Here is a 56,516-nt window from a genome sequence, read left to right as displayed (position 1 = left end):
AAGTCTCCTTATCCCCTGGTTCTTACTCAGCCTTGAAGGATTTCAATTCTTTTTCAGTTGAAGGGATCTCGAGTCCGTCCGCGATTTTCTTCTTCCAATCGTCTGTTGCTTTGATGACATCGTCAGAAAGGTTCTCCTTGTGATCCGAGATGCCGACTGCATCTTGCGCCAAACCGTATGTTAATGTTTTGCCGCCCGGGAATTTCCCGTCACTTGCTTTTTTCGTTAAGTCCTCTACGGCTGTATCCACTTTTTTGACCATTGATGTCAGAGTGACATTGTCTTTTGTGCCTTTGACTTGGCCTTCCGCGTACTGGTCTTTATCAACACCGATAACCCATACGTTCCGCTTCGGATCTTCTTTTTTCAGATTTTTCGCTTCTGTGAAGACGCCCGTTCCCGTTGCGCCGGCCGCGTGATAAATGACGTCAACGCCTGATTTGAACATGCTTTCAGCCGTCGCCTTACCGACATCGGCTTTGTCAAATCCGCCCGCATATTTCACTTCGACGGTCGCTTTCGGATTTGCGGCTTGTACACCCGCGCGGAAGCCGATTTCGAATTTTTTGATCAATTCAGACTCCATTCCGCCCACGAATCCGACTTTTCCCGTTTTGCTCGATAGCGCAGCAGCCGCTCCCACGAGGAATGAACCTTCCTGCTCTTTAAATGTAAGGCTCGCCACGTTGTCTTTTTTGACAACGGCGTCAATGATCGCAAAATTGGTGTCTTTGCGCTGATCGGCGATTTCGCTGATGGAATCCTGCATCAGATACCCGACGCCGTAAATCAGGTCAAAGTGTTCCCGCGCTAATTTATTTAAGTTCGTTGTATAATCTGCATCTGATTTTGATTGAAGATAGTCAAAACCGCTTTTGCCTTTTGTAAGCCCGTTGTCTTTTCCGAATGCCTGAATACCTTCCCAGGCGGACTGGTTAAATGATTTGTCATCGACACCGCCGATATCTGTTACCATGCCGACGGTAAAGTTTTTGCTGCCGGAGCCGTTTGCTTTGTCACTTGAACCGCATGCGCTTAATATGGTTCCGGCCGCCGCGATGAGCGCCATCGCCATTCCGATTTTGCGTTTTTTCAAAGATATAACCCCCCTGTAAAATATGGCTGTGCCGTTCAATTCAGACTTGAGTCCCCGTACCGGATGCAGAATCGAAAAAACTTTCTGATAATAATGATGAGACGTCTCTCTTTTTCCCGCCTTGAGCGGCTGTCTCTTCCGGGTTCGGGACTTATGACTTATCTGAAAAGATCTGCTAACCAATCATAATTTATCATTTTACCCGCCATAAATAAATAGAAATTTGCTTATTTTTTAAAAAATATCAATTTTATGAATCGGCTTCCTCATCTGGATAAAACAGAGGAGGAACAGCCGGGTCATTATCCTTATATAGCATACAAAAAAGGAATCTCAAGCCTTTTGTCACGGGATATGACAGTAAAAAAGCACCGTTCACAGCGGAACGGCGCTTTTTGACATTATAAATATTGTTTGATGCTGCTGACATTGCCGGTGTTGATATGATATTGGAAGACGGGTCTGCCGATCGTGCCGTACGCCATTTCTACATTCAGCACTTGTATGTCTTCCAGAAATTTAAGGTATTTCCGGATGGAGACTTGCGAGATTTCAGTATGCTTGGCGAGATCTTCTGTGGTAAAAGAGCCGTCACCGAAAGACTCAATGCTCGCCCAGATGAGTTTAAGCGTGCTTTTTGTCAATCCCTTCGGAAGGTGAACCTTTTCCGCCGCTTCTTTCTTTTGAAAAAGCTCGGCATCCAATTCTTTCTGTGTCATGCTTCTGTGTGATTGATAAACTTTCTGCTTGCGTCTGTAGTCGGAAAGAGCGGTTTGAAAGCGGTCAAATTCAAATGGTTTGATTAAATAATCGACGGCGCCGTACCGAAGCGTTTTTTTGATGACGTCCAGCTCGCTTGCGGCCGAAATGACGATGACATCAACCGATTCATTTTGTTTGCGGATTTCCGTTAAAAGCTCAAGCCCGTTTTTTCCCGGCATGTAAATGTCAAGAAGGATGAGATCGATATGATGCTCGCTCAGCACGTGCAGCGCGCTTTGAAAGGATGATGCGATCCCTTTCAGCTGAAATCCTTCAATCTGGCTGAGATAGCGTTTATTTAATTCACCCACCATGGGGTCGTCTTCAACTATGAGTACATTAATCATCATTTTCCTCCTTCGGTTCATACGGAATGCGAAGACTGAAAGTCGTTCCTTCATTCTTTTCACTTGTCACAATCATATGGCCTTTTAAATTTTCTGTTGCCTGCTGGGTGAAATAGAGGCCGAACCCCCGGTTTGTCCCTTTCGTGGAATAACCTTGTTCAAAAATACGGGCTTGGTCTGCCGCAGACATTCCGGCTCCCGTGTCCGTAATCTCTATATCAAGCTGGCGATCCTGAAACCGCATCGAGCACGTAATGTTTTTTTTCGGCATCTGCGCCACCGCGTCGAGCGCGTTGTTTAACAGGTTTCCGATAATCGTAATGAGCTCATGGATGACGGCTGGATCCGCCGCATTCGGGATCAGGCTGCCGAGCTGAATGTCCAGATCAGCGCCCTGTTCGCGTATGTAGCTTTGTTTTCCTAGAAGAAACCCTGCGAGAACCGGACTTTTGACATCACTTATAATCTCGCTTGTTTCCGTCTTCTGCTGAATGGCAATGTCTTTAATGTAAGTGCCGAGATCATCGTATTCTTTTAACTGGACAAGCCCTAAAATAACATGAAGCTTATTCATGAATTCATGAGACTGGGCTCTTAATGCGTTTGCATACATTTTAACACCGGACAGCTGTTCTGCTAAATGTTTGACCTCCGTTTTGTCCCTGAACGTGGCGATCGCTCCGACGGTTTGTCCTTTCAGATGAATCGGAACCTCATTAAAGACCAGCTCAAGCCCGTTAATGCGGATATCCCTGTCCTGAAGCGGTTTTTTCGTTTCAATCACTTGTTTCAGCCGGCTTTTCGGGAGAATATCGTTCACATCTTGATCGACCGGATTAGTCGGAATACCCATTTTAATAAAAAGCCGTTTCGCTTCCGCATTGGCGAGCTTGATTTTTCCCCGCGCGTCAACCGCCAGAATGCCTTCCTTCGTTGATTCGAGCATGGCGCTCCGCTCTTCCAGGAGGGTGGCGATTTCATAAGGCTCAAGACCGTACATAATGTTTTTGACGGTGCGGGCGACAATGACGGCTCCGATGACGCCGACAAAAATACTTACGCAGATGATGAAATAAAGCGGTCTCAAACTGTGGCTGACGACATCCTGTATTTTGTTAAGCGAAATTCCGACCGAAACGACGCCCACTTGTTTTTTATCTTTTCCATAGATCGGTACGAAGGCTCTCATGGATTTTCCGAGAGTTCCCGCTGATGTGCTCGTTTTGATATGCCCGTGCATCGCCGGCTGTTCATCTCCGCCGGTGAATTTCTTCCCGATTTTATTTGCGTCGGGGTGGGTGAGGCGGATGCTGTTCATATCCATCACCACGACAAATTCGGTTCCTGTCGTATGCTGGACGTCTAATGTATAATCCCGGAGCTCTTTCAGCCCTTTTCTTGTTTGCAATGCCCGCGCGACACTCGGTGTTTCCGCGACCAGCTTTGCGGTGCGCAGCGCGGTCGTCCGTTCTTCTTCTTTCACGCGGTCTGCTGTTTGGACGCTGATCGTGAAAAAGGTGATACAAAGTGCGATAAGGACGACAATACAGACGAAAATCGTTAATCGGGTTTGCAATTTTAATGTTTTTTTCATAACAGCCTTCCTTACGTTTATCATTCCCGCGTTCTACTTTACTCCGAAAAAGCCGGTTTGTGAAGATCAGGCCCTTATTTCGTAAAAGTGAGGAAAAATGGTATTTTTTATCTTGTCAATGTGTTTTAAGTCCTCCATAATAAGTGAGGTAGATTACAGAAAGGGACTTTTTATATGAAAAATACTTATTGGACGGGTTATTTTCCGCTCGTTGCGATTCTGCTTTTTAGTTCGTCATTATCCATTTCTACCTCGCTTTATGTCATGAAGATACTTCAGACGCTCGGCATGTATCAGGGGATGCTGGATTATTTCTCTGAGAAAGGGATCAGACTGGCGCTTTTTGCAGCGTTCGCCCTTGTGTATTTTATGCTTTTTTCGGCTTTGAAGCTGATTGCAAACACAGTGACAGAGCTGTCTCTTTTGTTTTTCACAAATGACCCTGAAGGGGACAATCTGAAAAAAATCAGATTAGGCTCTTTAATTTATGTAGGCGGAGGAATTCTTTCCTTTGCGCTCGTGCAGAATGGTTTTTGGATTGCGGCGTTATTTGCCGTTGTTACGCTCGTTTATTTGATTTTCATGGTGTACAGAATCTATTCGACACTCTCGATCGTTTCGCTGATCGGTTTTATATTGCTTGAGATTCTGTTTTGGTTTACTTTTGTTATCGGTATTTTGTACATCTTTATCAAGCTTTATAATAGCATAATGGCTAGCTTACCTGTGTAAGCTAGCCATTTTTGTTAAGACAGAAATCTGTTTTTGATCTCAGGGGAGGGGAGCATGCATGCTTCCCTTTTTCCGAACCATTTGTAACGGCGCCGGGCGATGAAAGAATAGGCTCTGTCCCTGAGGGGGCGGGGCACTGCGAAAAAAACCGCTGACAGCCGCCAGGCTCCGCGGAGATGACGGGAAACCTTTAACACGGCTGCGGATTTTTTGTATATCCGCCCGTTTTCGATAAAAATCATGCTGTCAAATTGTTCTGTCGGAAGTCCTTCTGATGCCAAAAGCTCCCGGGCGGTATCTGATTGCAATGAAGCAAATGAGATTTTGCCGGCCGGATCGCGTTTAATGATGAATTGAACGGCGCCGTTGCATAAGTTGCAGACGCCGTCAAACAAAAGCACGCGGTCCGGAAGCTGAGCTGGTTTCAAAGCGGATCCCCTCCGTTATCTTTAATAAGCTGCCTGCAGCGTGTTTTTCCAGATCGAAAGCTGAGGGCTTGCGTCATGAAGGTATTCGACGCTTGACGGTGTATCCTTTCCGACCCATACCCCCATCGTATAAGCGTCCGTCAGGCCGACAAACCACATATCGTGATAGTCATTTGACGTTCCTGATTTTCCGCCGACGTACGGAGCTTTAAAGTTCGCTTTTTTTCCTGTTCCGCTTTTGACGACGGCTTTCATCATTTCTTTGATCTGCATGTTGGTCCGCACGCTGAATACCTGCGTCGGCTCATCTTTCCATTTTAATATCGTTTTTCCTTTTAAATCAGTCACTTTTGTAATCGCGTGACTCGGCGTATAAACGCCGTTGTTGCCGAACGTGGTGTACGCATTGGTCATTTCAAGCGGAGTCATGCCGTTTGTAAAACCGCCAAGCGCCGCAGGCAGACGGTAATCCGCGCTGACCAGCTTCGCGAAATGAAACGGTTCAAGGTAGCTGAACGCCTTATTGACGCCGACGCGGTCCATGATTCTGATGGCCGGTGTGTTGTACGAGTATTTAAACGCCGTTTCCAGCGTGACCGTACCGTACGTGCGGTTATTGTAGTTTTGCGGGCAGTAATCCGCACTGCAGAATTTGCTTGCGTCAATCTTGCTGTGTGGCGTTGCGCCGGTCTTTTCAATGTAAGGTCCGTAATCAAGCAGCGGCTTAATGGATGAACCGGGCTGTCTGTATGCCTGATAGGCACGGTTGAAATCATATTTATGATAATCTTTCCCGCCTGAAAGCGCGATAATCTGATGTGTCTGATGATTAATCACGGCCGCTCCGCCCTGGACGCCTGCATACGGCAGATTTTGATTCACTTGGGCGACGACCTGGTTTTGCATATACGGATTCAGCGCCGTATAAATCTTTACGCCGTCTTTTAACAATGTGCTGACTCTGTCTGAAAGCTCACTCTGTATTTTTTGTTTCGCCTTTCCGGAAGCTTTTTCAAGACGTTTGTCATAGCCTTCGGATGATGAAACAAGCTGTGTGAATTCATCATTTACATAGGAAACATAGTCAGGATATTTATTTGTTTTTTCGTTTATATCAAGCTTGATCTTTTCCTTTTCGGCTTTTTTCAGCTGTTTCCCGGATATAACGCCTGCTTTTTTTAATCCGTTAAGCAATCTGACTTGTCGTTTTTTCGTATAATCAAAATGCTTGAGAGGATCATATAATGTAGGGTTATTAGGGATGGCGCAGATAAAGGCCATTTCTCCCAAAGTGAGAGATTTCAGCGGCTTGCTGAAATAAAATTGTGCCGCCGAACCGACACCGTATACGCCGTTATTAAAATAAATCGTATTTAAGTAGCCTTCTAAAATCTCATCTTTGCTGTATTTTTTCTCAAGCTGATAGGAATAGGCCAGCTCCGTCAGTTTTCGGCTGAAGGTGCGTTCATGGCTTAAATACACATTCCTTGCCAGCTGCTGGGTGATGGTGCTGGCGCCCTGATCAATTTTATGATCTTTGAAATTGGAGGCGGCCGCCCTGACCATCCCCATAAAGTCAAACCCTTTATGCTCATAAAAATGACGGTCTTCAGAGGTTAAAAACAGTTGTTTTACCTCATTCGGTATTTTATTAAAGGGCACGATCACGCGGTTCTCATGATCGCTGACAATCTCAGAAACAAGGCTTCCGTCCCTGTCATACATGTAACTGTTTTGAACCAGGTTTATCGCTTTTAAATCAATATGTTTATCGAGCACCTGATCAAAAGGCTTGATTTGTTTTACCTCTTTGCCGGAAGCAATAACTGTAAATGCACACAACGGGATAATGCCGAGCAGCAAAATCCATCCGATTATTTTACGTACCATGGTCACTCTCTTTTCTCCTGATTTCTAGCCATATCGTATCATTCTTTTAAGAATACGAGAAGGTTAAATTTAGAAGAAATCGTGATCGCTGCCGGTCAGCCCGCATTTGACGCTGTATCCTTTTGCAGATGTCCCGCCATCCATAAGAGCCCCGCGCCTATTAAAAAGAGAAAGGCGGTGACGTAGAAAGCAGCCGAAATGGAAAAACCGCTTGAGACCGCACCTCCGAGCAGAGGGCCGAGCACATTTCCGAGAAAACGAAAGCTGACGTTATAGCCGAGCACCTCTCCCTGGATGCTGCCCGGCGCCCTGACGCGGATTGCGGCCGTAATGCAGGGGAGCGTGCCGCCCATGACCATGCCGAACAGAAATCTGAAGACTAACAGAATGGAGAGGGAGGAGGCGAGCGCCTGCGGAATGAAAAACACCGCTGAGGCAATCAAAAGCACGATTAAGATCCGGCTGTGGCCGAAGCGGTCGCCGAAGTCCCCCCATTTCCGGGCAAGCAGTAAGCTTCCGAGTCCGGTAGCTGAAAACGCCATTCCGGAGAAAAAGGCTAAATTAACAGGTCCGTGCAGCTCATTGACATATAAAGCGAGCAGCGGCTGGATGCTGAAATTGCCGGTCTGCACGATCATAGTAAGCACCATCATCGCCCAAAGCGCGGGCTGGTGAAAAATATAGGAGAGCACCTGTTTTCTGGAATAGGTTTTCCGCTTGTTTTGTTTCTCGCCGAGCGGCTGCTCATTGACCTGAAATAAAACGAGAAGCACGGACGCGAAAATGACAAAAGACGTAATAAAAAATGTGTACGTAAACCCGAAGCTGTCAGCGAGCAGCCCGCCCAGCATCGGTCCGAATAAAGTGCCTGACACCTGACCCATCTGCAGCGTGCCGAGCGTCTTCCCGGCAGTCTCTTTCGGCGTCTGCGCCGAAATCATGGCAAGCGATGTCGGAACAAACCCTGTTACTAGACCCATAAGCAGCCGCAGGACAAACAGCTGATAAACGGATGTCACAAACCCCATCAATAAAATGCTGACGGCAATGCCGGTTCCTGTAATCAAGAGAATTTTTTTGTAGCCGCGCTTATCGCCGAATCTTCCCCAAAACGGGGAAATCACAAACGCCATTAAAAACGTGACGCCGAACACATACCCGCTCCATCTCTGCACATACCCGCCCGAATGGGGGCTGATCGTTTCGATATATAACGAAAGAAACGGAACAATCATGGTCATGCTGGCGGAAATAAAGAAATTTGTAATCCAAATGACGACGAAGTTCTTCTTACGGACAGAAATAACATCACCTTCTTTACTTTTCGTGTATCTAATCATTAGTATATAGGAATGAATCCGGTATTTGTATTTTCGATGCGGATATAGGAAAATTCATTATTTTTAGAAAATGAAGAAAGTTTCAGAGGGGAAACTGATATACTATCATAAAATATCATTTTTGATCGGAGGAAAGGCAGGTGTAAAAAAAGTGGATCAGCGCAGTCTGCTCATTATTGATTTTGAATTTACAATGCCTGACGGAAAATACAGCCCGCAAAATTTCTTTCCCGAGATTATTGAAGCGGGGATTGTCAAGACGGTGAATGATGAAGTGACTGAAACGTTTTCGAGTTATATCAAACCGAAAAAATTTCCGAAGCTGACGAAACGATGCAAAACCTTTCTGAACATCACCCAAAAAGACGTGGACGGCGGAATCACGTTTAATGAATTCATCCGCAAATTAAATGAGCTTGATCCTGATAAAAACTGCACGATCGTCACCTGGGGCAATATGGATATGAAAGTGTTAAAGCAAAATTGCATGTTTAACCACATCCCTTTTCCGTTCAAAGGAGAACTTCGGGATCTGTCCCTTGAATACAAAAACTTCTTCGGCGACAGAACATTGACCGGCCTTTGGAAAGCGGCAGAAGAGTATGGCGATAAAGGGACGGGCACGCATCATAAAGCGCTGGATGATGCGCGGACGACATACAAATTATTCAAGCTTGTCGAGCGGGATAAACAATATCTTGAAAAACCGAAACCTCCGACGATCGGTGATCGCGTCGATCTGACTGAACTGTTTCGCCGGGCCACATAAAAAAACCCAATCATGCCGACTGGGTCAAGTTCTTTTAAAATAGTCACGCTCTAACGCGGCCAAGTTGGCAAGCGAACGTTCCGCCCATTCTGAGCCGTCCGCTGTAAGCTGATCTTTCAGCCGGGCAGACGCCGCTTGTAAGGAAGCCGTATAATCAGGCACCTCGCCATCAAACGGTTTGACCATCTGATGCGGTATGTTTGTCTGTTCCCCGAATGCAAGCGCTCTTCTTTCATGAAAAAACGGAACATCCGCCTGCTTCGGATGATGAAGATCTCCTTGAGCGGGATGCGTCAGAACGGCTTTAATTTTCACTAAATAGTGATTGGGCCTGACGTCTGTCACTTCCCCTATGTATGCTCCTGTTTTATAAAACCCTTTTACGATTGTGCCGATGTCAAACGTATTCATAGCGTTCACCTCTCTCTAGTTATTCTATAAAAGATCAACGCGGTTGGCTAGTGAACAGCTGCCGGAAGCCTGACTGAGGCCGTTGTGCCCGAGTGCTCGCCGCTGGTGAAACAGACGGAGCCTTCATGATGCTGAATAATCGAGAATGTCACGGTAAGCCCGAGCCCGGTGCCGTTCGTTTTCAGCGTATAATATGGCTTGCCGAGTTTCTGCAGTTCTTCATCGGACATGCCGATTCCGTTATCCGTAATCTGAATGAGAATTATCTCTTCCTGTTTTTGGACGGAGACCTCGATTCGGCCGTTTTCAGAGGGCACGGCTTCAATACTGTTTTTAATCAGATTAATGAAGGCCTGTTTCAGTTTTTTTACATCGCCGAACACATATAAATCAGGCTCGCTTCGAACCGTAACGGTCACCGATTTAAAATTGGCATAAGACTCCATTAAGGAACCTGTTTCCTTTACGAGCAGAGAAATATCAAACTTTTCTTTTTCATAGTCATCCTGCTTCGCCATATCGAGATAATTCGTAATGATCGTCTGAGCCCGGTCGAGTTCGGACAGCACAAGTTTCTGATATCCGGAGTGGGATTTGTCCTGAAGCTGCTCGCCGCTGAACAGCAGCTGCACAAAACCTCTGACGACCGTAAGCGGATTGCGGACTTCATGGGCGACGCTTGCCGCAAGCTCGCTGACGACGGCCATTTTTTCTGAGTGAATCAGCCTTGCCCGCATGGACGCATTCTCATCAATGATCTCAATCAAATAAATGCACAGCAAAAGGGCGCTGACTTGAAAAAAAACAGATACTGCCGCCTCATAATAAACGGAAGATAGATTTTGAAAATTGAAAATATTGGTCGCGGAATAGATGAAGACAGATGCGGTTAATAAGGCGGTTTCAGTGCAGCCGATGAGAAGAGCGAAAAGCAGTTTCTTCCGCTTTGAAAAAAAAGGCCATTTCGTTTGGAGCTGGATAGGGATGATGATTAAAAAAGGAATTAAGGATAAGAAAAAAAGAGCGGAAGGTTCAAACCATATGAGCTGAAAAAAAACGGATGCCGCCCCTGCGGCAAGTCCTGCGGCGGTACCGGAATAAAGCAGGCAGACGATAATGGGAATCAGCTGCAAACCGTAACGGACGGAATGAAGCTCCTGGATGGGAAAAGCCGTACATAATAAGGAAGATGACGCTGCAAATACGGCGACCAGCAGGCGGTTCGCTCTCGGCACAAGCAAATCGGGCTTGCTGAGCCAGAAGACTTGATAAAGAAAAATAGGGAATAAAATAAAAGAGAAGTGAAGCAGGTAATCCTTTACAATCTCCATTTATGCGAAATCCTTTCCTATGTAAATATGAATCTATTATAACATCTTTACCGGAAAAAAAAGTATATATTTCTCTAAAGCGAACGCCCTTATCTCATCTGATAAAGGCGTTCTTTCCGCTGCTAAGCGAACGCTGCTTTCATTCTCTCAAGCCCTTCTTTTACGGCGGCGGCTGAACAGCCGACATTAAGTCTCATAAATCCTTCGCCGCCCGGTCCGTATTTTGTTCCCGGCTCTAATATGATTTTCCCTTTTTTGAGCATTCTTTCTTTGAGCTCGGCATCCGAAAATCCGTATTCGCTGAAATCCATCCAGATCAAATAGGAAGCGTCAGGCTTCATCATGCGGACTTTCGGCAATTCTTTTCTTAAAAAGTCCTCAGTCAATTTCATATTCCCTTCAATGTAAGGAATCAGCGCGTCAAGCCAAGGGCCTCCCTTTGTATAAGCCGCTTCAATTGCTGCAACCGCAAATGTGTTAAGGCTGGAAATTCCGTTCTGATGCAATGCGGCGGAGAATTTCGCCCGCTTATACCGATCGGGAATGATAATGGCGGATGCCTGAATCCCGGCAATATTAAACGTCTTGCTCGGCGCGACACAAGTAACGGAAATCCGCGCAAACTCCTCAGACAGAGAAGCGAAAGGCGTATGCGGCTTTCCGTACAGCATCAAGTCGGAATGTATCTCGTCAGAAACGACGGTAACGTTATGGGCGGCGCACAGCGATCCGAGCTTCATAAGCTCATCCCGGCTCCACGCTCTGCCGGACGGATTGTGGGGATTACAAAGAATCATCAGCTTGACCTCAGAATCGTTCAGCTTTTTCTCAAGATCCTCAAAATCCATACAGTAGACGCCGCTTTCTTCCCGTAACGGGTTATGTAAAACCTGCCGTTTGTTTTCCTTGATCATCTGATAAAAAGGCGTATACACCGGTGATTGAATCAACACCGGATCGCCCGGTTCGGTAAAGGCTTGTACGGCCATGCTGATTGCCGTGACAACACCGGGACTGAACGCGATGTTTGCGGGATCGGGCCGGTAGCCGTGCCGCGTCTCAAGCCATGAAGCGACGGCTTCTCTTGTGTTTTCGTCAGGAGACGTGTAACCGAATATGCCGTGGTCAAGGCGGGCTTTTAAGGCGTCAGTGACCGCTTCGGGAGCGCGGAAATCCATATCGGCAACCCACATCGGAAGCGCATCCGATACGCCGAATAACGCTTCCGCCTTGTCCCATTTCACCGATTGTGTGCCAAGACGGTTTTCTCGAAGATCAAAGTTCATGTATGTCACTCCTGTAGTATCATTATTTTGCACAGCGTATCTATGATAAAATAGAATTGCAAACTTTATTATAAGCGGTGATGAAAATGGAAGAAAGCCAAGCGGTCATGGAAATGATGAAAATCATTGCCAAGTGGGACCCGTTTAAATATGGAGAAGATTTTTATGAGACAGAAGCCGTCGACATCGTTCAGGCCGTCTACAGTGAAGACCGTGCCGACAAGCTGGCAGCAGCCATTCAGGATATCTTTGAAGCTTCATTTGAGCAAAAGCTTCCGATCGAAGGCTGCCAAAAGGCCGCTGAGCAGCTTCTGTTCATAAAAGAAAGCAGCTCCTGCACCCCTTAAAAACCGGCGGTTTCGCCGGTTTTTTTATTGAATAAATTCAAAAATCCGCTCCGAAACAAACTCCGGGCGCTCTTCAGGTACGAGGTGCCCCGTATCCTTGAGTGAATACAGAATGGAATCCGGCAGGTCGTCATGAAGCCGTTTTCCGACTGAGAACGGAACGACACGGTCTTCTTCTCCCCAGATTAAAAGAGCGGGGTTTTGCACTTTCTTCAAATCCTCGGGCTCTAAATCGCCCTCCCTGTGTCTGATAAACCTTGTCATCGCTTTGAAAATCTGGCGGTCTGTAAATGGTTTTTCGTAACCGTCAATCATTTCCTGATCGATAAGCGTCCGGTCGTGAACGACATTTAACAGGTTGTTCAGCACGCCGTCTTTTGAAAGCCAATACTTAAGATACAGGTCAAAACAAGGGAGATGCGTCCCGAATATAATCGACGGGTGCGAGCGCTTTAAATACCCCGAGCTGCACAGCAGGACGATTTTAGAAAAAAGCTCGGGTCTGAGAAGAGACGCGGATAAGGAAATCTGGCCGCCCATTGAATGGCCGATGAGTGCGGCCCGGCTGATACCGAGCTTTTCGAGAAGTCCGATCAGAAGCTTGGCGAGGTTTGCGTAAGTATATACGAATGTCCGTGACTTTTCCGATTGCCCGAAAGGAGGCAGGTCAACGGCGATAATATCATAATGGTTTCTGAGCAGCGGGATCAGTTTTCTGAAGCTGAATGCCGAAGATAAAAAACCGTGTACGCAGACGAGTGTCTGTCTGCCGGGATTTTCATAATGCTCGTAATACAGCTCAACTCCGTCTATCGCGGCCCGTTTAATCGGTGAAACAGCTTCCATGAGAGCCTTCGCCGTCCTTTCTTTGTTGTAATGTAAAGGCTTTTTTGATTGTCAGATTTTAGCTCTGGTTTCTTTCGGGTTTTTCTTAGCATTTGTCGAAAATCGTGATATAATGTCATGAAGATTTTTGATAATGCAAAGGTGTGAAACGTATGAAGCTGACCGAAAAAGAAACAGAAATATTAGAAATTTTAGACGAAAACAGCCGCGTTGATGCGGAAACGATTGCGAAAATGGCAAACATTCCCGCTGAAGAAGTCAAAAGCATCATTGAAAAGCTTGAAAAGGAAAAAGTCATCATTGATTATGCGGCGATGATCGACTGGCGCAAAGTCGACGGTTTGGAAGGCGTCACGGCGATGATTGACGTAAAAGTCACTCCGAAACGAAATGTCGGCTTTGATGAAGTCGCTGAGCGGATATACAGATTCCAGGAAGTTGAATCAGTGTACCTGATGTCAGGGGTGTATGACTTATCTGTCGTTATTCGCGGCAACACGATGTCAGACGTGGCAAGCTTCGTGTCTGAAAAATTGTCCACCCTTGAGTCTGTCGTTTCCACGACAACGCACTTCATCCTGAAAAAATATAAGCATGACGGCAAAGTCTTTGAAAGCGGAGACGATGACAAAAGAATCGTGGTGTCTCCGTAAATGGAAACGAAGACTTCTTATTTATCTGACTACGTGCAGCAGATTAAACCGTCAGGCATCCGCAAATTCTTTGATCTGGCCGCCACGATGGAAGGCGTCATTTCACTGGGAGTGGGAGAGCCTGACTTTGTGACGGCCTGGAACGTGAGGGAAGCGAGTATTCTTTCTTTAGAACAGGGTTATACGGCTTATACGGCAAATGCGGGTCTTTATGAACTGAGAGAAGAAATCAGCCGCTACTTAGATCAGCGGTTCGGCCTGAGTTATTCGCCTGACAGTGAACTGATCGTTACTGTAGGGGCAAGCCAGGCGCTTGATCTCGCTGTCCGCGCCATTATGAATCCTGGAGAGGAAATGTTAATTCCCGAACCGTGTTTTGTCGCTTATGAATCACTCGTGACCCTGACGGGGGCGAAGCCGGTGCCGATTCAGACTGTCGCTGCAAAAGGTTTCAAAGCATCAGCAGCCGATTTTGAAGCGGCCCTGACGGACAAAACAAAAGCGCTGCTTCTATGCTCGCCGTCAAATCCGACAGGTTCCGTCTATTCGAAAGAAGAGCTTGAATCCATCGCTGCTTTCGCTGAAAAACACGACTTGATCGTGCTTGCTGATGAAATTTATGCCGAGCTGACGTATGATGAGCCATTCACGAGCATGGGGGCCATCCGCGGCATGAAGGAACGCACGATTCTTATTTCCGGCTTCTCCAAAGCATTTGCCATGACGGGGTGGAGACTCGGATTTACGGCGGCGCCTCCCGTGATCAGGGATGCCATGCTCAAAATTCATCAGCACGCGATGATGTGCGCGCCTTCCATGGCTCAGTATGCGGCGCTCGAAGGGCTGAAAAACGGCCAGGAAGACGTCGAAAGAATGAAGAAAAGCTATCGGAGACGCCGAAACCTGATTGTGGAGACATTGAACGAAATCGGACTCGGCTGCCACCACCCCGGCGGAGCATTTTACGCCTTTCCTTCCATTCAGTCGACCGGCATGAGTTCAGAAGAATTCGCGGAACAGCTGCTCATTGAAGAAAAAGTAGCCGTCGTTCCGGGGAATGTATTCGGCCCGAGCGGCGAAGGCTACATCAGATGTTCCTATGCGACATCCATTGAGCAGATTCAGGAAGCGCTCGTCAGAATCAAACGGTTTGTTGAAAAAAGGGCATAAAAAAAGATACGAACCCGGTTCGCATCCAAATAAAAGGGGGGAATACTAGAAAGCCTTCGTAATCATAGTATACCCTCCTTTATCTGTGCTTAAACATGATGATGTAAAAAAGTTCTCTTTGCGAAAAACAAACTTGTATGATATAATTTTAAATTGCGTATAATCTGTATTTAATTTAACTTAGGAGTTGTTATGAATGGCAGCAAAATTTGAAGTGGGCAGTGTTTACACTGGTAAAGTAACAGGATTACAAGCGTATGGTGCGTTTGTTGCATTAGATGAAGAAACTCAAGGACTTGTTCACATTTCTGAAGTCACTCACGGTTTCGTAAAAGACATTAACGAACACCTTTCTATCGGTGACGAAGTACAAGTAAAAGTACTTGCGGTTGACGAAGAAAAAGGCAAAATCAGCCTTTCTATCCGTGCGACTCAAGCGGCGCCTGAAAGAAAAGAAAGCAAACCAAGAAAACCGAAAGCGGCTCAAGCTTCTGAAGAAACATCTGCTCCGCAAGGTTTCAACACATTGAAAGATAAGCTTGAAGAGTGGATCGAACAGTCCAACCGCAAAGACCTTATCAAAAAATAATCATTAAAAAAAGCACCGGATATGTATGTTCGGTGCTTTTTTTATGTTTATCTGACTTCCGGATTTGCCGCTTCCTCGCGGGATGTTTCTTCGTTCGGCTTAAACAGCAGGCCGAGATTGATCAGACCGGCGATGCCGACAAGGCCGTAAATAATCCGCGACAGAGCTGATCCTTGGCCGCCGAAGATGGCTGCTACTAAATCAAATTGGAAAAACCCGATCAGTCCCCAGTTAATAGCGCCGATAATCGTTAATACGAGACAGATACGCTGAATAACACTCATGTAAACAACCTCCTCTATGAATTCGTGAAACAGTTATAGATTGTGACAAAGCAAAGAATCTATGCATACTACATTCTCCGCCGTGTAAAATCACACACTGTCTCAGGCTGTACAAGTGCCTTTCCCGGGAATTCGATGTCTGTAAACCATGTGATGCGCCGTCAAAAAAGCGGATTGCTTTACATTGAACGTCATCTTTCTGCATAATATAAATCCAAAGGAGGAGATGTCATGCAAAACTTTACATATTGGAATCCGACCAAGTTGATTTTCGGAAAGGGAGAGGTTGAAAAACTTCCTGAAGAAATCAAACCGTACGGAAAAAACGTGCTGCTCGTATACGGAGGAGGCAGCATTAAGCGCAGCGGTCTTTATGATCAAGTAACCGAACTGCTGAAAAAAGCGGGAGTTACCGTACATGAATTGGCAGGCGTAGAGCCGAATCCGCGTGTCTCAACGGTGAACAAAGGTGTTGCGCTCTGTAAAGAAAACAGCATCGATTTCTTATTGGCCGTCGGCGGCGGAAGTGTCATTGACTGCACGAAAGCCATCGCGGCGGGCGCTAAATATGACGGCGACGCGTGGGATATCGTCACGAAAAAACACCAGCCGAAAGAAGCGCTGCCTTTCGGAACAGTGCTGACACTTGCGGCAACCGGTTCAGAGATGAACTCCGGATCAGTCATCACAAACTGGGAGACACAAGAGAAATATGGATGGGGGAGCCCGCTCGTTTACCCTAAATTCTCTATTCTCGATCCGGTAAACACATTTACCGTTCCGAAAGACCACACCATTTACGGCATGGTCGATATGATGAGCCATGTGTTTGAACAATATTTCCACCACACGCCAAACACGCCGTATCAGGACCGGATGTGTGAATCGCTTCTGCGCACGGTGATTGAAACAGCGCCGAAGCTGATCAATGATCTGGAGAACTACGAGCTTCGTGAGACGATTTTATATACAGGCACGATCGCATTAAACGGAATGCTGTCAATGGGCGCAAGAGGGGATTGGGCCACACACAACATCGAGCATGCGGTATCAGCGGTTTACGATATACCGCACGCCGGAGGTTTAGCGATTCTGTTCCCGAACTGGATGAGACATGTGCTCAAAGAAAATCCGGCCCGCTTTAAACAGCTTGCCGTCCGTGTCTTCGATATTGACGAGACAGGCAAATCAGATGAAGAGATCGCACTTGAAGGAATCAGCAGGCTGTCTGATTTCTGGACGAGCCTGGGCGCTCCGAACAGACTCGCTGATTATGATATTTCTGATGAGAAGCTGGATACGATTGCAGATAAAGCGATGGCAAACGGAGCATTCGGACAGTTCAAGTCACTGCAGAAAGAAGACGTGCTTGCGATACTGAAAGCATCATTGTAATAACATAAAGGGGGCGGCCGGATTGGCAGCTCCTTTTTTTCTGTGTTATAGTAATTCCCTTACGATTTTTTTGGAGGTCATGATAAATGGAGAACTTTACGTACTACAATCCGACGAAACTGATTTTCGGAAAAGGTCAAATCGACCAATTGAAAAAAGAGCTGAAGCAATACGGGAAAAACGTGCTGCTTGTATACGGAGGCGGCAGCATTAAGCGAAACGGCCTGTATGACCAAGTAACAGGCATCTTAAAAGAAGAAGGCGCAACCGTTCATGAGCTTGCGGGCGTTGAACCGAACCCGCGTCTGGAAACGGTAAATAAAGGAATTGAGCTGTGCAGAAAGCATGAGATTGATTTCCTTCTCGCAGTCGGCGGCGGAAGTGTCATCGACTGTACAAAAGCGATTGCGGCCGGTGCGAAATATGACGGCGACGCATGGGACATTTACAGCAAAAAAGTAACGGCGCAGGACGCGCTCCCGTTCGGCACGGTGCTGACGCTTGCGGCGACAGGCTCTGAAATGAACCCTGATTCCGTTATCACAAATTGGGAAACAAACGAAAAATTCGTATGGGGCAGCAATGTCACTCATCCGCGTTTCTCCATTTTAGATCCTGAGAATACTTTCAGCGTTCCGGAAAACCAAACCGTATACGGCATGGTGGATATGATGAGCCACGTATTTGAACAATACTTCCACAATGTTGAAAACACGCCGCTTCAGGACAGAATGTGTTTTGCGGTCCTTCAGACGGTAATTGAAACAGCGCCGAAACTTTTGGAAGACCTTGAGAACTATAAGCACCGTGAAACGATTTTATACGCGGGTACGATCGCATTAAACGGCACGCTGCAAATGGGCTATTTCGGCGATTGGGCTTCCCATACGATGGAGCACGCCGTATCAGCGGTTTATGACATCCCTCACGCGGGAGGACTTGCGATTCTGTTCCCGAACTGGATGAGATACACGCTGGATACAAATGTAGACCGTTTTAAAAACCTGATGCTCAACATGTTTGACATTGATACTGAAGGCAAAACGGATAAAGAAATTGCGCTTGAAGGGATCGATAAATTGTCCGCGTTCTGGACAAGCCTCGGCGCACCGTCCCGCCTTGCGGATTATGACATCGGTGAAGACAAACTTGAGCTGATCGCAGACATCGCCGCAAAAGAAATGGAATACGGCGGATTCGGCAATTTCCAAAAACTGAACAAAGATGACGTACTTGCTATCTTAAAGGCGTCACTGTAAGATACATTTCCGGCCGGGGTGAAGATGAAATAGATTTTCAAGCTGCAGATGTAACCGTTTTGGGAGTCCCTTCATTAGTGCATCAAGAGCAAGTGAAACACCCCTTGCCATGAGACAACTATGGAAATCTCACATGATGCGGATGGATTTGACTCCCTGTTTCTGTACATTTAGCAGAAAAGGATCAATTAACTTTGCGATTGCCGATCATCTATTTACACAAAATCTAAATCATGAAGAGCCGCGAATTTAAAAAAGGGGCGCTGATTCAATCAGCGCTCCTTTTATGCATTTTGTGTACTAAGATCCCGCTGCGCCCCCATATAGCTTCCCATTAAGTTTTGATAACCGGGAAGATGACTGGAGATTAATGCGCCAAAACCTTCAACATCGTTGCGCCAATCACGCTGTAACTCGCATGCTACGCTGAACCAGTTCATAAGCTGCGCGCCGCCATGAGCCATACGCGTTAATGATGCATCTGCTACTTGCTTATTAAACGTCCCCGAAGCATCTGTCACAACAAACACTTCGTAGCCTGCTTTAATGGCAGAAAGCGCAGGAAAAGCAACGCAGACGTCTGTTACCACCCCCGCGATAATCAGCTGTTTTTTGCCAGTCGCCTCAATGGCTTTAACAAAGTCTTCATTGTCCCATGCATTAATTTGTCCGGGACGGGCTATTTTTGGCGCATCGGGAAAGAGATCAACGAGTTCTTGCATGAGCGGTCCGTTGGGTCCATTTTCAAAACTCGTTGTTAAAATAACCGGTAAATCAAAGAATTTAGCCGTATCACCGAGAGCCAATACATTGTTTTTAAATTCATCAACACCATAGTCACGCACGAGACCGGAAATAAGGCCGGTTTGATGGTCAACTAAAAGCACGGCAGCATCATCTTTTGAAAGACGGGAATAAAGATCAGACATTTTATCATCCTCCTTGAATTAAGGCAAGTAAGTTTGTCAATTGAAAACGGTAAATCTATTCATATGCTGTATAGAAAGAAAGTTATTTCTGAGGTGACTTTTCGTGAGGGGGATGATCCTTCAATTAATTTGGAACGGGAACCGGAGCATGATCAATCCAATGGATAAACTGTTGTAAATAGCGTTGAAGATAACGTTTTGTTTGTTCATCCGTAAGTATGTTTTGAGCGGAATCAATTTTCTCATGGACTTGCGAAATCAGCATTTTTTGAAAGGGCAAAACATTGACTTGCATAGCTTCGAGTACTTCCCTCATTTGCGTTTGACCAAAGGCAGTACCGAACCCTCCGGGGGTTGCTCCGATTAAGCCAACCGGTTTTCTGTTTAAAACAGAAGAGGTCCGCGGTCTCGATGCCCAGTCCAATGCATTTTTTAATACCCCCGGAATTCCGGAATTGTACTCTGGACTTACAATGATGACGCCGTCAACGTCTTGTATATCAGCTCTAAAGGATGTTACGGAGTCTGGTGCTCCGGCAATTTCTAAATCTTCGTTAAAAAAAGGAAGACTGTCTATTTCAACCCAACGAAATTGAGCCGCATTATCGAAGTCAATCAATGATTGAGCAATTGCTCGATTATACGAGTTTTTTCGTAAACTTCCACAAATAAGACCAATGGTTTTAGTCATAAAATCACCTCCCGGTTTAAAATCACTTTCATCTTAACACGATACTCCAAATATAGACACTATTTTTAAAATTGTACATTTATGCCTTAATATTCCTTCGTGGCAGCCTCTCAAGAGGAGTACTATATAAAAAGAACCGGCCCATCGGGATTGGCGATGGATGTCATCCTGCTCCAAAGTAAAGGTGATACGTTCCTGGATCACCAACATTCGATTCGTTATCCCTCTCATGATTATTACAAATATAACCATATCGAATCCGGGATATTGTATAAAAAATGAATGCATTTTTAGCGCAAATCCATATTCATCATGCCTTCTTCATGACTTGATTTAGCGGGTGAGTTCATATAAAGTGAAAGAGAAAACAATTCACCGTGATGGAGGGACAAGCAAATGACGCATGTACGCTTTGATTACTCAAGAGCGTTACCTTTTTTCAATGAACATGAACTTACATACGCACGTGATTTCGTAAAAACGGCACACCATAATATCCATGAAAAAACAGGCGCCGGAAGCGACTTTTTAGGATGGGTGGACCTCCCTGAAAACTACGATAAAGAAGAATTCGCGCGCATTAAAAAAAGCGCTGAAAAAATCAAATCAGATTCAGACGTGCTTCTCGTCGTGGGTATCGGCGGTTCATACTTAGGCGCCCGCGCGGCGATTGAAGCGCTCAATCATTCTTTCTATAACGTTCTGCCGAAAGACAAGCGCAAAAACCCTCAAGTTATCTTTATCGGCAACAATATCAGCTCAACTTATATGAAAGATGTTATGGATCTTTTGGAAGACGCTGATTTCTCTATCAATGTCATTTCTAAATCAGGCACGACGACGGAACCTGCAATCGCTTTCCGGATTTTCCGCAAACTTCTTGAAGAAAAATACGGAAAAGAAGAAGCGAAAGCGCGGATTTACGCGACGACAGATAAAGAGCGCGGCGCTTTAAAAACGCTTTCTAATGAAGAAGGCTTCGAATCATTCGTTATTCCTGATGATGTCGGCGGACGTTTCTCCGTTCTGACTGCGGTAGGTCTTCTGCCGATTGCGGTAAGCGGGGCTGATATCGATGAAATGATGAAAGGCGCTCTTGATGCAAGCAAAGACTTTTCCAGCTCGGAATTAGAAGAGAACGCGGCTTACCAATACGCCGTCGTCCGCAACGTTCTGTATAATAAAGGCAGAACCATTGAAATGCTTATCAACTATGAGCCTGCGCTGCAATACTTTGCGGAATGGTGGAAGCAGCTCTTCGGCGAAAGTGAAGGAAAAGATGAAAAAGGCATCTATCCTTCTTCTGCTAACTTCTCAACAGACCTTCACTCTCTCGGTCAATACGTGCAGGAAGGCAGACGCGATCTGTTTGAAACTGTATTAAACGTTGAAAAACCGAAGCATGAGCTGACAATTGAAGAAGCGGAAAATGATCTCGACGGCTTAAATTACTTAGCCGGCAAAACGGTCGATTTCGTCAACAAAAAAGCGTTCGAAGGCACGATGCTTGCCCATACAGACGGAAAAGTGCCGAACTTAATTGTCAATATTCCGGAGCTTAATGCATATACATTTGGATATCTCGTCTATTTCTTTGAAAAAGCGGTGGCGATGAGCGGTTATCTGCTCGGAGTCAACCCGTTTGATCAGCCGGGTGTTGAAGCCTATAAGGTGAATATGTTCGCGCTTCTCGGCAAACCGGGCTTTGAAGAGAAAAAAGCAGAGCTTGAAAAACGCCTTGAAAAATAAAAAGAAAGGCTGGCCCTCAGCATGACGGGTCAGCCTTTTTTAAACCGTGAAAGGTGTGATGATGAATGATACGACTCTTATGTAAGCATGCCGTCATTTCCGTCTGTTCCGCCGCTATTGTCTATTCGGCACTAAAACTGTCTCCTGAATCCCTCTTACAAACCATCCTGTTTTTCGCTTTCCCTCTCGGCTTGTTTACGGACATGGTCCGGCTGAAACTGAAGATTGGCCGGATGCAGTCGCTGATCACGAAGTGCTGTCTCTATGCCGCCGTTTTCTATATGTCAACGGAAGCCGTTCTCTCCGCAATTGTGACGTATGTTCTGATTGAATGCGCCGTTACCTCTTTCCAGCGTCTGTCTGCCGCTCCCGATTCTTCCCGGGCGCCGTATGAAGATGCCGCAGAGCGGGGACGCTAAAGACAAAAAGGAGCATATGCACATGATCAGCATTCCATCTTCACTTGAAGGGCAATCGTTTTTACTCCGCGAACTGGAACAGGTGCTGAAACCGATCGGTTATACCATCGGAGGCGGCTGGGAGTATGACCGCGGGTTCTTTGATTACAAAATTTCCGATCAGGACGGCTATTTATTTCTCCGCATCCCTGTTGAAGCAAATAAGGGACACCTGGATGAACGGGGGGCCGCCGTTACAATCGGCACCCCCTTTTTGCTGAGGCACGTCTATCAGGAGGAAACGGATGATCACGCAGGCGGCGGTGTTTTTGAGTCATTATTCAACCAATTCTCCGAGCCGAAACGGCGGGATGCAGCAATTGACCGCTCATATACAGATATCGGCATCTCGCTTGTGAAAGAGCTGGAAGACGTCCTGCTGCATTAAAGAGCCAAAAACAGATCAGTATCGAGCACCTGGTATGACAGGGGAGGGGTCAGCATCGGCCCCTCTTCTTTTTGTATGCCGATGATCGTGGTATTCCGTTTGAGATAATAGAGCGCACAGTCATGATAAGATGAACCCTTTAATTCCTCGGGGACGGGAATGATGCGCACCTTTTTCTCCAGCGTCAGATCTGACAGCGTTTGCGGTTTGGCAAGCTGCAGCTTGACCCGGTAATGCTCAAACATCACCCGGCTCGACAGGCGTGATGTGCACAGAATCTTATTGGCTCCTGCGCGCTCGGCGTTTTTGACATACCGTTCCGTTAAAATTTCCACGATACAATAAACGGACGGATGCAGCCCTTTGATGGCGAGAAGCGTTAATACCGACAGCATATCAGCTTCGGATTCATTTTTCTGCTGGTCTGCTGTCAAAATGACGGTATCGGCTTCCGTAATATTCGCCTTATTGAGCGTACTGTCATCAGCGGCATGTCCGCGGATGAAATGGACGTTTTCAATAAGCGGCCCTTCCCTTAATGAATCATCAATCAGGACGACAGTTTTTGACGGCGCGATGTGCTGCAGTTCTTTCAGCAGCATATGCGACTTCTCATTCCATCCGATAAGAATGACGTGTCCCTTGCCTTTAAAGGCGACCTTCCCTTCGACATAGCGATGCTGTTTGCTGAACACGGCTGAAGAAAGCGTGGCGAAATAGGCGGTCACAAAACTCGCTCCGCTTAATACAAGCACCATGCCGGCAATCTGCCCGAGCGGCGTCTGGGGCACGTAATCGCCGTAGCCGACTGTGGCCACCGTAATAACCGCCCACCAAACCCCTTCAAACACAGACGTGAATTGCTTCGGCTCAAGCATGTAAATGAGTTGGCCGAACAATAAAATCAAGGCGATAATGATCAGTCCGATCCGAACATATAACGGCCATCTCAGCCAGGAAATAAATAAACGGTTTGATTTCATTCGCCCGGCTCTTCTTTCGACAGAGAGATGGATAAAATCTGCTTAATAATGGTGTTTAGTTTTTCGTTCAGCTGTTGCTGGCCGTATGAGTCACGCGCATGTCTGATTAAATCGGCCGTCTCATCTTCAAACTGAATGAGAGGTTCGTCGTTTTCCGATTCATTATAGAGCTGGATAAAGGCGTCAAGCCCCTCGTTCATTCTGTCTATCGCATTGCTCAGCTGTTCTTTCTCGCCATTTGTCACTTTCATGTCGATCACACCTGTATCTTTTTTTATACAGTATGTCCCAGTTCGTTTGATGTCTTTCAAAAATCGCCGAAAACATATTCACCCTCATTTTTTCATATGATAAAGAAAGCGGACCGAAAAAGGGTGAGTCAAATGACAGTCATTCAAAAACTGCTGGCGGCGCTGGCCGGAGCGCAGCTGCTCGCTTCGGCGGCCGTATTGCTTATTTTCGATTTGAATGGATACAATCATATGTCCGGCGGATTTTCATGGCTTGTTTTTGCAAAAGAGACCGCAGGCACGTTTCCGTTTTACATCGGATTGGCCGGGTGTATCCTCATCATGCTCGGAGGTTTGATTCCTGTCAGAAAAAAGAAGCGGATTTCTGTACAGGAAAGCGGACAATCATTAAAATAATATATAAGCAAATCGTACGATATAAGAGAAAAAGGAAGAGGATAATATGCTGTTTATCTTTTTAACAATTGCTGCATTGGGATTGTCGTTTTGGGCACAATTTAAAGTGAAAAGCAATTTTCAGAAATACTCAGACGTAGAAGCTTCCAGTCAGCGGACGGGGGCGGAAACGGCAAGACGGATTCTTGATATTAACGGTTTATATGATGTGCCGGTAGAACCGGTAAGAGGCACTTTAACAGACCATTACGACCCGACGGAGCGGGTGGTGCGTTTATCTGAGCCGGTATATTACGGCCGCTCCATTTCCGCCATTTCCGTCGCTTCCCATGAAGTCGGACATGCTTTGCAGCATCAGGAATCATACGGCGCGCTTGTGCTGAGGCACAAAATTTTTCCGGTCGTCAATTTTGCCTCCGGGGTTGCCCCTCTGCTTTTCTTGGGCGGGATGCTCCTGGGCAGCTTGAACTTAATCGGACTCGGCATTATTTTGTTTTCGGCCGCTGTTTTTTTCCAGCTTGTCACACTGCCTGTCGAGTTTAATGCCAGCGCGAGGGCGAAGCGGATTATCGTGTCGGAAGGATTCATTCGCAACAGTGAAGAACACGGCGTGAATAAAGTGCTGAACGCCGCCGCGCTGACGTATGTGGCTGCGGCGCTCGTTTCATTATTCGAGCTGCTTCGTTTTGTGATGATTTTCTTAAATGGTCGTGATGAGAATTAACACGAAGGAGGTGGCCCCTTACCGTTTGCGGTAGGGGTTTTTTTGCTTATATTAAAACTGATTCTCATTATGCTGTTAATCGGATTAACGGCCATCTTTGTCGCTGCGGAATTTGCGATTGTCAAAATCCGCGGTTCAAAAATTGCGGAGCTGGTTGAAACCGGAGACAGCCGGGCGCTCGCGGCGCACAGGGTGATTTCAAATCTCGATGAATATTTATCAGCGTGCCAGCTCGGCATTACGATTACGGCGCTCGGACTCGGCTGGCTCGGTGAACCGACGATTCAGCGGCTTCTTCATCCTGTTTTCAGCCTGATCGGAATGCCGTCATCCATTACGCACGTCGTCACGTTTATTGCGGCGTTTATCGCCGTCACGTATCTGCACGTTGTTATCGGAGAGCTTGCGCCGAAAACGATATCCATTCAAAAAGCCGAAGCCGTCAGTCTGTGGACGGCGAAACCGCTCATTCTGTTTTATAAAGTGATGTATCCGTTTATTAAGCTGTTAAACGGTTCAGCCGGATTTTTGGTCAAGCTGTTCGGTTTTCATTCGGTGAAAGAACATGAGGTCGTGGTCAGTGAAGAAGAATTGCGGCTGATTTTGTCTGAAAGCTATAAAAAAGGTCAAATCAATCAATCTGAATTCCGTTACGTCAATAAAATATTTGAATTCGATAACCGGGTCGCCAGAGAAATCATGGTGCCGCGCACCGAAATCGCCGTCATCTCGCTTGAACAGTCAGTTGATGAAGCCATACATTTGATCATCAACGAACGGTATACGCGATATCCGGTTATTAAGGAAGACAAAGATCACATTCTCGGCATTATTAACAATAAGGATTTATTTAAGGCGTATTTTCTCGGCCGCTCCATTGAATTAAAAGAAATTATGCGTCCGGTCATCAGAGTCATTGAAAGCATCCCCGTTCAGGAGCTTTTGATCCGCATGCAGAAGGAGCGGATTCATATGGCGATTCTCGTTGACGAATACGGCGGCACGGCGGGACTTGTGACCGTCGAAGACATATTGGAGGAAATCGTCGGGGAAATCCGTGATGAATATGACCAGGATGAAATGCCCCACATTGTCAAAAAAGGCGAACACCACTATGTGATGGACGGCAAGGCGCTCATAGAAGAGGTGAATGATCTCCTTGATATCGCCATCGAAAATGAAGACATTGACACGATTGCCGGCTGGCTCTTAACACAAAAAATGGAGCTGAAAAATGGTGATGTGTTTCATGCCGAAGGGTGTGAATTTAAGGTGCTGGAAGCGGAAGACCATCATATCCGCTTCGTTGAAATTAAAAAAACTGATTTCTGAGCCTCCCGCTTTTGCAATGAGGCTTTTTTTATGGAAAAAATGCTTCTTCGTCCCGCTCCTTCATATGATGTAAAGAAAGGAGTGTCGGTATGAAAACGGATTGGTGGAAAACGGCGGCCGTCTATCAAATTTATCCCCGAAGCTTTATGGATTCGAACGGGGACGGAATCGGCGACATGAACGGCATCAGAGCAAAGCTTCATTACATAAAAGAGTTGGGGGCGGATGTGATCTGGCTTTGTCCCGTTTTTGACTCGCCGGGCGCGGACAACGGCTACGATATTCGGAATTATAAACAAATTGCCGGCGAATTCGGGACGATGGAGGATTTTGACCGGCTCCTTGCGGATGTCCATGCGCTCGGCATGAAGCTGATTATAGACCTCGTCATCAACCATACAAGCGATGAGCACCCTTGGTTTATCGAATCACGCTCAGCGAAAGATTCCGAAAAACGGGACTGGTACATCTGGAGAGACGGAAAAAACGGCAAAGAGCCGAACAATTGGGAAAGCATTTTCGGCGGATCAGCGTGGGAATATGATCAAGAGACCGGCCAGTATTACCTGCACCTGTTTGACAAAAAACAGCCTGATTTAAATTGGGAAAACGAAGCGATGAGGCAGTCCGTTTATGAGATGGTCCGCTGGTGGCTTGATAAAGGCATAGACGGCTTCCGGGTGGATGCCATTTCTCACATTAAGAAAAAAGAAGGGCTCCCTGACATGCCGAATCCGGACGGTCTCCCGTACGTCCCGTCTTTCCCGTATCATATGAATGGGGAAGGCATAATGGATCTCTTAAGAGAGCTGAAACGGGAAACATTTTCGCGCTATCCGATCATGACGGTCGGCGAGGCGAACGGAGTGGCGGCTTGGGAGGCGGCTGATTGGGCCGGTGAAGAAAACGGCGTCTTTCAAATGATTTTTCAATTTGAACATCTCGGCCTCTGGGATACGGAAGATGATCAAAGCATCTCCATTCCGGCGCTTAAGCGCGTCTTGTCCGGCTGGCAGAACAGTCTTGAAGGAAAGGGCTGGAACGCGTTATTTATGGAGAACCACGATCAGCCCCGTTCCGTCTCGGTATGGGGTGACGAACGGTTTTTGACAGAAAGCGCCAAGGCACTCGCCGCGATGTATATGCTGATGAAAGGCACGCCGTTTATTTACCAGGGGCAGGAGCTCGGGATGACCAATGTTTCGTTTCCATCCATTGAAGATTATGATGACGCCGCAATGAAATATCTGTATGAAAAAGAGACGTCCCGCGGCGTTCCGCATGAAAAAGTGATGAAGATCATCTGGAAGAAGGGCCGGGATAATTCACGGACACCGATGCAATGGAGCGGTGAGGCGAACGGCGGGTTTTCTGATGCTTCTCCGTGGCTCGGAGTGAATCCGAACCACACATGGCTGAATGCTGCATCACAAATGCAGGATGAAACATCCGTATACCATTTCTACAGACGGCTGCTCGCCCTCAGAAAAGAACACAGCGTATTGATCAGCGGCACATATGAATTGCTGCTTCCGAATGACCGGCAGATTTATGCCTATCTAAGAAAAAACGGAACAAAAACCGCCCTGATCATCACAAATCTGTCTAAAACCCCCGCTTTATACAAGCATCCCGGTTATCCGCTTGACTCCGATACGCTCGTGCTCGCAAGCATGGAAACACCACCGCATCGGCATGTGACATCCTTTCTTTTAAAGCCTTATGAGGCCCGCGTATATATATGGTGAAAAACTTCAGTCCCGAGGCTGAAGTTTTTTGTGATCTGCGTTTATCATCGCGATCCGACAGGAAAAGACAAATACAGAAACGAATATGGGAAAGGAAGAGAAAAAGAAAGGAGGCATCTATATGCTGAAAAAATTGCAGATTCAAACAAACAGACGGGATGAAATGATCGACATCACACATGAAGCTGAAGCGTTTCTCCGCAAAACAGGCGTGAAAAACGGCTTGGCGCTCATATACTGTCCCCATACAACCGCCGGCATTACCATAAATGAAAATGCCGATCCGGATGTGAAGAGGGATATGCTCAGAAGGTTTGATGAAATGTATCCGTGGGAGCACGAACTGGACCGGCATATGGAGGGAAATACGGCGGCGCATATGAAAGCGAGTACAACCGGCGCCTCCCAGCATGTCATCATAGAAGACGGGCGCCTGATACTCGGAACATGGCAGGGCGTTTATTTTTGCGAATTTGACGGTCCGCGAAACAGAACATGTTATATCAAAATACAGGCTGAATCGGAGGAAAACACAAATGAGTGAGTGGATGAGTGCATTATCATTAACAAAGCCCGTCATTCAAGCGCCGATGGCCGGCGGGCTGGTCACGCCGCGTCTGGCTTCGGCGGTATCGAATGAAGGGGCGCTCGGAAGCCTCGCTTCAGGATACATCAGCCCGCAAGCCCTTGAAAAACAGCTTATCGAGATGAAAGAGCTGACGAACCGCTCCTTTCAAGTAAATCTTTTCGTTCCGGAAGAAAGGCAGATGCCTGAGGCGGAACTGGTTGAAAAATGGAAAGCCCGCATCCCGAGGGCAAAAGACGCCAAGCCGTTCTCTGATCTGAAAGAAGAATGGAATGATTTCGAGGAAAAAGCGGAGCTTCTGATCCGTTACGGAGTCAAAGCGTGTTCATTCACCTTCGGCCTGCCGCCGGAAGAAACGGCGGAAAAGCTGAAGAAAAGCGGATGTTTCCTTTTCGGCACGGCGACAACGCCGGAGGAAGCGAAGGTCTTTGAAGAACGGGGGATGGACGCCGTTATTCTTCAGGGAATAGAAGCCGGCGGGCATCGCGGGTCGTTTCTGCCGGTTAAAGGAGAACCGGCTCTCGGCCTTATGGCGCTGATTCCGCAGGCTAAAGACGCGCTGAATATCCCGGTGATTGCGGCAGGCGGCATTTTTGACCGCCGCGGCGTGCAGGCCGCCCGCTGTTTGGGTGCGGACGGCGTTCAAGTAGGAACACCGTTTCTCCTTTGTGAAGAAAGCAGCGCCTCACCGGGATATCAAAAAGCCATTGCCGATTCAAAAGGAGCCGACACGCGGCTGACCACCCTGTTTTCGGGAAAACAGGCGCGGGGAATCGTGAATCAGTTCATGAAAACATATGAGGCTGACGAGGGAAATACGCTGCCTTATCCGCTGCATAATACGCTGACAAAGCCGATGCGCGGGCACGCGGCTCAATCAGGAGACGCGGAGTATATGTCTTTATGGGCCGGCCAGTCCGCCGCGAAACTTGAAGGGCCGACAGACGTGAAAACCGTTTTGGAAGAATTGTGCGAATCATAATCCAGAAATCGTGAGGTGATGGATGATGAAGATTCTTCAAATGTCCTATAAAAAAAGAGGGACTATTGAGTTTGTCTTTGAAGATTTTCCGCATTCTAAAGTCACCATGGCGCCGATTAAAGGGTATTACTTTGTCCGCGCCATTAAATGGAGCCGACGGGACAGAGCCGTCACCCGACATGATTTAGAGAAGTTTGAATGGGCTGCAAACCAAGCGCTCGGCACGACGGCTTTTTACCGGAAAAGAAAAGCATTCCGCATCCCATCGTCACAATGACAGACGATGGGATTGTTTTAATGCATGATCTGATAAAGCGCGGGTGCATCAAGCCTTGTTGCCTGGTTAAGCAGATAAGCCGGCTGCACGGCATTTTTTTTTCTTAAAGAATTCAATCTCTGGATGATTTGTTCAGCGGTCAGAATCCCGAGACCGTGGGCGAAATATTGATCATTCCCCATCACAATGACATTCTCTCCCCGCCACTGAGCCTTTGCAGGATTAAAATCAGGATTTTTAAAATATAAACAATCTCCCCGTAAAAAGTGGCTGCCGGTTTCCGTGTAGATCGGCAGATGCTCATAGTGCCAGTCATACAAAGTGATATCCCGGAAACGCCGGTTAAACCGTTCTTCACCGATTGTCTTTAAGACGGCCAGATAATAAATCACAACAATGGCGGTAGCGCATTCAAATGCGTAAAACGCCCCGTTTTCAATAATGTCCCGAATCGCTTTTGAAGCGGGGATTCTGTACTTCAGCTCCAAGGCTCCTTCCGGCGTCACTCTCCAATAAGCCGTATTTCCGTATGTTTTGGCGAAAGTTGCAAATTTCACACCTGATCCGTGCAGTTCTCTTGCGGCTTCCACAATATGGCGGCGCAGCCGCACCTCGAACATCAGTTCAGCAATCGACCCGTAATCGAATTGTACGGGAGAATTGAGCAGTTCATTTATATACGGAACAAGGCTTTTTTCCGTCTGCCAGTTCGCGATGTCCTGAGGCCGAAGCACTTGGCCGGATATGATAATCATCTGCGCGCCCCCTATCTTTTTTTATAAGATATGCAGGAAGCTTGGGCAATGAAAATCAAGTCATAAAAAAGGAGGAAATGTTAACAAAATGTGAAGACTGAGCCGATATATAAGGTATCACACTTGAGGGAGCAGCTTAATATGAAAAAATTCATCAATTGGTGCACAAAGGCATCGATTTCACGTAAATTAATCATTTCATTTATCGTGATCTTAATCATACCGATTCTCGTGTTAGAATTCAGTTCATACCATACGGCCAGCAATTCGCTGGATGATCAGATTTCAGGCAACGCGAAAAATAACATCGAATCTTTTAACACAACCATTACAAATGATATCGGCGCAAAAGCAAAGGCGATTGAATTTTTCAGTGAAACGTTAAAAGGGTCATCCTTCTCAAAGAAAAACATGTCTGCTCTTGAAGAAAAGTTCGGGCAATACACGTCTATTCATAAGGACGTAGCCCGCATTTACGGAGGAACGGAAGACGGCAGCTACGCACAGGCGCCGAAGGAGAATACTCCGGCCGATTACGATCCGAGAACACGCACTTGGTATAAAGACGCTGTGAAGGCCGGCGGCACGCTCGTTGTCACCGACCCTTACACCGCGGCAAGCGACGGCAGCATGGTCGTTACCGTGGCAAAGCAGATGCAGGACGGAACAGGCGTAGTGGCCATGGATATTACGATTGACCAGCTGCTGAAGCAGATGCAGGGAATCAAAATCGGGCAAAAAGGATTCGTGTTTATCACATCCAAAAATAAAACCTATGTCGCGCATAAAGACCACAAACCGGGCGACAAAGTTTCAACCCCGTGGCTGAATGAGGTATACAGCAAAGACAGCGGCATTATTTCATACAAGCTCGATGATCAAAATAAAAAAATGGCGTTTACGACAAATAAACTGACCGGATGGAAAATAGAGGGGAGCATGGAGCTCAACGAAATTAAAGACGCCTCACAACCGGTGCTGACGATGGGGATGATCGTCCTTGCAGCATCCATTATCATCGGGGGAATTTTAATTCTGTTGATTGTCAGATCCATTACGTCACCGCTGAAACGGCTTGTCCGCTCTTCTAAACAAATCAGCGGCGGAGACTTGACTGAAACCATTGATATCCGCTCGAAAGATGAATTGGGCGAACTCGGCGCGAGCTTTAATGAAATGGGAGAATCTCTGCGCGGACTGATCAGCGCGATTCAAAACTCTGTCGACAACGTGGCCGCGTCATCGGAGGAGCTGACCGCTTCAGCTTCGCAGACAAGCAAAGCGACGGAACATATTACAATGGCCATTGAGCAGTTTTCAAACGGAAACGAAGAGCAAAGCGAAAAAGTCGATTCAAGCTCAGCAAAGCTGAATCATATAAATGACGGACTCGCCGCCGTTTCCCGCACATCATCATCCATTACGGAAGCATCTAAACAATCGAAGGAAGCTGCCGGCACCGGGGAAGAATATGTGCAGCAAACCGTCGGGCAGATGAATCTCATCAATCAATCGGTCCAGCAGGCGGAATCGGTTGTAAAAGGCCTTGAGGCCAAATCAAAAGACATCACTCATATTTTAAGAGTCATCAATGGCATTGCCGATCAGACAAACCTGCTTGCGTTAAATGCAGCCATTGAAGCGGCAAGAGCCGGTGAATACGGGCGGGGCTTCTCAGTGGTAGCCGAAGAAGTGCGCAAGCTTGCCGTCCAATCCGCCGGTTCTGCCAAAGAGATTGAAAAACTCATTCAGGAAATCACGGCTGAGATTAATACATCACTTCACATGTTCACATCCGTTAATGAAGAAGTTCAATCAGGACTTGCCGTGACGGACCGCACGAAAGAAAGCTTCCAGAATATCTTCGGCATGACAAACGATATCGCCGAGAAGCTTCAATCGATGAACGGCACGGTTGAACAGCTGTCAGACAGCTCCCAGCACGTTTCAGCCGCAGTGACGGATATTGCGGACGTATCTAGGGAAAGCGCAGCAAGCATTCAGGATATTGCCGCATCCGCAGAAGAACAGCTTGCATCAATGGAAGAAATCAGCACATCCGCCGATACTTTGGCGCAAATGGCCGAAGAACTGCGGGAATTAACGAAACAATTTAAAATCAACTAGTAAAAAAGGACGCTTTCCGGATGGAAGGCGTCCTTTTTTATAGTGACAGCCGGATAATTGAATAAAAAGTCTTGCATACAAAGGGAGTATATAGAACTATTTTTCATTTATGACTTAATTTTCAATGTAATAAAAAGGGAGTCGGCCGATATAAACAGTAAATGATTGAAAGAGGTTTACAAAATTGAAAAAAACAGCAAAAAAAATCGCCAGAAAATCAATAGCCAAAAAACTGATCATTTCATTTTTACTGATCTTAATCATTCCGGTAGCAGTATTGGCTGCCGGCGCCTACCGTTCGGCGGCTTCATCCGTTGAAAAGCAAATGATGGAAAGCGCCGAAGGAAATGTGCAAATCTTAAACAATATGATTGATGACCGGATCGGAATGTTTACAAAAAGCTCAGCATATTTCAGCGAATGGGCGACAAGCGCTAAATTTAAAGAAAAAAACCAAACGGAAATGCAAGAAAGGTTCAAGCAGTTTATTGAAAGCAATGATAAAGCATCCGCCGTATTTTCAAGCAGCAAGGAAGGAACGTTTACCCGTTATCCGCATGCCGATATGCCGGCCGATTTCAATCCGCTTGAAAGAAGTTGGTATCAGGAAGCCATGGAGAATAAAGGCCAAACCATCATCACAGACCCTTATGAGTCCATCTCAAACAAAAAGATGGTCGTCACCATGGCCCGCGCGGCGCAAGACGGATCAGGCGTCGTCGCCATTGATATAAAAATCGACGATCTCATCACGATGACAAAAGAAGTGAACATCGGAAAAGAAGGATATGCCTTTATCCTCAGCAAAAATAAAAAAGCCGTTGCCTACAGTGATGAAAAAGCCGGCTCGGCGGTATCGGGAAAATGGGTTGATACATTATTCAGCGGGCAAAAAGGCGACTTTGAATATACGCTGAACGGGAAAGCGAAAAAAATGGCGTACGTGACCAATGAAGCGACGGGCTGGAAGATCAGCGGAACCATGTCCGTGGATGAAATCAAGGATGCGGCAAGACCGGTTCTGACTCTGGCCGTTATCATATTGGCGATAGCCATTGCCGCAGGGATGATTTTCATTTATTTTGTCATCCGCTCAATTACCAAACCGTTAAAACGTCTCGTAGCTTCAGCGGAAAAAATCAGCAGCGGAGATCTGACGGAAACCATTGATGTCAGCTCTCAAGATGAGCTGGGCGTGCTCGGTAAAAGTTTTAATCATATGACAGATTCACTCCGTTCGCTTATTCAGGGAATTCAGGACTCTGTTGAACATGTCGCTTCTTCCTCAGAGGAGCTGACGGCTTCGGCTGAGCAGACGAGCAAAGCAACGGAACATATCACCCTTGCGATTGAACAGTTTTCTAATGGAACGGAAGACCAAAGTGAGAGTATTGATAAAGCGACAGCCCAAGTGAATGAGATGAAAGACGGGCTCAGCGATCTGGCGGAAGCGGCAGCCGTGGTGACGGAAACGTCAATTGAATCGGCGGAGATATCCGGCGCCGGTGAGCGGCTTGTCAAGAAAACAGCCGGCCAGATGGGCGCCATTGACCAATCCGTAAGTAAAGCGGAGCAAGTCGTACAAGGGCTTGAACTCAAATCGCAGGACATCACCAGCATTTTGCGCGTCATTAACGGCATTGCCGATCAAACGAATCTCCTTGCTTTAAATGCAGCCATTGAAGCGGCAAGAGCGGGAGAATACGGACGCGGTTTTTCAGTCGTTGCCGAAGAAGTGAGAAAGCTTGCCGTACAATCCGCCGATTCAGCGAAAGAAATCGAATCCTTAATTCATGAAATCGTCAAAGAAATTCATACTTCGCTCGGAATGCTGGAATCCGTCAATCACGAGGTGAAAAGCGGACTTCAGTTAACGGACGAAACGGAAAAAAGCTTCCGGGACATTTCCGTTAAAACAAATCAGATTGCCGGTGAACTGCAAAATATGAATGCAACCGTGGAACAGCTTTCTGCCGGGTCTCAGGAAGTATCAAACGCTTCAGAGGATATCGCGGCCGTCTCCAGACAAAGCGCGGCCGGCATTCAGGACATCGCGGCTTCAGCTGAAGAGCAGCTTGCGTCCATGGAGGAGATCAGTTCCTCCGCCGTCACGCTGGAAAAAATGGCGGAAGAATTACGCGAACTGACAAAGCGTTTTAAGATAAACTCTTAATTAAGTCTAAAAGACTAATTTTAAGATAGGTAAAAAGTATGTTTCGTTATATTTCTTCTTTTTGGATGTGTATAATTACCCATAATTGCCGATATGAAGGGTAAACACGCAAGAGGAGATATAGCAGATGAAAAAAATTGTGCAAATCATCAAGCAGAGATCGCTTACAAGAAAACTGCTCATTTCTTTTTTGGCCATTCTCATTCTTCCTATTTCAACGCTGGCTTTTATCGCCTATCAATCGGCGGTAAGCACGCTTGACAGGCAGATGATGGGAAGCGCACTAGATAATGTGCAGCAGATTAACGATATGATCAACACAAGCATCAGCCAAAAGGAAGACGGAACGGCATATTTCAGCGACTGGCTCACAAAGGATCGGTACAAGCCGAAAAACCAATCGCAAATTACCGATAAATTCACAGAGTACATGAAGATCAATAAAGACGTGGAATCCATTTATACGAGTGACACGGAAGGACATTTCACACGGTATCCGGATCTGCAGATGCCTAAAGGATATAATCCGCTTGAAAGAGACTGGTATAAAAAGGCCGTGGAAAATAAGGGGAAAGTTGTTGTAACAGATCCTTACCGCACGGCTTCCACCAATACGATGGTCGTGACGGTCGTTCAGCAGACGAAAGACGGCTCAGGAGTCGTCGCCATCAATATGAAAATCGATGAGCTTCTGAAAACGACAAAGAAAGTGAACATCGGAAAATCAGGCTACGCTTTTATCCTGACGAAAGACAAAAAAGTGGTCGCCCACCCGAACCGCACGTCAGGCACAGTATTAAACGGGGAGTGGGTTGAACAGCTGTTCACCAGCAAAAAAGGTGATTTTCAATACAAATACGACGGCCAGGAAAAGAAAATGGCTTATGATACAAACGGGCTGACAGGCTGGAAGATTACCGGAACGATGTATCTGGACGAAATTCATGAAGCGGCCCTGCCGATCCTTCATCTGTCCCTGCTCGTTCTCGTATTAGCGATTGTGATCGGAACCATCGTCATGGTGCTAATTATCCGTTCAATCACAAAACCGCTCAAGCAGCTTGTGACATCATCGAAACAGATCAGTGAAGGCGACTTAACAGAAACGATCGAGATTCAGTCAAAAGATGAATTAGGCGAGCTTGGCAAAAGCTTTAACAATATGGCCGCTTCACTCAGGTCTCTCATCCATGCCATCCAGGATTCCGTGAATAACGTCGCATCTTCCTCAGAGGAGCTGACGGCTTCAGCGGAGCAGACAAGCAAGGCAACCGAACATATCACACTGGCGATCGAACAATTTTCTAACGGAAATGAAAGCCAAAGTGAAAACATTGAAAGCGCGGCGGAACATATTTACCAAATGAACAGCGGGCTTAAAGATATGGCGAAAGCATCTGCCGTCATTACCGAATCCTCCGCCACATCAGCGGAAGTCGCCAATTCAGGCGGAAAGCTCGTCCACCAGACGGTCGGCCAAATGAACGTCATTGACCGGTCAGTGAAAGAAGCTGAACAAGTGGTGCGCGGACTTGAAACAAAATCAAAAGACATTACAAACATTCTCCGTGTCATTAACGGAATCGCTGACCAGACAAACCTTCTTGCGCTGAACGCGGCAATTGAAGCCGCACGTGCGGGTGAATACGGGCGGGGCTTCTCAGTCGTCGCCGAAGAGGTCAGAAAACTTGCGGTCCAGTCTGCCGATTCAGCGAAAGAAATCGAAAGCTTAATCATAGAAATCGTCAACGAAATCAATACATCTCTCGGCATGTTCCAATCCGTCAACAAAGAGGTGGAGAGCGGACTGGATATTACGAATCAGACCGAAACGAGCTTCAAACGGATTTCTGAAATGACGAACCAGATCGCCGGAGAAATTCAAAATATGAATGCGACGGTAGAACAGCTGACAGCAGGCTCTCAGCAGATTTCAGGAGCTTCTGAGCAAATCGCGTCCATCGCAAAAGAAAGCTCCGCCAGCATTCAGGATATTGCGGCCTCCGCCGAAGAACAGCTGGCTTCAATGGAAGAAATCAGTTCGTCTTCGGAAACGTTATCCCAAATGGCGGAAGAATTACGTGATATGACGAAACGATTTAAAATAGATTAATAGGTCATAGAACACCCAAATGTGCTGTTTGGGTGTTTTTTTTAGTTTTTTTAATAAATCTTTTGTCCTATCTGACGATATTAGATTTAGCTTTTCAAAGAAGGAGACTGAAAAAATGAAACAACTGATACATTGGATCAAACAGCCATCCATCAGCAAGCCGCTGATCGCGGCATTTTTAGCCGTATTGGTGCTTCCGGTCGGCATACTCGCCTACTTCAGCTACCAAACGGCGGGGAGTACATTAGAAAGCGAACTGACCCACAGCGCCCAGGGAAATGTCAGTGAACTGAACAGCGTGCTGGAAAACATGCTTGAGGGTAAGCTGAAAGCGATTGACTACTTCAGCGAATCAATCACAAAGGAAAAACTGAACACAAAAAATAAATCGGTACTGCTTGACAACATGAAGCAGTATGTCACCGTAAATGACGATGTCGCGTCAATTTACGCCGCGTCTCGCGACAAAGCGTTCGTGAAATATCCGTCCGTTGATATGCCGTCCGATTATAATCCGCTCACGCGCGAGTGGTATACCAAAGCGGTTGAAAAAAGCGGACAGCCGGTGTTTACCGAGCCCTATAAAGACGCTGCAACCGGACAGACGGTTGTTACGATTGCCCAGCAGACAAAAGACGGATCAGGCGTTGTGGCGCTTGATATTAATCTTGGCGACCTGCTGAACGCTTCCGAACGCGTCCAGATCGGTCATAAAGGTTTTGCCTTCATTACAACGGGAGATAAAAAATACATCGCGCATCCGACTATAAAAGCGGGAACGGAAGGCTCCGGAGAGTGGACGGAAGAAGTATTTTCCAAATCAAGCGGATCGTTTGAATACATGTTTGAAGGACAGCAGAAGAAAATGGCCTTCACGACAAACAAACTGACGGGCTGGAAAATCGCCGGCACATTTTTTGTCAGTGAGATCCATGACGCAGCCTCGCCTGTCATGAAAATGGCGCTGATCATCCTGGCGGTTTCTCTTATCGTCGGCGGTATTTTAATCGTTTTTATCATTCGCTCGATTGCAAAACCGCTCAAAAAACTTGTTTCGACATCAGCTAAAATCAGTGACGGCGATTTAACGGAAGTCATTGACATCAAGTCGAAAAATGAATTCGGGCAGCTCAGCCAAAGCTTCAATGAGATGTCGGCGTCACTCCGGTCTGTCATCGGCGTCATCCAGTCATCCGTCGAACATGTCGCTTCTTCATCCGAAGAGCTGACGGCATCCGCCGGACAGACAAGCAAGGCGACAGAGCATATTACACTGGCGATTGAACAATTCTCAAACGGAAACGAATCACAAAGCGAGAAATTGGAAGAAAGTGCTGATCACCTTTCCCAAATGAATGCGGGCATTGCCGAGACGGCGAATGTATCGGCGGAAATCACTGAATCCGCCATCCAAACCTCTGAAACGGCCGGAAGCGGAGAAGAATTAGTGGCGAAAACGGTCGGCCAGATGAAAACAATTGATCGTTCCGTACAGCAGGCGGAAGCGGTTGTAAAAGGGCTGGAAACGAAGTCGCACGACATTAAGAGCATTCTCAACGTCATTAACGGCATTGCCGATCAAACAAATCTGCTTGCCTTAAACGCTGCCATTGAAGCGGCCAGAGCAGGCGAATACGGGCGGGGCTTCTCCGTCGTTGCGGAAGAAGTGAGAAAGCTTGCCGTACAATCAGCCGGCTCCGCGAAGGAAATCGAAACGCTGATTCAGGAAATCGTCAAAGAAATCGCCACATCGCTTTCCGTATTCCAAGCGGTGAATCAAGATGTGAAGGAAGGCCTCGATATTACGGATCAGACGGCCGAAAGCTTCAAAAAAATCTCAGAAATGACGACTCAGATTTCAGGCGCCTTGCAGCATATGAACGGAACGCTTGAGAAGCTTGCAGCCGGGTCGCAAAATGTGACAAACGCGGTGGAGGACATTACCTCAGTCGCCAAAGAAGGGTCCGCCGGCATTCAAGACATCGCCGCCTCAGCTGAAGAGCAGCTGGCCTCCATGGAAGAAATCAGTTCATCTGCCGAAACGCTTGCGCATATGGCTGAAGAACTGCAGCAGGTCACACGGAAATTTACGATTCAGTCTGAAGACGAAGAACAGCTGTAGCGAGCTGTTTCTTTTCCTCATTTTAAAAAAGCGATACACTAGTATAAAAGAAGGGAGTGGCAGTGATGAGATTAGAAGGCAAAAAAGTCATAGCGCTTGTCAGTGACGATTTTGAAGACTTAGAGCTTTGGTATCCCGTCTACCGGCTGAGAGAGGAAGGCGCGATCGTTCATTTAATAGGAGAAGAAGCGGGCCGTTCATACAAAGGAAAATACGGCGTGCCCGCAACGGCGGATTACGATTTTAAGAGCCTGATTATCCAGGAGTATGATGCCGTGCTCGTGCCTGGCGGCTGGGCTCCTGACAAACTGCGAAGATATCCCGAAGTTTTGGACATCATCCGTACGATGAACGAGCAGAAAAAGCCGATCGGCCAGATCTGCCATGCGGGCTGGGTGCTCATATCTGCCGGAATTCTCGCAGGAAAAAAAGTAACGAGCACGCCCGGCATCAAAGACGACATGACAAATGCAGGGGCACAGTGGCTGGATGAAGCTGTCGTAACTGACGGCCACATTGTATCAAGCCGCCGCCCGCCCGACCTTCCGCAGTATGCAAAAGCGTTTGCTGACCTGTTAGCGTCCAAATAAAAAACATCCGCCCGAATCAGGGCGGATGTTTTTAGTTTTGATCGGCGGGAAAGACAATTCCGATTTGTTTTCTCGCTTCTTCCATAATGCTTGCCGTAATGAAAGAACGTTCAAATGTATTTTCGGAAGACTCCCGCTGTCCGTTTCGAAGAAGATTGATGAATTCAGCCGTTTCGTAGTACATCGACGGTTTCAGATCAGGGACTGAAATGTCTTCCGTCCGGCCGTCACGATAGCGGATTTCCGCCCGTTCCGGTCCGTGAATGCTGTCCAGAACGATCGTGCCGTCTTCACCCTGAATTTCCGCCGGGGCAAACGAATTTGAGATTTTCGAATGCATCAGCACCGCTTCAAATCCGTCGTATGACAGAATCACCGTGCCTTCGCCGTCAACGCCGGATGCTAGTTTATGACCGGTCGCAATGATGTTTTTCGGTTTGCCGAACAGGACGACGGCCGGATAAATGCAGTACACGCCGATGTCCATTAACGAACCGTTCGATAATTCAGGCTTAAACGCGTTTAGCACCGTACCGTTTTTATATGCATCATATCGTGATGAATATTGGCAGTAGCTTGCCGTGAATCTCCTGACGGGTCCGATTTTATGTAAGTGGTTTTGAAGCATGCTGAAGTTCGGCAGGAACGTTGTTTTCATGGCTTCCATCAAGAGAACGCCGTTCGTTTTGGCTGCGTGAATCATTTCATCCGTTTCCCTTGCGTTAGACGCAAACGGTTTTTCGCACAGTACATGCTTGCCGTGTTCCATAAAAAGGACCGCCTGCTCTTTGTGAAATGCATTCGGGCTGGCGAGATACACCGCGTCATAGGCTTTGCTTTCCGCCATTTCTTTCAGGCTGGTGAAATAATGAGCAGCGCCGTGTTTGCCGGCGAATTCCGCCGCGCGTTCCTCAGTTCTGGAATAAACCGCCGTTAATTGAAAATCATCAATAGCAGAAGCCGCCTCCAGAAATCGTTCTGTAATCCAATTCGTTCCGACTGTTGCAAATCGAATCATTGCTATCGCTCCTTCTATGTATTGGCTTACATTATAGCTTTTTTTCTGAGAAACATAAATGGAAAAAAGGTTGCCAGCTAAAGGGATAGGAAAAATTCCCATAGAGACCGGTTATTATTTTTCATTACAGGAACGATAGTGTACAATTTAAGTAAAATACATATGATGGAGGAACAATAGTGGAAACATTGCAAACATGGGGCGGCAGATTTAAACAGTTTTTCTTAGACAATAAATTTGTCTTGTTTTTGCTTGTATTGCTGCTCATCGGTCTCAATATCCTTGTCTTTATGAAGACATCATTTATTTTCACACCTATTATCGTCCTGCTCAAAACGATTGCGCTCCCCGTCATTTTGACAGGAATTGTTTATTATCTGCTTAATCCGATCGTAGATATATTGGAAAAAATAAGAGTGAAAAGAGTCTATTCCATCCTGCTCCTTTACCTCATTATTATAGGGCTGATTACGATTACGGTCGTTTCAATTATTCCGTTTTTAAAGGAACAGATCATGAGCCTGATCGACAATCTGCCGAAATATGTGGATATCGTTGAAGATCAGACGAAAAGCCTGATCGGAAGCGATTTTGTAAATCAGGCGCAAAAGACGATGAATATCAACATTTCCGATCTTGCTAATAAAGTATCGGCGCAGGCGGCGACAATTGCAAACAGCACATTTACCGGAGTCGGGAATTTTATCGGCGCGCTGACGGAAGTAATTATTTCAATTGTGACCGTGCCGTTTATTCTGTTCTATTTGCTGAAAGACGGCAAAAAACTGCCGATTTATATCTTAAAGTTTGTGCCCACCCGTCTAAAAGAACAAACGTATACGATGCTTAGTGAAATGAACCACAGATTAAGTTCCTATATCAGAGGACAGGTCATCGTCAGCTTCTGCATCGGGTTTTTATTATTTATCGGCTATCTGATTATCGGACTTGATTATGCGTCACTGCTTGCGGTCATTGCCGCTTGTACGAGCGTTGTTCCGTATTTAGGGCCGACCATTGCCATCACGCCGGCGATTATTATCGCGTTGGTCACTTCGCCCCTTATGCTGCTGAAGCTTGCGATTGTATGGACCGTTGTCCAGCTCGTGGAAGGGAAATTAATTTCGCCGCAGATCATGGGGAAAAATCTTCACATTCACCCGATTACCATCATCTTTGTTCTTTTAACCGCTGGAAAGCTGTTCGGGGTTGTCGGCATTATTTTAGCCATCCCGGGGTATGCGGTCATCAAAGTGGTCACGACCCATCTGTTTGATTGGTTCAAAATGCGTTCGCATTTATATGAAGAAGAAAAAAATGATGCTGGATCGAAGTCATAAAATCGGAACGGATATGATATTTATTATAAGACAGGCTTTCCTTCAGAGGAGAGCTTCTCTTTTGTAAATGATGAATGAAGGGAAGAATGGGATGACACTATGGGAGATGTTCACAGCAGCCGTTTTGGGAATCGTGGAAGGGCTGACGGAGTATGCGCCGGTTTCTTCCACGGGACATATGATCATAGCGGATGACATCTGGCTGAAATCCGGAAGCCTGATGAATCCGGAAGCCGCCAATTCCTTCAAAGTGGTGATTCAGCTCGGTTCGATTCTGGCGGTGGCCATTGTGTTTAAGGATCGGATATTACATTTACTCGGCCTCAAAAAAAACGTCACGCGCGATCAGCAGAAGGGATACAGGCTGACCATCGCGCAAATCGCCGTCGGTCTTGTTCCGGCGGCGGTGCTCGGCTTTTTATTTGAGGATTTCATTGACCGCTATTTATTCTCCGTCAGAACGGTCGCTTACGGATTAATTGCCGGAGCCGTGCTTATGCTTATAGCGGACTGGATCAATAAAAGGAAAGAAACGATCGATACGGTGGACAGAATCACCTACAAACAGGCTTTCTGTGTCGGATTATTCCAGTGTCTCGCCTTATGGCCCGGATTTTCCCGCTCAGGCTCAACGATTGCCGGAGGTGTCATTGTCGGCTTGAATCACCGGGCAGCCGCAGACTTCACATTTATTATGGCTATTCCGATTATGGCGGGCGCAAGCCTTCTGAAGCTGGTGAAATACTGGAGCAGTCTTTCTTATGACATGATTCCGTTTTTTCTTGTCGGCTTTATTTGCGCCTTTATCGTCGCCCTCTTAGTCGTCAAATTTTTTCTTCGGCTTATTAACCGGATTAAGCTTGTCCCGTTCGCCATTTACCGTGTCATCCTCGGCATCATTTTAATCATGCTCGTGCGATAAACGAAGAGGCCCCCGGAGGGTCTTCTTTTTATGTTCGAAAAACGTCTCAGGAAAACATGAGCAAACTGAATTTTCTGCTTGAAATTCATAGAAGACTCGTCTATAATAAAACATGACGTTACAGCACGGGGCCATAGCTCAGCTGGGAGAGCGCTACGCTGGCAGCGTAGAGGTCAGGGGTTCGAGCCCCCTTGGCTCCATACCTTTAAACCCTTATTCTATAAATAAGGGTTTTTTTGTTTTTTCATCTTCTGCGGCAGCCTCTATGTTCTGCTTCATTTCTAACAACTCAAAATAAAGGAAAGAGAGAAAATGAAAAAGAAAATCTATCTTCTACTAACTCTTTCAGCGGCACTGGCACTTCTTTTAACAGCGCTCCCGGCTCTTTCTCCCGTCGTCTTCACGTCTGCTTCAGAAAAAGGAGCCATCAGGCATGACATTTATAAAAAAGGATATCCGTATCAAAGCTACTTTGCGATTCTTCGAAAAGAAGAAGGCGGCGGAGAGGCCGGGAACCTTTATTATGTAAATTGGTTCAATTGTAAAGATGATACCGGACAGACGCCGCACGTATGTTATTCAAAAAAATCGTCCGAAGGCGAGTACAAAGTAAGCTGCGGAACCGGACCGTAATGATCAAGAGCCCCTCTCCAATGAGGGGCTCTTTCTGTCGATGCCGCTCTGGCTCTCCGTTTAATATCCCCAATATAACGGCGTATCATAATGCCGATACGGATCATTCGGATAATGCGTATTTGGCTGATAAGGCGTATTCATATCATGAATACCCGTGTTTTCAGTCTGTCCGCAGTATTTATCGGGACCTATCACAGTTGATTGCCGGATCGGTGAAACGGCTTTTTCCCACTCATGCTCATTCAGACAGTACGTATGCGCCATAATCTCAGGCGGCGTCAGACGGAGAATATCCGAGCCGTATATCACTTCAGGCGAAGGGGCGTCAAATATGGCCAAAAGGTGGGTTCTGTCTGAAGTGGCGACTTCATAATGCCACCACCCCTGCGGAACATTCGCCACTTGTCCTGAAGAGATCGGATAATTCCGTATTTTCTGGGTGAACGGATTCAGCATCGACACCACCGCGGAACCCGAAATACAGTACACCAATTCAGCGGCGTTTTGATGGGTATGCGGTTCAATCACATTTGTTTTGCTCAGAAAGATATCTAATAATGAAATATTTTCAAGCGTGTTTAACTGTTTAATCCCCAATACATTGATAAAGTTCTGAGCATCTTTCGTAAAAAAACGGCTCTCATTCACATCATAAGTGAACTGTGTATTCGGAGACGTGTAATCGATATCGGAAACCATGCACTCCCCCGCTTTCATCTTTAAACGTATATTCCCAAATATATGTGTCCCTGTTTCACCGGGTGATAAAAAAAGGAGGTAAAATCCATAAATTCCAAATCCAACACAATATTGTGACGACTTTTTTAAAGATTCATTTTAAATATATCTTTTATTCGAAATATCTCTTACTATAAAGATATATTTAAAATACATCTTTAGAAGGGTTGAGGATTAACATGCTGGATGAGAGAACAATAGACATCATCAAAAGCACAGTACCCGTATTGAAAACACATGGAGAAAACATCACCGGACGCTTTTATAACCTGATGTTTCAAGATCATCCCGAACTGTTAAATATGTTTAACCAAACGAACCAAAAGAAACAGACTCAGCGCGCAGCATTGGCAAATGCAGTCATTGCGGCTGCGGCGAATATTGATCAATTAGAACAAATCATTCCGGCGGTCAGACAGATCGGCCATAAACACACAAGCATCGGTGTAAAACCGGAACATTATCCGATTGTCGGAAAGTATCTGCTTCTGGCAATTAAGGATGTGCTGCAGGATGCCGCAACTCCTGAGATTATGCAGGCATGGGAAAAAGCTTACGGTGTTATTGCGGAGGCTTTCATCGGCATTGAAAAAGACATGTACAATGAAGCCGGATGGCAGGGGTATAAAGAATTTTCGGTTATACAGAAAACGAAAGAAAGCAAAGATATCACATCATTTTATATCAAACCGAGTGACGGCTCTTCGCTTCCTGGATTTGAAGCGGGACAATATATCAGCATTAAGGTGCGGATTGCGGATTCTCCTTATACGCACATTCGCCAGTACAGCCTGTCTGATGCTTCTCAAAAAGGGGCATATCGGATTTCTGTGAAAAAGGACGGAGCGGTTTCTTCTCATCTCCACAATGAAGTTCAAGAGGGAGATAAACTTGAAGTCAGCGCACCCGCCGGGGATTTCAAGCTGTCTTCTGCCGAAAAACCGGTTGTTCTTATCAGTGCCGGTTCCGGAATCACGCCGATGATGAGCATGCTGAAAACAGCCGCCGAAAAACAGCCGGAGCGTGCCGTTACTTTTATTCATGCCGCGAAAAACGGAGAGTACGCCGCGTTCCGCAAAGAGGCTGAACAAGCTGCGGAGAATCATCCGAATATTAACGTCATTTATGTATACAGTGAACCGGCAGAACAAGACCGCTCAGGAGACAAGCCTTTTTACAGCGGCAGGATTGATCAAACCTTCTTGGAGCAGCTTCATCTGAATCAAGATGCTGAATTTTACTTGTGCGGATCAGCGCAGTTTATGACGCAAATGAAAGATATGATTCTTGCACTCGGGTTTGACTCTGATTCCGTTCAATATGAATTGTTCGGCCCTCAGCTGAGCATGGCATAACAAAAAAGACTCCTCAAAGAGGAGTCTTTTTTATTTGCGCAATATGTTCTTTCTCCGTCTTTTTCCCTATTTTATTGAAATTTTCATCAATGACCAGTAAAATTATAAATCTAGTGATTCCGGAATTAAAGGAAGGTTGATATGAAAAAGAAAGCAAAGACCAAAAGGGGGCTTGGGTGCCTTTTTGCTGTATCTCTTATATTCGGATTATTTCTGGTATCAATGGTGTTTTCGAAATTCATAGTGACGGAAGAAAAACCGCCTGAAGAGGTGGACGAGCAGCAGGTCTTTATTGACAGCCTTTCCGGGCATGCTCAGATTTTATATGAGAAATATCATGTCCTTCCGAGCATCACCCTCGCACAGGCCATTCTCGAATCGGACTGGGGGAACAGTGAGCTTGCGGGGAAAGCGCGCAACCTGTTCGGTGTAAAAGGTGATTATAAAGGAAAACACGTCACGATGAAAACGGATGAATTTGAAAAAGGAAAACGAAAAACGATTCGGGCAAAATTCCGTAAATACAGCACGTTTTTTGAATCAATGGATGACCATGCCAAATTATTTGTCAACGGAACGTCTTGGAATAAAAAGAAGTATAAGCCTGTCATTGAAGCGGACAATTATAAAACAGCGGCGGCTGCCCTTCAAAAATCCGGCTACGCCACAGACCCCGGCTATGCTGAAAAAATTAAAGATGTCATAGAAACCTATAACCTGAATGAATATGACAAAATCAATGCCTCTCTTAAAGCAGTTGATATGAAAGGCGCCATCAAAGACCACGCCATTGAAGACGTGTGGTCCAAGCCGTCAAAAGAGCGGCATTCTATTAAACTGGCATCGGCGCAAAAGTTTACCGGCCAGCATATTAAAGTCGTATCTGAAAAACAAAACGGAGAATCCGTCTGGTACCAAATTCAAGTGAAAGATGAGCTGATCGGCTGGGTTGACCAAACCGCCGTCCAGTTAAGTGAAGAAACATAAGCATCAAAAAAAGCCGGCAGCCCGCCGGCTTTTTTACATTCCTTCAGTTTCAAACCTTTTAATATCACGTTTATGCCCCATCAGCACAAGGCAGTCACATTCATGAATGACAGTCTCCGGAGAAGGGGACAGCTGAATGTCGCCGTTATGTTTCACGGCGAGAATGCTGCAGCCGAATCTGGCCCGGACGCCGAGCTCAAGAATGGATTTTAAATGCAGCTTTTTCGTGGCTGAAAGCTCCACGATGCTGTATTCATCTGACAAATCAATATAATTTAAGACGTTTTCATCCGAAAGGCTTTGCGCAATCCGCACGCCCATATCCTTTTCGGGATGGATAATACGATCAGCACCGATCTTTTCAAGCACTTTGTGATGATAATAGTTTTGTGCTTTCACCCAAATATTAGGGATGTTCAGCTCCTTCAATAACAGCGTCGTCAGCGTGCTTGCCTGAATGTTGGCGCCGATTGCTACGATGACATATTCAAAATTTCTGATGCCGAGCGACTGAAGCTCGCTTTCTTCCGTTGAATTTGCCCGCACAGCATGCGTGGCATAAGAGGAGTATGCGTTGACCCGCTCTTCGCTGATATCGACCGCAAGCACCTCATGCCCCATTTTAAAAAGCTCTTTACAGATGCTTCCGCCGAAACGTCCGAGTCCGATGACGGCAAATTGTTTATTTTTGATTTTTCCCAATCCTCATAACTCCTTAAGAAACTGTTTTCGTCACTCCAAATACAACAAACAAGAATGTACTCCTGTTTCAAGGGTTTGTCAATGCGAGGGCCGGAAGAAAGAAAACAGCACGAAAAAAGACCGGCTGACAAGCGATGGGCTTGTGCCGGTCCGTTTTTCGCAATTATTTGCAGTTGCAAGGCTGTGTCGGCGGTGTGCTGCGTTTTTGAACAACAATTGTGTCCTCAGCATAGAATTTAGAGCCGATGCTTAATGATTTATTTTCTGCACGGAACTTATATGTACCTGCAGCAGGCAATGTTTTATTATTAAGAGAAAGCTTAAATTCCGCTGCGCCGAGCAAATCAATGTTTAACGGAAGTCTGACTGTTTTGCCGTTATTCAGAATCTGTCTTTCACGCAAAGCGTGTCCGTTGACTGTATCTTTTGTTGTAGCCGCAAATCCGCTAGGAAGGGTAAATTCCATAACGCCTAAGCTCAGGATCGTGTTCGGACGGTACGTCAATTCGATATCAGAAAATGACCATTCCTGCTGGCTGGCACCTGTATATTTTGCAAATAAGGTAGCAGTCGCTTTCGTGGACATTTCCGGCTCGTGAACGGTTGAGCCTGACTCAGCGGCGAATGACGCTGTCGGCAGAGAAAGAAGCAAAACCAGGCCGAATAAACTTGCCATGACAGTTGAGAAAAATTTCTGTTTCATTTTCATAAATCCCCCTAAAAAAAATTTGCTGGTTGTTCTTAAAAAAGAACGACCATACCTATAAAAATTTACCATCAATTTTAATGGAAGTAAATGGGGTTATGTTCCTATATTTTCTCAAAAATAATCAAATCACGACAAAAAACGCCTGATTTTGATTCAGGCGTTTTTTTCGTCGGTTTCTATCGGAATAAATTTAAAAATCTCCCCGCTCTGAACCGAGTCAGCGAGACGCTTCAGCCAATGATAATAAGCTTTCGAACTTTCAAGCTGATCATATAACTGCCGCGCTTCTTCCTGTAATTCCGCGTTGCCTTCCTCGGCCAGCAAAACGGACTGCAAATCCGCCTGGGCCTGTTCGATGGCGGACAAATTCACCTGAACTTCACGATCCCATTTCGGCGGGAAGAAATTCGTGAAAAACGTAAAGAAATCTTTTTCCGCTACAAACGTATGCTTCCGTGTGCCGCGGTGAAAGGTTTTTTTGACCACATTTAAATCCTGCAGCTTTTTGACGCCTGTGCTCATACTCGGTTTGCTCATCTGCAGTTCCTCACGCATTTCGTCAAGCGTCATTTCATCCCTCATATACATTGTTCCGTATAAAATCCCGACACTCCGGGTGATTCCGTAAAGATCCATCGTCTCTGCAATGGAATCAATGACAAGATCCCTGGCTTGTTCTATAGCTGCGAATTCTGGATTCTCATCCATACTGTCCCTCTTTTCCTCTTGAAGTTTAAATTTGTTAAGTCATTTCTTTATGTTCTTAATCTTAACGAATCATGACAAAATGTCAAAATCTAAACGGACTGACCGGGTTTTGACAGGTAAAAAAACATGTGTTAAATTAATATTGTTAAAAACATTAAATTTTTATTTAACAAACTTACTTTTCGGTAAGGAGGACTCTTATGAGCAAAACGCTTTATATCGGCGGCGAATGGATCAGTGCAGAAAAAAAACAGACGCGCCGTATCATTAATCCATTTAATCAAGAAGAAATTGCAACGGTATGCGAAGGAGACCGGGATGATGCGGTGAAAGCCATCGCCGCAGCCAGAAAAGCATTTGATGAAGGGGAGTGGCCGGTGCTTTCCGGGCTCGAGCGCGGACAATTTGTTCTGAAAATTGCGGAATTAATCAGACGCGATCTGAACGAATTAGCTGAGCTGGAATCGCTCGATACAGGAAAAACGATTGAAGAAAGTAAAGCCGATATGGATGATATCGCAAATGTATTTCAATATTATGCCGGTTTGGCGGATAAAGACGGAGGCGAGGTCATTTCATCTCCGATTCCCGATTCCGTAAGTAAAATCGTCAGAGAGCCCATTGGCGTATGCGGACAAATTACGCCGTGGAACTATCCGCTCCTTCAGGCGAGCTGGAAAATCGCTCCCGCTCTTGCGGCCGGAAACACGATCGTTTTAAAGCCGAGCGAGATTACTCCGCTGACAACCATTAAAGTCTTTCAATTAATAGAAGAAGCCGGTATTCCGAAAGGGGTCGCCAATCTCGTGCTGGGGCCGGGCGCCTCTGTCGGCGACGAGCTGGCGAGAAACCTCGACGTCGATTTGGTCTCTTTTACGGGCGGAATTGAAACAGGCAAAAAAATCATGCAGGCGGCAAGCGGCAATGTGAAAAAGATTGCTCTGGAGCTTGGCGGCAAAAATCCGAATATCGTATTCCAAGATGCAGATCTCGAAACAGCTGCAGATCAAGCGCTGAACGCCGTGTTTTTCCATGCCGGCCAAGTATGTTCGGCAGGGTCCCGTCTTTTGGTGGACGAAGCCATTCATGATGAATTTTTAGCCGAGCTGATCAAGCGCACGAAACGCATCAAATTAGGAAACGGTTTTCATGAAGATACGGAAAGCGGTCCGCTGATTTCCGCCGAGCATCGGGCCAAAGTCGAAAAATACGTAGAAATCGGCATCGAAGAAGGGGCAAAACTGGAAACAGGCGGCAAACGTCCTGATGATCCCGCCCTTCAAAACGGTTTCTTCTATGAACCTACTATTTTCTCAAACTGCAAGTCTGATATGCGGATAGTCCAAGAGGAGATCTTCGGCCCCGTTTTAACAGTTGAGTCATTTTCTTCTGAAGAAGAAGTGATCAGACTTGCCAACGATACCATTTACGGGCTGGCCGGAGCGGTATGGTCAAAGGATATTGAAAAATGCGAACGCGTAGCCGCCAAACTGCGGATGGGAACGGTATGGATCAATGATTTCCACCCGTATTTCGCGCAAGCGCCATGGGGCGGGTACAAACAATCGGGCTTCGGCCGCGAACTCGGCAAAATCGGTCTGGAAGAATACACGGAAATCAAACATATTTACCGCAACACGAAACCTGCACCCGTGAACTGGTTTCAAGCATAACGAGGAGGAGATACAATATGACATTAAATATGAAAGTAGAAAGCATGCATAAATTCCATACATTCGAAATCCCGACAGTCATTAAACACGGAATCGGTGCGATTCAGCACGCGGGAAGTGAAGTCAGAGCGCTTGGCGTCACAAAAGCGCTGCTCGTAACAGACCCGGGAATTTATAACGCAGGAGTGGCAAACCCAGTCATTGAATCTTTGCAGGAAGCGGGCATCGAAGTCGTCCTGTTTAACAAAGTGGAGCCGAACCCGCCTGTACGTCTTGTAAACGAAGGATCAGAACTGTATAAAAAAGAAAACTGCAACGGTCTTGTGGCTGTCGGCGGCGGAAGCTCCATGGATACAGCGAAAGCCATCGGGGTAGAAGCGACACACGAAGGAAGCGTGCTTGATTATGAAGCCGCGGAAGGCAAAAAGCCGCTGGAAAACCGTATTCCTCCGCTGACAACGATCCCGACGACTGCGGGAACAGGTTCAGAGGTCACACAATGGGCGGTCATTACAGATGAGGAAAGAGAATTTAAATTCAATACGGGCGGACCGCTTATCGCCGCGCATTTAACGGTCATTGACCCTGAGCTGCACACGTCCATGCCTCCGCATGTGACGGCCATGACAGGTATTGACGCACTTGCGCACGCCATCGAGTGCTATACGATGAAATTCGCGCAGCCGATCACTGATGCCGTCGCTTTAATGGCCATTGAATATGCGGCGCATTATATTAAGCGCGCGTTTGCGGACGGAGAGGATTTGGAAGCAAGATACGGCATGGCGCAGGCGGCGATGCTTGCCGGCCTTTCATACGGCAGTGAATCAGCAGGCGCGGCGCATGCGATGAGCCAGACGCTCGGCGGCATCATCCCTGTCGCTCACGGACAATGCGTCGCAGCTATGATGGGGCCGGTAATGGAATACAACTGGAAAGGCTATCCGGAAAAATTCGCCCGCATCGCCAAAGCATTCGGAATCGATACAAGCAACATGACAACCGAAGAAGCGGCAAAAGCGTCCGTCAACTGGATGTATGATCTTGTAAAAGATTTAGAGGTGCCGAGTTTAGAAGAACAAGGTGTGTCTCCGGACATGATTGAACGTTTATCAAAAGAAGCCATGAAAGATCCGCAAACTTTCGGAAATCCAAGAGATTTGAATGAGAAAGCATACAACTGGATTTACAAACGCTGCTTTGACTTAACGCCGAAAACGGTATAATAAATGAACCCCGCTCCTTTACAGAGCGGGGTTTTTTAAGGATAATGTCAAGAAAAAGGCGGTGGTGGCTGATGTGGAAACGCATAACAGCAAAGACGGAAGGCGTATATATAGCGGATACCGAACAATTTGTTACCAAAAAGATGGACAAGCTTCGCGCGGAATACGGCGGGTTCCCCGGTGACTTGCATTTCGGACTGACAAAAAAGGCCGGCGCGCGTGAGCCGATGTATGAAAGAGGAACAGAAATTTTTAACCGGAGACAGATTTCAATCGTGTCCATGGAGGAATGTGATGACATTGCGGAGAAGATGGGGATTTCTCATATCTTTCCCGAATGGCTCGGCGCTAACATCGCAATCAGCGGTTTTTCTGCACTGACGCCGCTTAAAGAAGGAAGCAGAATGATATTTCCAAGCGGTGCGTCTCTGTTGTGCGAGGGAGAAAATGATCCGTGCATTCAGCCGGGAGAAGTCATTCAATCCTTTTATCCGGATCAGCCAAAACTCGCCGCGGCGTTTGTGAGGCACGCGATGGGCAGAAGAGGAATTGTCTGTATTGTTGAACGCCCGGGTGACATATGCACGGGCGATGCGATCACCATCCATTCTTATGAACCGAAACGCGCCAAGAAAAAAATCGAGAAGGTCTGACTCAGACCTTTTCGATTTTTTGTTTGATTTCTTTTATTTGATTAATGTGACGCTTTTCATGATGGCCGATAAAATCAATCCACTGGCGGATCGTCAGTTCTTGAAAAACAGGATGCGGAAGCACACGTTCAAAGTCTTCCTCGTTTAATGATGAAATAACTGCGGTCAGCTGCTGTCTTGCCGTATCTAATTCTTGTTTTGCTTCAATGACTGATAATCGGTTTTGCTCAGGTTCGAGGTGTGACGGCGCCGGCCGTTTATCTGTTCTGTCCTCTATAAACTCCATCGGTTTTTCTTCTATTTCTTTTAACGGTGCGTCTTTTGCCTGCTTTGATAAAAGGGTCTGCGCTGTTTCGTCAATTTTCTTTAAATGGTCAAGGACTTCCCGCACGCTCCACTCATCAGCCGCGGGCTTTCGGTTGAATTCCTCATCAGAGAGTCCTTTCAGTTCTTCCCAGATCTGCTGTCTGGCTTCATTAAAAATGCTCATCCTATCTCCTCCTTTAGAGTAAACATATCATATCCGGATTGGATAATCATGTAATCAGCCTTACTTATCAGAAAATTGAAACCATTTACCTTTACATCCGTATATAAAGTAACACTCCGACACCTCGGCCGAAAGGAGGATAGAAGATGGACATATTTCATCTGCCGCTTGAAACGGTCTATCTTTACACATTGATTATTTCGGGAAGTCTCACGCTTTTGATTCTGTTTTTTCAAGATGTGTTTCACGGCCTCTCGGAAGCCATTCCTGTTTCATTTTTAAACCCTGCATTGATTCTGTCTTTTTTAACAATCTTTTCAGCCTCAGGTTATATCGGCGAAATCGCCGCTCCGCTATCAAGTTCTGTCATTGCGTTGCTTTCATTTGTTCTTTCGGTTCTTTTGGTCAGCCTGCTTCACTTCTTCGTCCTTGTCCCGCTTTCATCAGCGGAAGAATCGCTCGCTTATCGGGAGACGGATTTAAAGGGCAGAGTCGGCAGGGTCATTACTTCCGTCCCGAAAGACGGCTATGGAGAAGTGATCATAGAGGGAATAGGGGGCGCCATTTCTAAATCAGCCGTCAGCTTTGATCAAGAACAGATCAAGTACGGAACTGCCGTATTAGTGATTGACGTGAAAGACGGAGTGCTTTTTGTGACGCCGCATGAACCAATCTGATATCTAAGGGGGAACTGTTATGACTATGCCGATTATCATCGTTATCGGAATCGTATTCTTTTTACTCATCGCACTTATTGCTGTATTTATTACGAAGTACCGGACGGCGGGGCCGGACGAAGCCCTTATCGTGACCGGAAGTTATTTGGGAAATAAGAACGTCCACATTGATGAAGGCGGAAATCGTCTGAAAATCGTCCGGGGCGGGGGAACGTTCGTGCTCCCGGTATTCCAGCAGGCAGAACCTCTCAGTTTACTGTCAAGCAAACTTGATGTCTCTACACCCGAAGTCTATACAGAGCAAGGCGTGCCGGTAATGGCCGACGGAACCGCCATTATTAAAATCGGAGGCTCTATCAGTGAAATCGCAACAGCAGCTGAACAATTTTTGGGGAAATCTAAGGAAGACCGTGAGCAGGAGGCGCGGGAGGTGCTGGAAGGCCATCTGCGCTCCATCCTCGGCTCCATGACCGTTGAAGAGATTTATAAAAACAGGGAAAAGTTTTCTCAGGAAGTCCAGCGGGTCGCGTCTCAGGATCTTGCTAAAATGGGGCTCGTGATCGTTTCTTTTACGATTAAAGACGTCCGCGATAAAAACGGCTATCTTGAATCATTAGGTAAGCCGAGAATCGCCCAAGTCAAGCGGGATGCGGACATTGCCACGGCAGAAGCGGATAAAGAGACGAGGATTAAACGTGCGGCCGCTGATAAAGACGCAAAAAAATCAGAGCTGGAGCGGGCGACGGAAATAGCTGAAGCGGAAAAAATCAATCAGCTGAAAATGGCGGAATACAGAAGAGAGCAGGATACAGCAAAAGCCAATGCCGACCAGGCATATGATCTTGAAACAGCAAAAGCCCGCCAGCAGGTGACAGAGCAGGAAATGCAAATTAAAATTATTGAGCGGCAAAAGCAGATTGAATTGGAGGAAAAAGAAATTCTGCGCCGTGAGCGCCAATATGACTCTGAAGTGAAGAAAAAAGCCGATGCCGACCGTTACTCGGTGGAACAAGCGGCCGAAGCCGCAAAAGCGAAGCAGCTCGCGGAAGCGGATGCCGAGCAGTACAGTATCGAAGCGATGGCCAAGGCGGAAGCGGAACGCGTGAGAATTGACGGTCTTGCTAAAGCGGAGGCTGAAAAGGCGAGAGGAGAAACCGAAGCGGAAGTCATCCGCCTGAAAGGTCTCGCAGAAGCGGAAGCTAAAGAAAAAATCGCCGAAGCATTCGAAAAATACGGGCAGGCTGCAATCGTTGATATGATTGTGAAAATGCTGCCTGAATATGCGAAGCAAGTCTCAGCGCCTCTTTCCAACATTGATAAAATAACCGTCGTTGATACGGGAGGAAGCGGTGAAAACGGCGGGGCCAATAAAGTCACAGGCTACGCAACCAATTTAATGGCCGGTCTTCAGGAAAGCTTAAAAGCATCTTCCGGAATCAATGTAAAAGAGCTTATTGAGAATTTTTCAGGCAAAGGAAACATAAAACAAAGTATAAATGAACTTACAAAAGAACTGAGTGATTCGAACGAACGGCACAGCCCGGAATAAAAAAACAGCAGGCGTAAACCGCCTGCTGTTTCAGTTCGTCCGCTTAGCTTCAAGAAGCCGCGGCGCAGTCATGAATAATAAGATAAGGACAATGGCCGAAAGGATAAAAGAAGGAATCATATAAGTCGCGTTATAGACGGACGAATAAATCCATACCGGCGTGCCTTTCGGAGCATAGCTTCCGAAAAAGACCGCTCCGGAGACCACATGTGCCGCATAGCGCAACACACTGCCGATGAAAACACCGCCTATAACATACATCGTTAAAGCGCCTCTTTTTTTATTCAATGCCGATTCCCGTACACCGGAAGCAAACAAGCCGCTGAAACCGAGAACTGCAAATGCCGCGATGTAATCAAGTAATAACTGCACCGGGTGCTGCAAAAACAAATTGCCGATGGCGATCTGGACAATCCCTGTTAAAAAGCCTGTCGTAAGCCCGGCTTTCACTCCCCAGCGGAATGAAATCAAAAAAATCGGAATCATCATAATAGAGACCGAACCGCCTTGGGGCATCCGGAGAAACATACCTGAGACAATGTCCAGAATGACAGCCGCCCCGGTCATAATCGCTATTTCAATTAAGCGCACAAGCTGTGTTGAATGATTCATAGTTTTCCCCCTGGTCAGACAACCGTAACAAGGATAAACAAAAAAGCAGCGCGGGGAAGGATGGGAAAAGGTCCGCGCGCTGCTTACATAAACTGCAAATCATTTGGCTTTGCCACATCCCTACGCCAGCGTTAACTAACAGGTTCAAAGGGTCAGAACAAAACGTTCACTCTCAGCTTTAATGCTCCCCTTGTGGTCATCAAGTATTTAGTTCAATCTTACTATACAAGAAAATATGCCAAACCACAAGACGGCTTGCCTTTCTATAGAAGAGAAACTGAAATAAGTATGAAAGAAAATAATTAATGATTTTTTTAAAAAACTATTGTCATATTTTCAAAAGGGTGTTATATTATTAAACGTCGCTGATGAACAGCAGACAACAACAAAAAGCTTCGGAAACAACGTAAAAAAAGTTGTTGACATAAAAGAAGCTGAGTGGTAAGATAATAAAGCTGCTTCAACAAGCGGTAATGATCTTTGAAAACTAAACAAGACAAAACGTACCTGTTAATTCAAAGTTTTAAATAAATCGCACAGCGATGTGCGTAGTCAGTCAAACTACTTTATCGGAGAGTTTGATCCTGGCTCAGGACGAACGCTGGCGGCGTGCCTAAT

General features: G+C 46.4%; 56 protein-coding genes, 1 tRNA gene, 4 pseudogenes and 1 riboswitch. Of the genes and pseudogenes, 38 read left to right on the top strand and 23 right to left on the bottom strand.

All coding sequences use genetic code 11. The features are described 5' to 3' along the window. Positions 1-22 precede the first annotated feature (22 nt). The 3 genes from AC3WTF_RS09060 to malK form a co-directional block, all read right to left on the bottom strand. Positions 23-1,096 (bottom strand): BMP family lipoprotein, encoded by a 1,074-nt coding sequence (locus AC3WTF_RS09060; RefSeq protein WP_047936073.1) that lies wholly within the window; start codon positions 1,094-1,096, stop codon positions 23-25. Between the two features lie 401 nt (positions 1,097-1,497). Further along, positions 1,498-2,205 carry a response regulator gene (locus tag AC3WTF_RS09055; protein WP_003152077.1) on the bottom strand — a complete coding sequence of 236 codons (708 nt, stop codon included), beginning with the start codon at positions 2,203-2,205 and terminating at the stop codon, positions 1,498-1,500. After that, complete coding sequence (gene malK, locus AC3WTF_RS09050; protein WP_012118305.1) at positions 2,198-3,799, bottom strand: malate sensor histidine kinase MalK; 1,602 nt, start codon at positions 3,797-3,799, stop codon at positions 2,198-2,200. Before malK ends, AC3WTF_RS09055 begins: the two co-directional genes overlap by 8 nt. A gap of 174 nt (positions 3,800-3,973) precedes the next feature. Between malK and AC3WTF_RS09045 the strand changes: the two genes are divergently transcribed. After that, complete coding sequence (locus AC3WTF_RS09045; protein ID WP_007408662.1) at positions 3,974-4,531, top strand: YufK family protein; 558 nt, start codon at positions 3,974-3,976, stop codon at positions 4,529-4,531. A 14-nt stretch (positions 4,532-4,545) separates the two neighbouring features. Here the strand turns inward: AC3WTF_RS09045 and AC3WTF_RS09040 are convergent, their stop codons facing one another. The 3 genes from AC3WTF_RS09040 to AC3WTF_RS09030 all read right to left on the bottom strand — a co-directional run bounded on the left by AC3WTF_RS09040 (position 4,546) and on the right by AC3WTF_RS09030 (position 8,189). Further along, positions 4,546-4,959, bottom strand: coding sequence for a thiol-disulfide oxidoreductase DCC family protein (locus AC3WTF_RS09040; RefSeq protein ID WP_007408661.1), 414 nt, complete (start codon positions 4,957-4,959; stop codon positions 4,546-4,548). Between the two features lie 21 nt (positions 4,960-4,980). Continuing rightward, positions 4,981-6,855, bottom strand: a complete 1,875-nt coding sequence (locus AC3WTF_RS09035; protein ID WP_012118304.1) for a transglycosylase domain-containing protein — start codon at positions 6,853-6,855, stop codon at positions 4,981-4,983. Between the two features lie 89 nt (positions 6,856-6,944). Further along, on the bottom strand, positions 6,945-8,189 hold the full coding sequence (locus AC3WTF_RS09030; RefSeq protein ID WP_007408659.1) for a multidrug efflux MFS transporter: 1,245 nt from the start codon (positions 8,187-8,189) through the stop codon (positions 6,945-6,947). Between the two features lie 151 nt (positions 8,190-8,340). On the opposite strand from AC3WTF_RS09030, the gene kapD reads away from it, so the two are divergent. Next, on the top strand, positions 8,341-8,958 hold the full coding sequence (gene kapD, locus AC3WTF_RS09025) for a 3'-5' exonuclease KapD (RefSeq protein ID WP_003152084.1): 618 nt from the start codon (positions 8,341-8,343) through the stop codon (positions 8,956-8,958). A 24-nt stretch (positions 8,959-8,982) separates the two neighbouring features. Here the strand turns inward: kapD and kapB are convergent, their stop codons facing one another. The 3 genes from kapB to AC3WTF_RS09010 all read right to left on the bottom strand — a co-directional run bounded on the left by kapB (position 8,983) and on the right by AC3WTF_RS09010 (position 11,986). Next, positions 8,983-9,369 (bottom strand): kinase-associated lipoprotein KapB, encoded by a 387-nt coding sequence (gene kapB, locus AC3WTF_RS09020; protein WP_015418096.1) that lies wholly within the window; start codon positions 9,367-9,369, stop codon positions 8,983-8,985. 47 nt (positions 9,370-9,416) lie between these two features. After that, positions 9,417-10,700 carry an ATP-binding protein gene (locus AC3WTF_RS09015; RefSeq protein WP_020956263.1) on the bottom strand — a complete coding sequence of 428 codons (1,284 nt, stop codon included), beginning with the start codon at positions 10,698-10,700 and terminating at the stop codon, positions 9,417-9,419. Between the two features lie 122 nt (positions 10,701-10,822). Further along, positions 10,823-11,986: a MalY/PatB family protein gene (locus AC3WTF_RS09010; protein ID WP_020956262.1), complete on the bottom strand. Its 1,164-nt coding sequence runs from the start codon at positions 11,984-11,986 to the stop codon at positions 10,823-10,825. Positions 11,987-12,072: 86 nt separating this feature from the next. Between AC3WTF_RS09010 and AC3WTF_RS09005 the strand changes: the two genes are divergently transcribed. Beyond that, the gene (locus AC3WTF_RS09005; RefSeq protein ID WP_003152094.1) at positions 12,073-12,333 is read left to right on the top strand and encodes a DUF1871 family protein; all 261 of its coding nucleotides are present in this window, start codon (positions 12,073-12,075) and stop codon (positions 12,331-12,333) included. A 24-nt stretch (positions 12,334-12,357) separates the two neighbouring features. Here the strand turns inward: AC3WTF_RS09005 and AC3WTF_RS09000 are convergent, their stop codons facing one another. Continuing rightward, a complete protein-coding gene (locus tag AC3WTF_RS09000; protein ID WP_119001904.1) occupies positions 12,358-13,179 on the bottom strand; it encodes an alpha/beta fold hydrolase in 822 nt (273 codons plus the stop codon). 152 nt (positions 13,180-13,331) lie between these two features. Here AC3WTF_RS09000 and AC3WTF_RS08995 point away from each other — a divergent pair, with 152 nt between their 5' ends. The 3 genes from AC3WTF_RS08995 to yugI all read left to right on the top strand — a co-directional run bounded on the left by AC3WTF_RS08995 (position 13,332) and on the right by yugI (position 15,591). Next, positions 13,332-13,832, top strand: coding sequence for an Lrp/AsnC family transcriptional regulator (locus AC3WTF_RS08995; protein WP_003152098.1), 501 nt, complete (start codon positions 13,332-13,334; stop codon positions 13,830-13,832). After that, entirely contained in the window at positions 13,833-15,002 is a 1,170-nt protein-coding gene (locus tag AC3WTF_RS08990; RefSeq protein ID WP_003152100.1) for an aminotransferase, read from the top strand. A gap of 196 nt (positions 15,003-15,198) precedes the next feature. Beyond that, complete coding sequence (gene yugI / locus AC3WTF_RS08985; protein WP_007408653.1) at positions 15,199-15,591, top strand: S1 domain-containing post-transcriptional regulator GSP13; 393 nt, start codon at positions 15,199-15,201, stop codon at positions 15,589-15,591. 47 nt (positions 15,592-15,638) lie between these two features. Here yugI and AC3WTF_RS08980 read toward each other — a convergent pair whose 3' ends face one another. Beyond that, positions 15,639-15,875 (bottom strand): DUF378 domain-containing protein, encoded by a 237-nt coding sequence (locus tag AC3WTF_RS08980; protein ID WP_003152104.1) that lies wholly within the window; start codon positions 15,873-15,875, stop codon positions 15,639-15,641. A 231-nt stretch (positions 15,876-16,106) separates the two neighbouring features. Between AC3WTF_RS08980 and AC3WTF_RS08975 the strand changes: the two genes are divergently transcribed. Together AC3WTF_RS08975 and AC3WTF_RS08970 are read left to right on the top strand one after the other, a co-directional pair. Further along, positions 16,107-17,270 carry an iron-containing alcohol dehydrogenase gene (locus tag AC3WTF_RS08975; protein WP_012118296.1) on the top strand — a complete coding sequence of 388 codons (1,164 nt, stop codon included), beginning with the start codon at positions 16,107-16,109 and terminating at the stop codon, positions 17,268-17,270. 86 nt (positions 17,271-17,356) lie between these two features. Further along, positions 17,357-18,529 (top strand): iron-containing alcohol dehydrogenase, encoded by a 1,173-nt coding sequence (locus AC3WTF_RS08970; protein WP_007408651.1) that lies wholly within the window; start codon positions 17,357-17,359, stop codon positions 18,527-18,529. 284 nt (positions 18,530-18,813) lie between these two features. Here AC3WTF_RS08970 and ycaC read toward each other — a convergent pair whose 3' ends face one another. Both ycaC and AC3WTF_RS08960 read right to left on the bottom strand, forming a co-directional pair. Then, entirely contained in the window at positions 18,814-19,458 is a 645-nt protein-coding gene (gene ycaC, locus AC3WTF_RS08965) for an isochorismate family cysteine hydrolase YcaC (RefSeq protein ID WP_014418745.1), read from the bottom strand. A gap of 124 nt (positions 19,459-19,582) precedes the next feature. Further along, entirely contained in the window at positions 19,583-20,149 is a 567-nt protein-coding gene (locus AC3WTF_RS08960; protein WP_022537146.1) for an NADPH-dependent FMN reductase, read from the bottom strand. Positions 20,150-20,545: 396 nt separating this feature from the next. On the opposite strand from AC3WTF_RS08960, the gene AC3WTF_RS08955 reads away from it, so the two are divergent. The 3 genes from AC3WTF_RS08955 to AC3WTF_RS08945 all read left to right on the top strand — a co-directional run bounded on the left by AC3WTF_RS08955 (position 20,546) and on the right by AC3WTF_RS08945 (position 22,744). After that, positions 20,546-21,898 carry a glucose-6-phosphate isomerase gene (locus AC3WTF_RS08955; RefSeq protein ID WP_007408647.1) on the top strand — a complete coding sequence of 451 codons (1,353 nt, stop codon included), beginning with the start codon at positions 20,546-20,548 and terminating at the stop codon, positions 21,896-21,898. Positions 21,899-21,963: 65 nt separating this feature from the next. Further along, the gene (locus tag AC3WTF_RS08950) at positions 21,964-22,317 is read left to right on the top strand and encodes a hypothetical protein (RefSeq protein WP_007408646.1); all 354 of its coding nucleotides are present in this window, start codon (positions 21,964-21,966) and stop codon (positions 22,315-22,317) included. Between the two features lie 22 nt (positions 22,318-22,339). Beyond that, positions 22,340-22,744, top strand: a complete 405-nt coding sequence (locus tag AC3WTF_RS08945; RefSeq protein ID WP_012118292.1) for a YugN-like family protein — start codon at positions 22,340-22,342, stop codon at positions 22,742-22,744. Here AC3WTF_RS08945 and AC3WTF_RS08940 read toward each other — a convergent pair. Both AC3WTF_RS08940 and AC3WTF_RS08935 read right to left on the bottom strand, forming a co-directional pair. Then, a complete protein-coding gene (locus AC3WTF_RS08940; protein WP_007408644.1) occupies positions 22,741-23,727 on the bottom strand; it encodes a potassium channel family protein in 987 nt (328 codons plus the stop codon). The genes AC3WTF_RS08945 and AC3WTF_RS08940 overlap by 4 nt on opposite strands. Further along, positions 23,724-23,978 (bottom strand): protein mistic, encoded by a 255-nt coding sequence (locus tag AC3WTF_RS08935; protein ID WP_007408643.1) that lies wholly within the window; start codon positions 23,976-23,978, stop codon positions 23,724-23,726. The genes AC3WTF_RS08940 and AC3WTF_RS08935 overlap by 4 nt, the downstream gene beginning before the upstream one ends. 132 nt (positions 23,979-24,110) lie before the next feature. Here AC3WTF_RS08935 and AC3WTF_RS08930 point away from each other — a divergent pair, with 132 nt between their 5' ends. The 7 genes from AC3WTF_RS08930 to AC3WTF_RS08900 all read left to right on the top strand — a co-directional run bounded on the left by AC3WTF_RS08930 (position 24,111) and on the right by AC3WTF_RS08900 (position 30,023). Next, a complete protein-coding gene (locus AC3WTF_RS08930) occupies positions 24,111-24,374 on the top strand; it encodes a YuzI family membrane protein (protein ID WP_015418085.1) in 264 nt (87 codons plus the stop codon). 46 nt (positions 24,375-24,420) lie between these two features. After that, positions 24,421-25,098 carry a zinc metallopeptidase gene (locus AC3WTF_RS08925; protein WP_003152125.1) on the top strand — a complete coding sequence of 226 codons (678 nt, stop codon included), beginning with the start codon at positions 24,421-24,423 and terminating at the stop codon, positions 25,096-25,098. 42 nt (positions 25,099-25,140) lie between these two features. Continuing rightward, positions 25,141-26,430 (top strand): hemolysin family protein, encoded by a 1,290-nt coding sequence (locus tag AC3WTF_RS08920; RefSeq protein ID WP_003152126.1) that lies wholly within the window; start codon positions 25,141-25,143, stop codon positions 26,428-26,430. A gap of 89 nt (positions 26,431-26,519) precedes the next feature. After that, positions 26,520-28,178 carry a glycoside hydrolase family 13 protein gene (locus AC3WTF_RS08915; RefSeq protein WP_007408639.1) on the top strand — a complete coding sequence of 553 codons (1,659 nt, stop codon included), beginning with the start codon at positions 26,520-26,522 and terminating at the stop codon, positions 28,176-28,178. Between the two features lie 121 nt (positions 28,179-28,299). Next, positions 28,300-28,722 (top strand): secondary thiamine-phosphate synthase enzyme YjbQ, encoded by a 423-nt coding sequence (locus AC3WTF_RS08910; RefSeq protein WP_015418083.1) that lies wholly within the window; start codon positions 28,300-28,302, stop codon positions 28,720-28,722. Then, positions 28,715-29,746, top strand: coding sequence for an NAD(P)H-dependent flavin oxidoreductase (locus tag AC3WTF_RS08905; protein ID WP_492314237.1), 1,032 nt, complete (start codon positions 28,715-28,717; stop codon positions 29,744-29,746). The genes AC3WTF_RS08910 and AC3WTF_RS08905 overlap by 8 nt, the downstream gene beginning before the upstream one ends. Positions 29,747-29,771: 25 nt before the next feature. Further along, a complete protein-coding gene (locus AC3WTF_RS08900; RefSeq protein WP_007408636.1) occupies positions 29,772-30,023 on the top strand; it encodes a protein YuzH in 252 nt (83 codons plus the stop codon). A gap of 17 nt (positions 30,024-30,040) precedes the next feature. Here the strand turns inward: AC3WTF_RS08900 and AC3WTF_RS08895 are convergent, their stop codons facing one another. After that, positions 30,041-30,778, bottom strand: a complete 738-nt coding sequence (locus tag AC3WTF_RS08895) for a protein-glutamine gamma-glutamyltransferase (RefSeq protein WP_020956257.1) — start codon at positions 30,776-30,778, stop codon at positions 30,041-30,043. Between the two features lie 141 nt (positions 30,779-30,919). On the opposite strand from AC3WTF_RS08895, the pseudogene AC3WTF_RS08890 reads away from it, so the two are divergent. The 9 genes and pseudogenes from AC3WTF_RS08890 to AC3WTF_RS08850 all read left to right on the top strand — a co-directional run. After that, positions 30,920-31,960, top strand: a pseudogene (locus AC3WTF_RS08890) (cache domain-containing protein); the annotation flags it as partial. Continuing rightward, on the top strand, positions 31,955-32,905 hold the full coding sequence (locus AC3WTF_RS08885) for a methyl-accepting chemotaxis protein (protein WP_372584024.1): 951 nt from the start codon (positions 31,955-31,957) through the stop codon (positions 32,903-32,905). The pseudogene AC3WTF_RS08890 and the gene AC3WTF_RS08885, both read left to right, overlap by 6 nt. 184 nt (positions 32,906-33,089) lie before the next feature. Then, positions 33,090-34,130 (top strand): annotated as a pseudogene (locus AC3WTF_RS08880) (HAMP domain-containing protein); the annotation flags it as partial. Then, positions 34,125-35,078, top strand: coding sequence for a methyl-accepting chemotaxis protein (locus tag AC3WTF_RS08875; RefSeq protein WP_425341706.1), 954 nt, complete (start codon positions 34,125-34,127; stop codon positions 35,076-35,078). The pseudogene AC3WTF_RS08880 and the gene AC3WTF_RS08875, both read left to right, overlap by 6 nt. Before the next feature lie 127 nt (positions 35,079-35,205). Next, positions 35,206-36,246, top strand: a pseudogene (locus AC3WTF_RS08870) (cache domain-containing protein); the annotation flags it as partial. Next, positions 36,241-37,191: a methyl-accepting chemotaxis protein gene (locus AC3WTF_RS08865; RefSeq protein ID WP_404833624.1), complete on the top strand. Its 951-nt coding sequence runs from the start codon at positions 36,241-36,243 to the stop codon at positions 37,189-37,191. The pseudogene AC3WTF_RS08870 and the gene AC3WTF_RS08865, both read left to right, overlap by 6 nt. A gap of 19 nt (positions 37,192-37,210) precedes the next feature. Continuing rightward, a pseudogene (locus AC3WTF_RS08860) lies at positions 37,211-38,347 on the top strand (HAMP domain-containing protein); the annotation flags it as partial. Continuing rightward, complete coding sequence (locus AC3WTF_RS08855) at positions 38,342-39,313, top strand: methyl-accepting chemotaxis protein (protein WP_425340276.1); 972 nt, start codon at positions 38,342-38,344, stop codon at positions 39,311-39,313. The pseudogene AC3WTF_RS08860 and the gene AC3WTF_RS08855, both read left to right, overlap by 6 nt. Before the next feature lie 65 nt (positions 39,314-39,378). After that, positions 39,379-39,903: a type 1 glutamine amidotransferase domain-containing protein gene (locus tag AC3WTF_RS08850; protein ID WP_003152143.1), complete on the top strand. Its 525-nt coding sequence runs from the start codon at positions 39,379-39,381 to the stop codon at positions 39,901-39,903. Positions 39,904-39,934: 31 nt separating this feature from the next. On the opposite strand, the gene AC3WTF_RS08845 is transcribed toward AC3WTF_RS08850, so the two are convergent. Further along, on the bottom strand, positions 39,935-40,921 hold the full coding sequence (locus AC3WTF_RS08845) for a Gfo/Idh/MocA family protein (protein WP_047936063.1): 987 nt from the start codon (positions 40,919-40,921) through the stop codon (positions 39,935-39,937). Positions 40,922-41,100: 179 nt separating this feature from the next. On the opposite strand from AC3WTF_RS08845, the gene AC3WTF_RS08840 reads away from it, so the two are divergent. From AC3WTF_RS08840 to AC3WTF_RS08825, 4 genes are all read left to right on the top strand, one after another. Beyond that, positions 41,101-42,261, top strand: coding sequence for an AI-2E family transporter (locus tag AC3WTF_RS08840; protein WP_007408629.1), 1,161 nt, complete (start codon positions 41,101-41,103; stop codon positions 42,259-42,261). A gap of 91 nt (positions 42,262-42,352) precedes the next feature. Then, positions 42,353-43,183, top strand: a complete 831-nt coding sequence (locus AC3WTF_RS08835; RefSeq protein ID WP_015240453.1) for an undecaprenyl-diphosphate phosphatase — start codon at positions 42,353-42,355, stop codon at positions 43,181-43,183. Positions 43,184-43,310: 127 nt separating this feature from the next. Then, positions 43,311-43,383, top strand: a tRNA-Ala gene (locus tag AC3WTF_RS08830). Positions 43,384-43,495: 112 nt separating this feature from the next. Next, on the top strand, positions 43,496-43,816 hold the full coding sequence (locus AC3WTF_RS08825) for a YjcN family protein (RefSeq protein ID WP_216448302.1): 321 nt from the start codon (positions 43,496-43,498) through the stop codon (positions 43,814-43,816). Positions 43,817-43,876: 60 nt separating this feature from the next. Here the strand turns inward: AC3WTF_RS08825 and AC3WTF_RS08820 are convergent, their stop codons facing one another. Beyond that, positions 43,877-44,518 (bottom strand): cupin domain-containing protein, encoded by a 642-nt coding sequence (locus tag AC3WTF_RS08820; protein WP_032867212.1) that lies wholly within the window; start codon positions 44,516-44,518, stop codon positions 43,877-43,879. Between the two features lie 218 nt (positions 44,519-44,736). Between AC3WTF_RS08820 and hmpA the strand changes: the two genes are divergently transcribed. Next, a complete protein-coding gene (gene hmpA, locus AC3WTF_RS08815) occupies positions 44,737-45,912 on the top strand; it encodes an NO-inducible flavohemoprotein (protein WP_007410173.1) in 1,176 nt (391 codons plus the stop codon). Positions 45,913-46,053: 141 nt separating this feature from the next. Next, positions 46,054-46,899, top strand: a complete 846-nt coding sequence (locus tag AC3WTF_RS08810) for a glucosaminidase domain-containing protein (protein ID WP_007410172.1) — start codon at positions 46,054-46,056, stop codon at positions 46,897-46,899. A 33-nt stretch (positions 46,900-46,932) separates the two neighbouring features. Here the strand turns inward: AC3WTF_RS08810 and ktrA are convergent, their stop codons facing one another. The 3 genes from ktrA to gbsR all read right to left on the bottom strand — a co-directional run bounded on the left by ktrA (position 46,933) and on the right by gbsR (position 49,018). Beyond that, positions 46,933-47,601: a potassium uptake protein KtrA gene (gene ktrA / locus AC3WTF_RS08805; protein WP_007410171.1), complete on the bottom strand. Its 669-nt coding sequence runs from the start codon at positions 47,599-47,601 to the stop codon at positions 46,933-46,935. A 163-nt stretch (positions 47,602-47,764) separates the two neighbouring features. Next, positions 47,765-48,304 (bottom strand): biofilm surface layer hydrophobin BslA, encoded by a 540-nt coding sequence (gene bslA, locus AC3WTF_RS08800; protein WP_015240450.1) that lies wholly within the window; start codon positions 48,302-48,304, stop codon positions 47,765-47,767. 159 nt (positions 48,305-48,463) lie between these two features. Continuing rightward, complete coding sequence (gene gbsR, locus AC3WTF_RS08795) at positions 48,464-49,018, bottom strand: transcriptional regulator GbsR (protein WP_007410170.1); 555 nt, start codon at positions 49,016-49,018, stop codon at positions 48,464-48,466. A gap of 200 nt (positions 49,019-49,218) precedes the next feature. Between gbsR and betB the strand changes: the two genes are divergently transcribed. The 3 genes from betB to AC3WTF_RS08780 all read left to right on the top strand — a co-directional run bounded on the left by betB (position 49,219) and on the right by AC3WTF_RS08780 (position 52,570). Continuing rightward, entirely contained in the window at positions 49,219-50,691 is a 1,473-nt protein-coding gene (gene betB / locus AC3WTF_RS08790; protein WP_039063515.1) for a betaine-aldehyde dehydrogenase, read from the top strand. Positions 50,692-50,708: 17 nt separating this feature from the next. After that, complete coding sequence (gbsB, locus tag AC3WTF_RS08785) at positions 50,709-51,917, top strand: choline dehydrogenase (protein WP_003152181.1); 1,209 nt, start codon at positions 50,709-50,711, stop codon at positions 51,915-51,917. A 71-nt stretch (positions 51,918-51,988) separates the two neighbouring features. Beyond that, the gene (locus AC3WTF_RS08780) at positions 51,989-52,570 is read left to right on the top strand and encodes an MOSC domain-containing protein (RefSeq protein ID WP_007410167.1); all 582 of its coding nucleotides are present in this window, start codon (positions 51,989-51,991) and stop codon (positions 52,568-52,570) included. Position 52,571: 1 nt separating this feature from the next. Here AC3WTF_RS08780 and AC3WTF_RS08775 read toward each other — a convergent pair whose 3' ends face one another. Beyond that, the gene (locus AC3WTF_RS08775) at positions 52,572-53,060 is read right to left on the bottom strand and encodes a DinB family protein (RefSeq protein WP_047936062.1); all 489 of its coding nucleotides are present in this window, start codon (positions 53,058-53,060) and stop codon (positions 52,572-52,574) included. A gap of 146 nt (positions 53,061-53,206) precedes the next feature. Between AC3WTF_RS08775 and AC3WTF_RS08770 the strand changes: the two genes are divergently transcribed. Together AC3WTF_RS08770 and floT are read left to right on the top strand one after the other, a co-directional pair. Continuing rightward, the gene (locus AC3WTF_RS08770) at positions 53,207-53,737 is read left to right on the top strand and encodes an NfeD family protein (protein WP_007410165.1); all 531 of its coding nucleotides are present in this window, start codon (positions 53,207-53,209) and stop codon (positions 53,735-53,737) included. A gap of 19 nt (positions 53,738-53,756) precedes the next feature. Further along, positions 53,757-55,286: a flotillin lipid rafts scaffold protein FloT gene (gene floT / locus AC3WTF_RS08765; RefSeq protein ID WP_047936061.1), complete on the top strand. Its 1,530-nt coding sequence runs from the start codon at positions 53,757-53,759 to the stop codon at positions 55,284-55,286. A 30-nt stretch (positions 55,287-55,316) separates the two neighbouring features. Here the strand turns inward: floT and thiT are convergent, their stop codons facing one another. Continuing rightward, positions 55,317-55,898, bottom strand: coding sequence for an energy-coupled thiamine transporter ThiT (gene thiT, locus AC3WTF_RS08760; RefSeq protein ID WP_064115932.1), 582 nt, complete (start codon positions 55,896-55,898; stop codon positions 55,317-55,319). Between the two features lie 100 nt (positions 55,899-55,998). Next, a riboswitch (TPP riboswitch) is annotated at positions 55,999-56,099 on the bottom strand. Positions 56,100-56,516: the final 417 nt, after the last annotated feature.

It is taken from the genome of Bacillus sp. EB106-06-01-XG163, from assembly GCF_058791615.1.
This window is presented reverse-complemented; position numbering and strand designations above follow the sequence as displayed.

Coding starts and splice junctions, on each gene's coding strand:
- AC3WTF_RS08915 (WP_007408639.1), top strand. CDS start 26,520: ATGAAAACGGATTGGTGGAAAACGGCGGCCGTCTATCAAATTTATCCC.
- bslA (WP_015240450.1), bottom strand. CDS start 48,304: ATGAAACAGAAATTTTTCTCAACTGTCATGGCAAGTTTATTCGGCCTG.
- AC3WTF_RS08950 (WP_007408646.1), top strand. CDS start 21,964: ATGATACGACTCTTATGTAAGCATGCCGTCATTTCCGTCTGTTCCGCC.
- AC3WTF_RS09045 (WP_007408662.1), top strand. CDS start 3,974: ATGAAAAATACTTATTGGACGGGTTATTTTCCGCTCGTTGCGATTCTG.
- kapB (WP_015418096.1), bottom strand. CDS start 9,369: ATGAATACGTTTGACATCGGCACAATCGTAAAAGGGTTTTATAAAACA.
- floT (WP_047936061.1), top strand. CDS start 53,757: ATGACTATGCCGATTATCATCGTTATCGGAATCGTATTCTTTTTACTC.
- AC3WTF_RS09010 (WP_020956262.1), bottom strand. CDS start 11,986: ATGAACTTTGATCTTCGAGAAAACCGTCTTGGCACACAATCGGTGAAA.
- AC3WTF_RS08960 (WP_022537146.1), bottom strand. CDS start 20,149: ATGACTAAAACCATTGGTCTTATTTGTGGAAGTTTACGAAAAAACTCG.
- AC3WTF_RS08825 (WP_216448302.1), top strand. CDS start 43,496: ATGAAAAAGAAAATCTATCTTCTACTAACTCTTTCAGCGGCACTGGCA.
- AC3WTF_RS08975 (WP_012118296.1), top strand. CDS start 16,107: ATGCAAAACTTTACATATTGGAATCCGACCAAGTTGATTTTCGGAAAG.
- AC3WTF_RS08845 (WP_047936063.1), bottom strand. CDS start 40,921: ATGATTCGATTTGCAACAGTCGGAACGAATTGGATTACAGAACGATTT.
- AC3WTF_RS08930 (WP_015418085.1), top strand. CDS start 24,111: ATGACAGTCATTCAAAAACTGCTGGCGGCGCTGGCCGGAGCGCAGCTG.
- AC3WTF_RS08780 (WP_007410167.1), top strand. CDS start 51,989: ATGTGGAAACGCATAACAGCAAAGACGGAAGGCGTATATATAGCGGAT.
- malK (WP_012118305.1), bottom strand. CDS start 3,799: ATGAAAAAAACATTAAAATTGCAAACCCGATTAACGATTTTCGTCTGT.
- AC3WTF_RS09005 (WP_003152094.1), top strand. CDS start 12,073: ATGGAAGAAAGCCAAGCGGTCATGGAAATGATGAAAATCATTGCCAAG.
- AC3WTF_RS08925 (WP_003152125.1), top strand. CDS start 24,421: ATGCTGTTTATCTTTTTAACAATTGCTGCATTGGGATTGTCGTTTTGG.
- AC3WTF_RS09055 (WP_003152077.1), bottom strand. CDS start 2,205: ATGATTAATGTACTCATAGTTGAAGACGACCCCATGGTGGGTGAATTA.
- yugI (WP_007408653.1), top strand. CDS start 15,199: ATGGCAGCAAAATTTGAAGTGGGCAGTGTTTACACTGGTAAAGTAACA.
- AC3WTF_RS08895 (WP_020956257.1), bottom strand. CDS start 30,778: ATGATTATCATATCCGGCCAAGTGCTTCGGCCTCAGGACATCGCGAAC.
- gbsR (WP_007410170.1), bottom strand. CDS start 49,018: ATGGATGAGAATCCAGAATTCGCAGCTATAGAACAAGCCAGGGATCTT.
- AC3WTF_RS09000 (WP_119001904.1), bottom strand. CDS start 13,179: ATGGAAGCTGTTTCACCGATTAAACGGGCCGCGATAGACGGAGTTGAG.
- AC3WTF_RS08770 (WP_007410165.1), top strand. CDS start 53,207: ATGGACATATTTCATCTGCCGCTTGAAACGGTCTATCTTTACACATTG.
- AC3WTF_RS08810 (WP_007410172.1), top strand. CDS start 46,054: ATGAAAAAGAAAGCAAAGACCAAAAGGGGGCTTGGGTGCCTTTTTGCT.
- AC3WTF_RS08905 (WP_492314237.1), top strand. CDS start 28,715: ATGAGTGAGTGGATGAGTGCATTATCATTAACAAAGCCCGTCATTCAA.
- hmpA (WP_007410173.1), top strand. CDS start 44,737: ATGCTGGATGAGAGAACAATAGACATCATCAAAAGCACAGTACCCGTA.
- AC3WTF_RS08990 (WP_003152100.1), top strand. CDS start 13,833: ATGGAAACGAAGACTTCTTATTTATCTGACTACGTGCAGCAGATTAAA.
- AC3WTF_RS08820 (WP_032867212.1), bottom strand. CDS start 44,518: ATGGTTTCCGATATCGATTACACGTCTCCGAATACACAGTTCACTTAT.
- AC3WTF_RS08865 (WP_404833624.1), top strand. CDS start 36,241: ATGGCCGCTTCACTCAGGTCTCTCATCCATGCCATCCAGGATTCCGTG.
- AC3WTF_RS09030 (WP_007408659.1), bottom strand. CDS start 8,189: ATGATTAGATACACGAAAAGTAAAGAAGGTGATGTTATTTCTGTCCGT.
- AC3WTF_RS08995 (WP_003152098.1), top strand. CDS start 13,332: ATGAAGCTGACCGAAAAAGAAACAGAAATATTAGAAATTTTAGACGAA.
- AC3WTF_RS08970 (WP_007408651.1), top strand. CDS start 17,357: ATGGAGAACTTTACGTACTACAATCCGACGAAACTGATTTTCGGAAAA.
- AC3WTF_RS08935 (WP_007408643.1), bottom strand. CDS start 23,978: ATGAAAGTGACAAATGGCGAGAAAGAACAGCTGAGCAATGCGATAGAC.
- AC3WTF_RS08900 (WP_007408636.1), top strand. CDS start 29,772: ATGAAGATTCTTCAAATGTCCTATAAAAAAAGAGGGACTATTGAGTTT.
- AC3WTF_RS08855 (WP_425340276.1), top strand. CDS start 38,342: ATGTCGGCGTCACTCCGGTCTGTCATCGGCGTCATCCAGTCATCCGTC.
- AC3WTF_RS08980 (WP_003152104.1), bottom strand. CDS start 15,875: ATGAGTGTTATTCAGCGTATCTGTCTCGTATTAACGATTATCGGCGCT.
- AC3WTF_RS08875 (WP_425341706.1), top strand. CDS start 34,125: ATGACAGATTCACTCCGTTCGCTTATTCAGGGAATTCAGGACTCTGTT.
- AC3WTF_RS08775 (WP_047936062.1), bottom strand. CDS start 53,060: ATGAGCATTTTTAATGAAGCCAGACAGCAGATCTGGGAAGAACTGAAA.
- AC3WTF_RS08940 (WP_007408644.1), bottom strand. CDS start 23,727: ATGAAATCAAACCGTTTATTTATTTCCTGGCTGAGATGGCCGTTATAT.
- AC3WTF_RS08945 (WP_012118292.1), top strand. CDS start 22,340: ATGATCAGCATTCCATCTTCACTTGAAGGGCAATCGTTTTTACTCCGC.
- AC3WTF_RS08850 (WP_003152143.1), top strand. CDS start 39,379: ATGAGATTAGAAGGCAAAAAAGTCATAGCGCTTGTCAGTGACGATTTT.
- AC3WTF_RS08955 (WP_007408647.1), top strand. CDS start 20,546: ATGACGCATGTACGCTTTGATTACTCAAGAGCGTTACCTTTTTTCAAT.
- AC3WTF_RS08835 (WP_015240453.1), top strand. CDS start 42,353: ATGACACTATGGGAGATGTTCACAGCAGCCGTTTTGGGAATCGTGGAA.
- gbsB (WP_003152181.1), top strand. CDS start 50,709: ATGACATTAAATATGAAAGTAGAAAGCATGCATAAATTCCATACATTC.
- AC3WTF_RS08885 (WP_372584024.1), top strand. CDS start 31,955: ATGGGAGAATCTCTGCGCGGACTGATCAGCGCGATTCAAAACTCTGTC.
- AC3WTF_RS08910 (WP_015418083.1), top strand. CDS start 28,300: ATGCTGAAAAAATTGCAGATTCAAACAAACAGACGGGATGAAATGATC.
- betB (WP_039063515.1), top strand. CDS start 49,219: ATGAGCAAAACGCTTTATATCGGCGGCGAATGGATCAGTGCAGAAAAA.
- ycaC (WP_014418745.1), bottom strand. CDS start 19,458: ATGTCTGATCTTTATTCCCGTCTTTCAAAAGATGATGCTGCCGTGCTT.
- thiT (WP_064115932.1), bottom strand. CDS start 55,898: ATGAATCATTCAACACAGCTTGTGCGCTTAATTGAAATAGCGATTATG.
- AC3WTF_RS09015 (WP_020956263.1), bottom strand. CDS start 10,700: ATGGAGATTGTAAAGGATTACCTGCTTCACTTCTCTTTTATTTTATTC.